This window comes from Pararhizobium sp. DWP1-1-3 (assembly GCF_049896125.1).
Taxonomy (GTDB): Bacteria; Pseudomonadota; Alphaproteobacteria; order Rhizobiales; family Rhizobiaceae; genus Pararhizobium.
Genome location: NZ_JAFCTR010000002.1, coordinates 111,830 through 166,521, shown reverse-complemented (window position 1 = coordinate 166,521; position 54,692 = coordinate 111,830). Strand labels below are relative to the sequence as shown.

Below are 54,692 nucleotides of genomic sequence, written 5' to 3'. Positions count from 1 at the left end.
ACCGGCGGATATTTTGAAAATCCCGGCCGTCATCGATGGCCATTCGACGCTCAGCTGGGAGATGTGGCTGCGCGAGGTGGGCCTGTCGGGACAGCAGATGGTCACGCGGCATATCTTCAACGATGCTTCGCTGTGTCTCGATGCGGCGATCGCCGGGCAGGGCGTGATGCTGGCCTGGCAGACGCTGGCCGCCTATTCGCTGATCGAGAAGCGGCTGGTGATGCCTTTCCCTCTGCGGGCGACGACGGGGTTCGCGCATTATTTCGTCACGCCGCCCTCGCGCCGTGAAACCAAGACAGTGACGGCCTTCAAGCAATGGGTGCGTGACGAAATCGCCGGGAGCATGCGGCGACTTGGTTTCGAATAGGCGTCAGGCGGCCTGCACCTCCCTGCGCCGCCCGGCCATCATTGCCTCAAACGCCGGCCGTGCATGGCAGCGGCCAAGCCAGGCTTTCACAGCCGGATATCTGTCGAACAGATAGGTCTCGCTCATCGCATAACGCAGCACTTCCGCCAGATTGAGATCGGCGACGGTGAAACGGTTTCCGACCACATAGTCCTGTGCCTGCAGATGCTGTTCGAGCCGCGCCAGCGGACGCTCCAGCCCCTTGACGCAGGCCTCGATCAAAACCTTGCCGTCCGGGGTTTTTTCCGCGCCGTTGTCATGGGTCAGCACGATCTTCACCGTATGCGGCTCGACCTCGGTTGCCGCCCACAAGGTCCAGGCGGTCATCTCGCCCTCTTCGCGGACTGTGGCGCCGGCCAGCGGGCCGCCATGCTTGCGGGCGAGATAGAGATTGTTGGCAAGCGATTCCGCCAGCACCAATCCGTCATCCTCGATCGCCGGGATCAGCCCCATCGGGTTGACGGCGAGAAAGGAGGGCGACTTGGTGTTGATCCGGGCGTCAGCTGCCAGCGGGTCTGTCAGCAGCCGCGCCTGGATCACTGGCACCGACTGGAAGGGAATGCCGAGTTCCTCCGCCATCCAGTAGTTGCGCGAGGCGCGCGAGCAGTAAACTCCGTAGATCGTCAGCATGTCCGTTCCCCTTTGCTTGCGGTCGCCGCACGCTATGGCAAGCGCGCCGGCGCTTGAAGCGCAGAGCGTTGATATCATCCATGAAATCTTTTGATGTGACGCGGTCAGGCGAGCCGGTTGCCGGCAAGGGTGAGGTGCGCAAAGGCTTCGCTTCCACCTGTCAGCAGATCGCCCGTCGCCTTGCCGTTCCAGCGGAAACCGAGAATGGCGCCGTCTCTGACGTCCTGAAACAGGTTGTTGGCGATCAGCGCCGTGCCCGCCCCCTCGACCACCGTGACGGCGCAACCGCCACCAGAACCGCGCACCAGATTGCCTGTCGCGACGATGCCGCGCATATAGGGTCCCCAGCCGAGCATCAGCCCCCATTTCGGCGCGTTCTCGATGACGTTGCCGGAAATCACCGTGTCGGCTTCCGCCGCAATGCCGAAGCCGAAACCGGCACCGTCATGCACATAGGGGCCATCGATATGCAGGTTGCGGACGATGTTGCCGCTGACGGTGGCCAGCCTGCCGCCATCGTCGAAATTGACGATCAGGATGCCGTTGGCGGCGCCATCGACCAGGTTGCCGGATACGATGGCGCCCTGAAAGCCGAATTCGGAATAGATCGCCGTCTCGCCGGAGCGCAGGCACTGGTTGCTGGAAATCTGCACATTGGTGGCGGCGTTGGCGCGGATGGCGGAAAAGGCGCAGTCGGCGATGTGATTGTCGCTCACCATCACATTCCAGGCGCGAAAAATATTGATGCCGTTGCCGTTTTCGCCGGTGCCGCCATTGTTTGCGGCGATCTTGAGCACCCGGTTGCCGCTGACCATCGTGCCGTCTTCGCCCGCCTCCCAGCGATGCACGAGAATGCCGCCATTGCCGCAGTCGGAGACTGTGTTGGCGGTGATCGCCAGCCGCGCGCTGTCAACAGCATAGAGACCGGCGAAGGCCGCTTGCAAAATGCCGTTGCCGGTGATCCGGCCGCCGCAACGCTCGGCATGAACGCCATGTTTCGAAGCTCCGGTGATCGTGCAGTTCTCAATGGTGAGATCGGCGATCCCGCGCAGATGCAGAAGCCCGCCGGCTTCGTTCCCCAGAGATTTGCCTTCGCCGTCGAAAACAAGGTCCGACAGGGTGAGCTTGCTCAGTCCGTCGCCGGTGAGAAAGGGGCCGCCGCCGGCGTGAATCAGCCGGGTGCGGCCGGGAACGCCGCTGACCCAGAGCGTGTCGGGAAGCGCAATGCCGGAGACGCGGTAATCGCCGGCCGGCAGGAGGACGGGCAAGCCCTGTGCTGCGGCTTCCTCGAACAGACGGCTGATGGCCTGGCTTTGATCGCCGGTAGTATCCGGGGTGATGCCATAGCCGGAAATATCGATCGTGCCGCGCAGGCCATCCGGTGCAGGCTTCATGGCAGCAGCGCTGGAAACGCGGCTGACCGCTGCGCAAAACGCCATCGAGGCTATTGACGACAGAAGCAGGCGGCGGTTCAGCATGGCAGATCCTTTGGGTTGCCAAAGCACGGATCGTGCCGGGCGGAATACACCAAAACGATACGATGCAAGCTGGTCTATGGCAATTAGGGGTTGGTGGTTGTTCCGTTCCTGTACGGAATGCGTTTGGTCGGCCACCCTATCTTTAGGGAAGAATAACTTATGGCTGCTAGAAGTCAGGCTGGGGAACAAGGAAGAGACGGCTAGACCGGTGTAACCGTCTTTGGAGGCCAGCTTGACGAAGAATTTAAGCCGCTATCGAAGGGACAGCGGAGCCAGGATTTCCAGCAACGACGACACGCAGCGATTGATCGCGGCAAGTCAGCGGCTTGCCGCCGAAGTTACGCGCATGTTCGGCCCTGAACCCGATATCGCCGATCGCCATTATTGGCTCGAGACGATGGTCAACCATGTTCCCGATTACATCTATGCCAAGGACCTCGAAGGCCGCTTTCTGATCGCCAACCAGGCGACGGCCACGGAAAACGGTTTCCGTGAAGCTCATGAGATCATTGGCAAGACCGATTTCGATATTCATACGCCTGAAAACGCCCGGCATTTCAAGGAGGCCGAACGCCGGGTGATCGAAACCGGCGAACCGATGTTCGGTATCGAGGAGTTGAACGCGGTCAGCAGGGTTGAGCGCTGGCTGATGACCTCGAAGGTGCCGCTGCGCGACAAGCAGGGGACAACCATCGGCGTTGTCGGCATATCGCGCGATATCACCGACCGCAAACGGGCCGAGCGCCTTCTGCTTGGACAGGCGCGCCTTTTGGAACTGATTGCCACGAGCACGCCGCTGCCCGACTTCTTCAATGAACTGATCCTGATGATCGAGGCGCATCTGCCCGGCATTATCGGCTCGATCCTGCTTCTGTCACCCGACAAGAAGCATCTTCTGACGGGTGCTGCGCCGGGGCTCGACATTGCCTATTGCGCAGCGATCCATGGCGTCGCCATCGGACCCAAGGCCGGATCCTGCGGCACGGCGGCGTTTCGTGGCGAGCCGGTGTTCGTCTGCGATATTCAGTCCGATCCGCTCTGGGAAGACTATGCCGGCATGGTGCGGCCGCTGGGATACCGGTCCTGCTGGTCGATGCCGATCCTGTCCTATCAGGGCCAGGTGCTCGGCACGTTCGCGCTTTATTCGCATCAACCCGGCATGCCGTCGGCAGACCAGACCGACCTCATTTCGATGGCCGCACACCTTGCCGGTATTGCCATCGAGCGGCGGCAAGCGGAAGAGCGCATCCAGTTCATGGCGCATCACGACGCCCTGACGGGGCTGCCGAACCGGGCCTTGTTTGACGGGCGCGTTGCCAGCGCCCTGGAGCAGGCCCGCGTGACCGGCCAATGGGTGGCGCTGGCCTTCCTCGATCTCGATAATTTCAAGTTGATCAATGACACGCTCGGGCATCATGCCGGGGATGAACTGCTGCGGGTCGTCGCCGGGCGGATGCTGGCCTGCGTGCGCAAGTCGGACATGATCGTGCGGGTCGGCGGTGATGAATTCATCATTCTGCTCAATAGCCTGCCGCCGGACAACAGCGTCATGCTGTCGCGGTTGGAGGCGATCCGCGCGGCCATCGGCGCACCGGTCGTGCTGGCCGGACGCAGCCTGCAGGTCAGCTGTTCGATGGGGGTCGTCTGCTATCCCGAACACGGAGAGAGCGCCAGCGAACTTCTGGCCAATGCCGATTCGGCGATGTACCGGGCCAAGGAGGTCGGCCGCAACAATCTGCAGGTGTTCGACGCCCAGATGGCGGCCAAGGCGCACGAACGGTTGCGGCGCCACGAGGAACTGCATGATGCGGTGGCCTGCGGCGAATTCGTGCTGCACTATCAGCCGCAGATGAACCTGAAGACGGGCAGGATTTTTGCCGCGGAATCGCTGCTGCGCTGGCAGCACCCCGAACGCGGCCTGATTTCGCCGGGCGACTTCATTCCGCTAGCCGAGGAAACCGGGCTGATCGTGCCGATCGGCGAATGGGTGCTGAACGAGGCCTGCCGCCAGAACAAGGCCTGGCAGGACGCCGGCCTGCCGCCGATCGTCGTCAGCGTCAATGTGTCCGCCCGGCAGTTCAAGGAGCGCAACTGGGTGTCGAAGGTCGCCGAAGCGCTGGAGGAAAGCGGACTGGAAGCCTGTTATCTCGAGCTGGAACTGACCGAGAGCTTGATCATGCAGGATGTCGCATCGGCCGTCGCCACCATGCACGAACTGGAAGCGCTCGGCGTCCATCTCGCCATCGATGATTTCGGCACCGGCTATTCCAGCCTCAGCGCGCTGAAGCGCTTTCCGGTGCGCCGCCTGAAGATCGACCGCTCCTTCGTCCAGGATATTCCAGGCGACGCCGACGACCGGGCGATCACCGGCGCGATCATTTCGCTGGCCCAGAAGCTGCAGATGCAGGTGATTGCCGAAGGTGTCGAAACGCAGGAACAGATCGATTTCCTGAGAGAAAGCGGCTGCGACGACATCCAGGGCTATTTCTTCAGCCGTCCGGTCGGGGCGGCGGCATTCGTGTCCCTGCTGGCCGGCTAGCCGGTTTTCTGTGTCGTTTTTGCATCGCCGGCGTTCCCTCGCGCAGTCGTGAAGGCGTCGAGGGGCCGCAAGCCCCGATCCAGCCGCAATTGCCATACTTGTGGCAAGAGATCGGTATTTGCTTGCCGGGATAGAATGCCTGTGCGGACTTGGGCCCGCGCCTTCGCCATATGCGTCAACGGAATATACAGAGTTCAATGACCTTCTCAAAAGCACTCTCCCGCCGGCAGTTTCTCAATATGTCCGGACTTGCGGTCGCGTCCGCCGGCCTTGCAGGCTGTGCGTCGTCGATGAACACCGATCGCTTCAGCGCCGAAACCGCGCCGTATTTTCGCGATCCCTCGCAGGAGGGCCGTTTCGCCGATCCGCGTTATGGTGCAGAGCTGGAGGGTCCGGTCGGCGACGGCATGACCCCGACGGGCCTGCCGCTGCAATCGACCTATTATGCCGACATGTACGGCCCCAAATTCGATGGCGGGTTCAATATACCGGCAGTGCCCTACGAGCAGATCGACGCCCGTTTCTATCGCCAGCAGGTCGACAATACGTTCGGCGAGAAGCCCGGCACGATCATCGTCGATACCGGCGAGCGCTTTCTCTATCTCATCCTCTCCAACGGGTCGGCGATGCGCTACGGCGTCGGCATCGGCCGCGAAGGCTTTGCCTGGTCAGGCAGGGGCGTTCTCCAGTGGAAGCAGAAATGGCCGCGCTGGAAGCCACCGAACGAGATGGTGGCGCGTCAGCCGCATCTGCAAAAATACTCGATCGCCAATGGCGGCATGGCGCCCGGTCTCGACAATCCGCTCGGCGCACGGGCGATGTATATCTTCCAGAACGGCGAAGACACGCTCTACCGCCTGCATGGATCGCCGGAATGGCAGTCGATCGGCAAGGCCGTATCGTCGGGCTGCGTCCGTCTGATCAACCAGGACGTCATCGATCTTTATGACCGCGTGCGCGACAAGGCGCCGATCCTGGTCATCTGAAAAGGCTATCTGAAAAGCCCGCTGACTGAAAGGCGGCTCAGCTTGCTGACAAAGTCATTTTCTGACCATTTTGCAGGTCACTTGGGAAACATTGCGCTCGCCAAATTCCCCGTCATTCCTGTGCCTGTCACAGGAATACAGCCAGCTCAAGTCCTTGAGCTGAAAGAGTTTTTTGACCCGACAGACGTCGGGTCGCTGGATCCCCGCCACAAGGGCGAGGATGACGGAGAGTGGGGGGCGCTCTCGTCCGATAATCGCATTTAGGAATTGCCAGCAGTCTGTGCCACCCACGCGTCCGGCACCTATCGGGCATCCTAGTTCCCTAAGGGCTGGTTCTCACCCAGATGATCGTTGAGATCATGCAGCGCCGAACGCAGCGCGGCGGCTTCCGCCATGCTGCATCCGGTCGCCTTACCGATTTCCGTCAGAATGCCGAAAGCATCGGTCTTCAGCGCTTGGCCTTTCGGGGTCAGCGTGACGATCACCTGACGCTCGTCGCCCTTGTCGCGGATTCGGCTGACGAAACCGGCGGTTTCCAGCCGCTTGAGCAGCGGCGAAAGCGTGCCTGAATCCAGCCCCAGTTCCTCGCCTATTCCCTTCACCGTCATCCTGTCCTTTTGCCAGAGCGCCAGCAGCACCAAGTATTGCGGATAGGTCAGGCCGAACTTTTCAAGCAGGGGTTTGTAGGTCCGGTTGAAGGCGTGGGCGACCGAATAGACGGCAAAACACAGCTGCTGGCCGAGCGCCAGGGCATCGCCTTCTTTCAGATCGTCCTTACGCATGTCTTTATCGCGGGTCATACTGTCCATTCTCGCAGTTTCAGCATGATTTTGCAATTTGCAAAATTATATTGCGTACAATTAAATAATGCGCTATTGAAAATTCAGGCAAGGATTTGCCCCGCCATCAACCGCTGAGAAACCAAGGAGACAGACATGCCCATTCTTTACACGACCAAGGCATCCGCAACCGGTGGCCGCGCCGGCCACGCCGTCAGTGAAGACGGTGTTCTCGATGTGACGCTGACCGTTCCGAAGGAACTCGGCGGCGACGGTGCGACCGGCACCAATCCCGAGCAGCTGTTTGCAGCCGGCTATTCCGCCTGCTTCCTCGGTGCGCTGAAATTCGTCGCCGGCAAGGAAAAGGTCAAGATTCCGGAAGACGCAACGGTCACCGCAACCGTCGGCATCGGCCCGCGCGAGGATGGCACCGGCTTCTACATCAGCCCGTCGATCTCCGTCAGCCTGCCGGGCGTCGACCGCGAAGTGGGCGAAAAACTCGTCGCCGCCGCCCACATCGTCTGCCCCTACAGCCACGCGCTGCGCACCTCCACGGAAATCTCGGCAACGCTCGCCTAAGGCGAGGCAGGTCAGGACAAACAAAAAAACGGCGGCCCCATCTGGACCGCCGTTTTCCGTTTCAAATCCGTGTGATGTTTACCGCCTCAAGCTTCCGAGAATGCCGCGCACCAAAGCCCGGCCGAGCGACGAGGCAACCGTGCGGGCGACGGATTTCATCGCCGCTTCGGCGACACTTTCGCGCTGGTAGCCGGCGCGGGGTTTCGGCTTGGGCTGGGCCGGCGCCTGCGCATCGTCATCGCCGAAGCCGGGCAGGGTCCAGCGGCTGCCGCCGGGAGCGGCCGGCGCCGGGGCTTCGGATGCCTCGCGGCTTTCTTCTGCCTGCTGTGTTGACTTGGCAGCACGCTGGGCCAAGAGCTCATAGGCGGATTCCCGGTCGATATCCGCGTCATACTGGCCAGCCACCGGACTGATGCTCATGACGTTGGCGCGCTCGGCCTCCGTCAGCGGGCCGGCGCGGCTGGATGGCGGGCGGATCAGCGTGCGCTCGACCATCGAGGGCGCGCCCTTGCCTTCGAGCGTCGAGACCAGCGCCTCGCCGGTGCCCAGGTTTGTGATGACGGTGGCGCAGTCGAAATCCGGATTGGGGCGGAAGGTATCGGCCGCCGTCTTTACCGCCTTCTGCTCGCGCGGGGTATAGGCGCGCAACGCATGCTGGATGCGGTTGCCGAGCTGGGCCAGCACGGTTTCCGGCACGTCGAGCGGGTTCTGGGTGACGAAGTAGATGCCGACGCCCTTGGAGCGGATCAGCCGGACGACCTGTTCGATGCGTTCCAGAAGCACCTTCGGCGCATCGTTGAAGAGCAGATGCGCCTCGTCGAAGAAGAACACCAGCTTCGGCTTGTCCGGGTCGCCGATCTCGGGCAGTTCCTCGAACAGTTCCGACATCAGCCACAGCAGGAACGTGCCGTAGAGACGCGGGTTCATCATCAGCTTGTCGGCGGCCAGCACCGAGATGGCGCCGCGGCCATCGCGGGTGGTGCGCATGATGTCGGAGACCTTCAGCGCCGGCTCGCCGAAGAAATTCTTGGCGCCCTGCTGCTCGAGGATCAGCAGTTCGCGCTGGATGGAGCCGACCGAGGCCTTGGAGATCAGGCCATACTTGCCCGACAGCGCCGATGCGTTCTCCGCCATGTAGTTCAGCATCGCCTGGAAATCCTTGAGATCCAGCAACGGCAGGCCACCCTCGTCGGCGATCTTGAAGGCGATGTTGATGACGCCTTCCTGGGCATCGGTGGCGTTCATCAGCCGGGACAGCAAGAGCGGCCCCATCTCCGACATGGTGGTGCGCACCCGGTGGCCTTTTTCGCCATAGAGATCCCAGAAGATCACCGGAAATTCCTGGAAGGCGAAATCGGTAAAGCCGATCTGCTCGGCCCGCTTGGTCACCCAGTCTTTCGGCTCGCCGATGGCGCCGATGCCCGACAGATCGCCCTTCACGTCGGCGCAGAACACCGGTACGCCGGCATTGGAGAAGCTTTCCGCCAGAATCTGCAGCGTCACGGTCTTGCCGGTGCCGGTGGCGCCGGTGACGAGGCCGTGGCGGTTGCCGAATTTGAAATCCAGATATTCGCCCTTGTTGATCGTATCGTCCGGTTTCCGGCTGGTGCCGATATAGAGCTTCCCGTCCTCAAGCATATGGGCCTTGTCTCCGTTTCGCCGATGAAAGCCAGCGGTTCGCAGGCCCCCATCACATTGTTTTCCCATGCCTGTTATAAGAGGAGTGCCTTTCACCGGCAACAGAAGGATTGCCATGCAAAAAAACGGCTTTGGCGCGCTGGATGGCCGCATTGTCATTGCCAGCAAGGCATGAAACGATCATTGCGTTCTCGCGCTGTGGATACCCGTTCCGAACCGCGCTTGAGTTTCAATTCGAGATAATTTACCTTGACGTTCACGTCAATTAAATGAGGAGAATCACCCATGAACGAACTGGTCACACGCGTCGCCGAAAATGTCGGCATCGATCCGGCGACGGCTGAAAAGGCCATCGGCATGATGCTCGGCTTCCTGCAGCGCGAAGCCGCCGACGGCCCGGTTGCCAAGATGATCGAAGCCATTCCGGGCGCCGATGCGCTGGTCGCGCAGTATAATGGCGCAGGCACCGGCGGCGGCGGTCTGCTCGGTGGCCTGCTGAATGCAGTCGGCGCCGGCGGCGGCGTCATGGCCCTTGGCCAGCAGCTGATGTCGCAGGGGCTTGGCATGGGCGAAATCACCGCCCTTGCCAAGGAAACCATCGGCTACGCCAAGGAAAAGGCCGGCGCGGACGTGGTCGACGAAGTCGTCGCCTCGGTTCCGGGCCTCAGCCAGTTCGTCTGATAGCGTCAAGGAATGGACGATACGTCCGATAGCGATCTGGCCGCGCACTTGAGGCAACTGGAGGAATGTCTCCACGCCCCGCAGGTGCGCGGTTCCGCATTTTTGACCGGCGAACTGCTGGACGAGGATTTCACCGAGTTCGGCAGCTCCGGACAGGCCTATGGCCGCGCCGATATCATCGCGGCGCTGGTTGCCGAGGCGGGGCAGGCCCGGCCGCCGGTGCAATCGGAAAACTACCGGCTGAAGCGCCTGTCGGAGACCGTGGCGCTGCTCACCTATGAAACGGCGGCGGAAAACCGGCGCGTACTGCGATCATCGATCTGGCGCCGCACCAACGGGGTTTGGCGCATGACTTATCATCAGGGAACCCCGGTGAAGGCCTGAGACCTCAGGCCGTTTTCGCCCGCGCGCCGAAAGACAGGAACAGCGTAAAAATTACCAGGATCAGCCCGACGCTGACCGGGGCCGCGTGAGCGCCGAACAGGTCCATGATCGATCCCGTTGCGCCCGAGCCCATGCCGCTGCCGACCGCATAGGCCAGCGCGAAGGCAGCGCTGCCGGCCACCAGCATGCTGCCGCGATACTGTTCGCCAAGCATGGTCAGCGCGCAGGTATAGAGTGAAAAGCTCGCAGCGCCGATCAGCGCGAAGTCGGCGAGAATGGCAATCGGCGATGTCAGGAACGGAATGATCAGGAAGGCGAAGGCGCCGATCCCGCCCATGGCGATCGCCACGCGCCGGCGCGGCAGCCGGTCGAGCAGCACGCCGATGAAAGGCTGGGCCAAGGCCGTCGGCAGGGCCAGAACCGTGACGCTGAGCGCTGCAAAGGCCTGCGAATGGCCGGTCTTGACGAAATAGACCGGCATTACCGAAATCGCCGCGATATCCGAAAACCCGAAGGCAAGGACCATGGCGATCAGCACCGGCGCCTTGCGCAGGAAGCTGAACACGTCGCGGGTGGAGGAAGCCTCCGGTGTCGTGCGGGTCGAGAGCGTCAACAGGGCGGTGGCGAAGGCGACGAGCGCCACATAGACGGCGGTCAGCGCGAACCCGAAGCCGCCTTCCGTTCCCATCAGCGGAATGACCAGCGGCCCGGCGGCAAAACCGCCGCAAATGCCGGCGCCGTAGAGGCCGGAAACCCGGCCGCGCAGCCGGTCGGGGCAGGCTGAGTTCATCCAGGCCTCGCTCAGCATGAAGATCAGGCTGGCGAAGAAGCCGAGGAGAAACCGGGCGAGGAACCAGACCGGCAGCGAGGCTGTCGCTGCAAACGTCGCAAGGCAGATCGAGCAGCCGGCAAGGCTGATTATGATCAGCTTGTCGGTGCGCAGCCGTGCCGTCAACTGGCCGATCATCAGCGTCGAGGTGGCGAGCCCCAGCGCGAAACTGACCGCATTGAAGCCGATCATCGCCGGCGTCACGCCGCGGCTTTCCAGCGTCAGCGAGATCAGCGGATAGGTGATCCCCTGCGCCACCGAAAAGGCCGACGCACCCAAAATGACGGCAATGATGGCCGCCCAGTCCGGCATGAAATCGGTGGTTATGTGTGATGACTGCATGAGACCCTCGCGGCCATCTTGAATGCGGCCCGGGCCTCTCTTATCCGAACATCGGCAGTGTTGAAATGCCAAGTGGCCAGACTGCTGAAAAGACGTTTCTGATCATTGCGGGGTATGGGAAATGAAACGGCAGCCAAAACCGCCGTCATTCCCATGCTTGTCACAGGAACTCATCCAGACCAAGTCGTCGGGCTGAAAGGTTTTTTCGGCCCGACACAAGTCGGGTCGCTGGATCTCCGCCGCAAGGCGAGGATGACGGAAAGGGGGATGTTCGCTTCAGCAAACATCCGGTTCAATGACTTTGTGCAGTCCAAGCCGCCGGTTGCCCGGCGGCTCCGTTGTCCCACACTGATCAGGCCGCCCGGTCCCAATCCGGTGCCAGTCCGCCGGGGCTGACGATGCGGCCGTTCGGGCGGGCGAGCTTGTGGATGGCGGCCATCTCGTCGCTGGTGAGATCGAAATCGAAAATGTCGAAATTTTCCTTCAGGCGGCTTTCCGTTGCCGTTTTCGACAGGGTGATCACGTCTTTCTGCTGGGTGAGCCAGCGCAACACCACCTGGGCTGCGGTCTTGCCGTGCCTGGCACCGATATCTTTCAGCAGCGGCTCGTTCGGCACCTTGCCATCGGCCATGGCGTAGTAGGCGGTGATCGACATGCCGGTGGCGCGGGCCGCCTCCAGCACCTTGGTCTGGTCGAGATAGGGGTGGTATTCGATCTGGTTGGTGGCGATCGGCGCTTCGCTGAGCGCGACCGACTGCGCCATCAGCGCCGTGTTGAAATTGCTGATGCCGATATTCTTGACCTTGCCGGCCTTCTTCACGTCATTCAGCACGCCGATCTGCTCGGAGAGCGGCACGCCGCTGCTGGGCCAATGCAGAAGCAGCAGATCGACATGGTCGGTGCGCAGCTTCTTCAGGCTCTCATCGACGGAAGTGAGAAAATCGGCATGCTTGTAATGATCGACCCAGACCTTGGTGGTGAGGAAGATATCGCCGCGGGCAACGCCGGACGCTGCGATGGCTTCGCCGACTTCAGCCTCGTTGCGATAGATCTGCGCCGTATCGATATGGCGGAAACCGAGCTTGATCGCCTGCGGCACGATGCGCAGCACGTCGGGGCCGGGCATGCGGAAGGTACCGAAGCCGAGAGCGGGAATATTGGCGCCGTTGGCGCTGACTGTCTGCATGGAAATGTCCTTTCAGGAAGGAGACCCGGCACGGGGCCGGGTCTGGAATGATGTCTTATAGATGTGGCGTGAGCTGCGCTGGTCAAGCAGGGTTCTTCACGCCGCCTGGGCAATCGGCTCCGGCTTGCGGTCGAGCATGCCGCTGATGACGGTGAGCACCAGCGCACCTGCGACCAGGATGGCGCCGACCCATGGGGTTGCCTGGAGCCCGAGCGGCGAGGCCACCACCAGACCGCCGATCCAGGCGCCGGCAGCAATGCCGAGGTTGAAGGCGGCGATGTTCAGCGCCGAGGCCACATCGACGGCGCCGGGCCGGTGCTGCTTGGCCAGTTGCACCACATAAAGCTGCAGGCCGGGCACGTTGGCGAACGACAGGAAGCCGAGCGCTGCCAGCGTGATCAGGGCAGGGATGGCCGAGACCGAGGTGAAGGAGAAGATCACCAGCACCGCAGCCTGCATGGCAAACAGCCAGCTCAGCGCCTTCACCGGATTGCGGTCGGCAAGGCGGCCGCCGATGATGTTGCCGGCGGCGATCGCCAGGCCATAGAGCACCAGAACGAGGCTGACGGAGGAGGCGGCAAAGCCGGTGACGTCCTGCAGCATCGGCGCCAGAAAGGTGAAGGTGACGAACGTGCCGCCATAACCGAGCGCCGTCATGCCGAAGACCAGCAGCAGGCGGCCCGAACCGAGCACGCGAACCTGATCGAGAATGCTGGCCGGTGCCGCCTTCGACAGGGTGGAGGGCAGAAGCGCGGCGATGGCGGCAAGCGCAATGACGCCGAGACCTGCAACAGCCCAGAAAGTGGCGCGCCAGCCGAAGGTCTGGCCGATGAATGTGCCGAGCGGAACGCCGGTGACGATCGCAACCGCCAGCCCCATGAACATCAGCGCAATGGCCGAGGCGCGGCGATTCTCAGGCACGAGGTCGGCGGCAATGGTGGCGCCGACGGAGAAGAACACGCCATGCGCAAAGGCCGAAAGCACGCGGGCGATCAGCAATGTCTCATAGGACGGGCTAAGGGCTGCCATGGCATTGCCGGCGATGAACAGCGCCATCAGCCCTAGAAGCAGCGGCTTGCGCTCGATCCGGCCGGTCAGCGCAGTCAGGATCGGCGCGCCGAACGTGACGCCGAGCGCATAGATCGAGACGATCAGTCCGGCCAGCGGCAAAGTGATGCCGAGATCGGTGGCGACGGTCGGCAACAGGCCGACGATGACGAATTCCGTGGTTCCGATCGCATATGCCGCGATCGTCAGTGCGAAGAGGGCAAGAGGCATGGGAGCACCTTTGTCGCCGGTGGGAGGCCGGACATGTTGGTGGCGGCACACTGGTAATCCGGGCCGTCATGAGTTGCGTTGAGCGGAATATGGGCCAAAGGCACTTGCGCGATAATCCATGGGAATGGATAAATGACTGTGAATTGAATTCACAGAAAGCGATGCCATGGACAATCGGGCGGGCGAAATGGAGGTGTTCGTCACGGCGGCGGAGGCAAAGAGCTTTTCGGCGGCGGGACGGCGGCTGAAACTATCACCATCGGCGGTCAGCAAGCTGGTCACCCGTATCGAGGACCGGCTCGGCACCCGCCTTCTGGTGCGCACCACCCGGTCGCTGCTTCTGACACCGGAGGGCGAAATCTATCTCGCCCGGGCGCAGCGGATCCTGGCGGATATTGCCGAGACGGAACAGATCGTCTCCGGCGGCGGGCTGGCAACGCCGCGCGGTCTCCTTCGGGTCAATGCCACCGTCGGCTTTGGCGAGCGCTACATCATCCCGCTGGCGGGCGAGTTCCTGGCGATGTATCCGGAGGTGCGGCTTGAGCTGTCGCTGACGGACGGGGTCATCGATCTGATCGAGGAGCGTACCGATATCGCCATCCGCGTCGGGCCGATGCGGGATTCGAGCCTCAAGGCGCGAAAACTTCTCGACAGTCACCGCATCACGGTGGCGACGCCCGACTATCTGGTACGCTTCGGCACACCGCAGCGGCCCGATGATCTGGGTACACACAATTGCATCACCTTCACATTCGGCCGCAATCCCGGTGAGTGGCTGTTTCGCGATCCGCAGACCGGGGCGCTCTATACGCGCCCGGCGCCCGGCAATGTGCAGGCCTCCAGCGGCTCGATCGCCCGCAACCTGTGCCTGACGGGGCTCGGCATTGCCCGTATCGGCAAATTCGATGTCGATCCGGATATTGAATGTGGCAGGCTGGTGGAAGTGCTTGACGATTACAATCCGCACGAACCGGAACAGGTGCACGCGGTTTTTGCAGGCCATGAGCATCTGGCGGCGCGCATCCGCGCCTTCATCGATTTTATTGCCGCAAAGATGAATTAAGGAATGCCCGGTGCCGGAACCGATTGGCCCAGCCCGTCCTGGCGAAGGAGAAAACCATGCGAGAGTTGATCCTGAAAATGTCCATGTCGCTCGACGGCTTCGTCAGCGGTCCTGATGGCGAGATCGAATGGATGTTCAGCGGCGACCAGGAGGCCATTGCCTGGAGCGTGGAGACGGTATCGAACGCCAGTCTGCATATCATGGGCAGCCGTACCTTCCAGGACATGGCCGCCTTTTGGCCGACCTCCACCGGCGTGTTCGCGCCGCCGATGAACCAGATTCCGAAGGCCGTCTTTTCAAGACAAGGGGCGGTGATCCTGAAGGCGGCGGCAAACACGCAATCCGGACAGTTACAGCCCGGCGCGGACAGTTGGGACGAGGCCATTGTGGCCAGCGGCGATCTGGCCGGCGACATCGCCAGGCTGAAGAGCGGCGACGGCAAGCCGATCATCGCCCACGGAGGTGCCGCCTTTGCGCGCAGCCTCATCGGCCGGGAGCTGGTCGATCAATACGCCTTGCTGGTGCATCCGGTGATCCTCGGCAAGGGCTTGCCGATCTTTTCTGATTTAGTCCTGCCAAGGCGCCTCAAACTGATCAGCGCAACAGCCTTTCCGGGAGGCTCGGTGGCGCAGATTTACCGGCCGGCGTGACCAGGTCTGCGAATGCCTTGCGTTGAGCGGCGGCCGAACGGATTGTTTGCCGGGCCCTGAAAGCTGTGGAGACCAACGGAGCCACAGGAAACAGGCGGGTATCGGGTGGCTGTTTCACCGCTTGACTGATCAGTTGGGTCTGGCAGTTTGGGCAGGCAGGCCCCACATGCTTCTTCCGACACTGCCCTGCCGAGACGAGATTCTGATGCCTCAACCGCGAAAAATGTCTCTGACACCGGATATGGTGGCGCTCTGTCATCGCGATATCACCGATCCCGGCCCGGACGGACGATGGACCGCGATCAGCGACGAGCAATATCGCGATCTCGCCGTGGCGCTTGAGCGGGAAAGCCATGGTGAGCCGCTTTGGGTGTTTGCCTATGGTTCGCTGATCTGGAAGCCGGAATTCGAGGCGACCGACCGGCAGCGCGCGACGGCCTTTGGCTGGCACCGGTCGTTCTGTCTGCATATCAACCGCTGGCGCGGCTCGCACGATCAGCCCGGGTTGATGATGGCGCTGGAGCGCGGCGGCCGCTGCGACGGGGTTATCTACCGGCTGCCGGATAACGACCGCGCCGCCCAGATCGAACGCATGCTGCGCCGCGAAGTCAGCGCCGTCGAAAATATCGATGCCGTCCGGTGGATATCGGTCAAATCCGAAAGCGGCCCCTGCCGGGCTCTGGGTTTCTGGGTGGGGGCGACCGGCGAACGGATCCGTTCCCGCCTGCCGCTGAACGAGGTGGCGGGCGTTCTGGCCCGGGCTTGCGGACATTTCGGATCGGGTGCCGAATATCTCTACAACACCGTCTCGCATCTGGAGGATTTCGGCATTCACGACCGCAATCTCTGGCGCCTGCAACACCTTGTCGCTGAGGAAATCAGGTTGATTCATCAAGAGACCCTGGAGCCGCAGGCGCGCTGACAGTGTGAGGAGAGACCGGTCATGGCCGAGAACCAAGCCGAACTGCCCGTATTGGCTTTCGCAGATGCCGCCGAATGGGAAAGCTGGCTCGCCAGTCAGCCGCTGTCAGCGAGCGGGCTCTGGCTGAAATTTGCCAAGAAGGCGTCGGGCGTGTCCACCGTCTCCAAACCGGAGGCGATCGATACGGCACTGTGCCATGGCTGGATCGACGGCCAGCTGAAACCGTTTGACGGCAATTACTGGCTGATCCGCTTCACGCCACGGCGGCCGAAAAGCAAGTGGTCGGCGATCAACTGCAAGCGGGCAGAGGCCCTGATCGAGGCGGGGCGCATGCGTCCGGCCGGCCATGCGGAAATCGAACGGGCGAAGGCAGATGGGCGCTGGGAGGTTGGCTATCAGTCCCAGAGCACGATCACCGTACCGGCCGACCTGCAGCAAGCGCTCGACGGAAACGAAGGTGCCAAAACCCTGTTCGGCACGCTGGACGGCGCCAACCGCTACGCCGTGCTCTACCGCGTTCACACCGCCAACAAGCCGGAAACCCGCGCGCGCATCATCGAAAGGTTGGTCGCCATGCTTGGCCGTGGCGAAACCATCCATCCGCGCCGCGGTAAGCCCTGACGTTCAGTGCTCGGCGCGCTGCGTCCCATGGGCCCGCACGATCGCATCGGCCTCCTTGCCGTAGAGTTCTTCGAAATGATCGAAGGTCTTGGAGAAGTAGCCGATGCCCTGAGTGGCCGAGCGCAGCGCGCGGGCCAGTTCGTCAAGTGCACCGCCGGGAACAAGGGCGCGAAAAATATCCCAGCCCTTGGCAGTCTCGTCCCGGTCGAAGCCGAGCACCTGGCCTTTCAAAGACGAAACGATCTGCACCAGATTGCCGGAATAGACCGAGGGAATGTGGATCTCGCTGCGGAACACCGGCTGCATCAAAACGGCCGCCCCTTCCGACAGAGCCTGCCGCACGCCCATTTTCGAGGCGGAGCGGAACGCATGTTCGGAACTGTCGACCGCATGATGCTGGCCGTCCGTCAGCGTCACGCCGACATCGATCACCGCAAAGCCGAGCGGGCCTTTCTCCATCGCCTCGCGGGCTCCGGCTTCGACGGCCGGGATATAGTTGCGCGGCACGACGCCGCCCTTGACGGTTTCGGTAAAGGAAAATCCCTGGCTGCGCCCATTCGGATGGATGGTCAGTTTCACATCGGCAAACTGTCCGGCACCACCGGTCTGCTTGCGGTGGCGGTAGTGGACTTCGGCCGGTTTCGAGATCGTCTCGCGATAGACCGGTGTCGGTGCGCGCTCGGTGGTGGTGACGTGAAAGACGTCGGACAGGGTGCGCAGCAGATCGCGCAGATGCACCGGCCCCTGGGCGCAGACCATCTGGGCGCCGGTCCCTTCTTCCTGCAGGATCTTGAGGCTGCGATCGGTTTCCGACAGTTTTGCCAGCGTTTCCGAAAGCTTGTTTTCGTCGCGCTCGCTGCCGGGCACCAATATCCTTTCCAGCATCGGCGTCGGCGCTTGCGTCCATCCGGGTGCGGCAAGGGCGGCATCATTGGTTAAAAGCGCCGGCACGGGCAGGTGATCGGATTTGACCGTCGCAAAGAGGTCGCCGGCCACCGGGGAAAACACCGCATTGCCCTTGCCGTTGGCCGGATCCTGGACGGCCCCCAGCCCGGAACCGCCGAGAGACGCTCCCTGTTTCAACCCGTCACTGAGCGCGCGTGCCAAAACGGTCTTGCCGATGTTCTGGCGATGATAGGCGTGGAAGCTGACGGCCTTGAGTTTGCTCTTGTCGATCTTTTCGGCCATGGCAAGACGCTCGCGCAGCGCATCCACCGGCGGTGCCTCGTGGCGCAGCGCCTTCATCAGCCGCATCATCCCATTGCCATGGCTGGCAGCACCGATCAGCACCGGAATAATTTTGTTTTCGCGCAGTACCCGTGTGGAGATCGCATAAAGCGCGTCGCTCGGCGGTTCGCGATCCTCGATCAGCTCTTCCAGCAGCCAGTCGTCGAACTCCGACAGATGTTCCAGAAGTTCGGTGCGCGCCGCATGCTCCCGCTCAGAGGTGCTGTCGGGAATGGCGATCAGTGCCGAAGTCTGGCCTTCGCGGTAGCGCCAGGCCCGCTCCGAAATCAGGTCGCAGCTGCCGACGATGCGGTCGCCTTCACGGATCGGGATCTGGCGCAGCAAAAGCGTGTGGCTGGCATAGTCCTGAAGGGCTGCGATCACGTCGCGCAACCGGCCCCTCGGCGCGTCCATCCGGTTGACGAACAGGATGCAGGGCGTGCCCGACGCTTCGATCATCCGCAGATAAGGCGCCGCAAGCACCGCTTCTTCCGGAACGGGCGAGACGCAGAGAATGCAGGCATCGCTGGCCAGAAGCGCCTGCTGCGCATGGGCAAGCGCCTCGTTCAGCCCCGGCGTATCCAGCGCACACCAGGCTTCGGCGCAAAAGGTGAATTCCGTGAGGTTCAGTCCGTAGGGAGAGGTGGATTTTTTCGGGGGCGCCTCGAGCGCGCCGAGCTTTTCCACGATCGTCGATTTTCCGGTCTGCGACGGTCCAAGTACAGTAAAGCAGCGCATGGGCGGTCCTCCAACAGCCATAGGCACAATTCTCTGTGGTGACAGGATGCCCTTAACCGGGCCGGCGCGCCAGAGGGCTGTTTGTCAGCTTGGCGTGTAATTTTACCGGACACGTCATCGCGGCGCGCATGCCGGTGGGGAATCGGATAGACAGATTGCGATACGGGTTGACAACCCGGCGGCGACGAACCCTCGACTTCGAAGCTCGAACGCTTCGATCCGCTCTATTTCGAGGGAAGCCCCAGCGCCGTGTCGTTTCCGGGCGCCGGACTGGACGCCGCGATTGGCAAAAAAGCACCGAACTGGACAGGAGGCTTCATCAATGTGGTCGTCAATTTCTAAGATCAGCACCGCAATCACCCTTGCCACCCTGTCGATGCCGGTCTTGAGCCATGCACAGGGGGCAGCGATGACGGCCGAACAATCCGATCCGAAGGCGCTCGGCTGGATGGTGGGCGCGCCACCGCCTGCCGAAAAAATCATCCGTTTTTCCGATCCGGATTATTTCAGCTTCCCGAAGATGCGCTGGACCGTCTGCCATTTCCGCCAGCTGATGCCGACCGTCGGCGTCAGCCGCGGGCTCGGCGCGCCACGCCCGCTGGAGCGGACGATCGACGCGGCAATCGATGGCCTGACGTTCATCCCGACGGGCGCGAGCACACCGACGACCTGGGCGCAGTCGCTGTCTGCCAATTATACCGATGGCATCGTCATCCTGCACGAGGGCAAGGTCGTCTATGAGCGCTATTCCGGCTGCCTCGACGAGGCCGGCCAGCATGGGGCGATGTCGGTGACGAAATCGCTGACCGGGCTGCTCGGCGAAATGCTGGTGGCCGAAGGCAAGCTCGATGCAACGGCCAAGGTCGCAACCATCGTGCCGGAATTGGCAAGGAGCGCCTTTGGCGATGCGACGGTGCGCCAGGTGCTCGATATGACCACCGGCCTGCGCTACAGCGAGGATTACGCCGACCCCGATGCCGATGTCTGGACCTATTCGGCCGCCGGAAATCCGCTGCCGAAACCGGCCGATTACAAAGGCCCGCAGAGCTATTTCGACTATCTGCAGACCGTCGCCAAGCAGGGCGAACACGGCGTCGCCTTCGGCTACAAGACGATCAACACCGATGCGCTCGGGTGGATCATCGCGCGCGTCAGCGGCAAGTCGGTTGCCGATCTCTTGTCGGAGCGCCTCTGGAGCAGGATGGGTGCCGAGCAGGATGCCTATTACACCGTCGATTCGACCGGTACGCCTTTTGCCGGCGGCGGTCTGAACGCCGGCCTGCGCGACATGGCCCGGGTCGGTCAACTGCTGCTTGACGATGGCGTCGTGGGCGGAAAACGGCTGGTGCCGGAAGCGGCCATCCAGAGTATCAGCGGTGGTGGCGACAAGGCGGCGTTCGAAAAGGCCGGCTATGCCAATCTTCCCGGCTGGAGCTATCGCGGCATGTGGTGGGTGTCGCACGATGCGCACGGCGCTTACATGGCGCGCGGCGTGCACGGCCAGTCGATCTATATCGACCCGGCGGCGCGCATGGTCATTGCCCGCTTCTCCTCGCACCCGACAGCCGGCAACGCCGCCAACGACCCGACGACGCTGCCGGCCTTCGAGGCGGTTGCCGAACATCTGATGAAAAAGCCGTAGTTCTCGGGTGGGCGGTTGATCGCTACCGCTTGACCGCCACCACGAACAGGCGCGGGAATTTCAGCAGAACCCGTCCATCCGCAAGCGGCGGATAGGCCTCGCGGATGCGCCGGAGATAGGCAGCCAGATAGGCTTCGCGTGCATCGGCCGGCAGCGCATCGAGATAGGGGCGAAGGCCGGTGCCCTTGACCCATTCGACGATGGCTTCGGCATTTGCCAGCCGGTGATAGTAGATCGTGTGCCAGACATCGATCTTGATGCAGTTCGATTCCAGCCGGTCGAGATAGACGGAAGGTGCTGGCAGGGCGGCGCGCCGCTCACCGCCGTTCGGATAATATTGGGAGAAACGCGGGTCTTCCGCCAGCTCCCGCATCGAAACATGCGACGGCTCGTCGAGATTATCGGGCATCTGCACGGCAATCGTGCCGCCGGGGATCAGTTGCCCCATCAGCCGCTCGATGGTGCTCAGATGATCCGGCAGCCATTGAAACACGGCATTGGCAAACAGCAGCACGGCAGGTTTTGGCGGCGCCCATTGCGTCAGGTCGCCCTTCTCGAAGCGCGTATGGGTCATGCGCTTGCGCGCCGCCACCAGCATGTTTTCGTCGCTGTCGATACCGGTCAGGATATAGGCGGGGAAACGGTCGTGGATCAGCTCGGTCGAATTGCCGGGGCCGCAGCCGAGATCGTAGAGCGCGCCGTCCGGCAGGTTTGGGATCTGGTCGAGCAGGTCGCGGGCCGGCCGGGTGCGCTCGTCCTCGAATTTCATATATTGTTCGGCAGACCAAGACATGGCGTGTCCTTTGAGTGTTAGAGCAGTTCCAGCAAAAGTGCGAAGCGGTTTTGCGTCCGGAAATGCGTAAAAACAAAAAATACCCTAAAGACTTTCCAGCGACGGCAGGATCAGCGACGGACCGAAATCGGCATATTCGTCGGGCATGTTGGCCCGGTTGATCCAGACGGTGCGGAAGCCGAATTTGGTGGCGCCGGCAATGTCCCAGCGGTTGGACGACTGGAACGAGACGGCATCGGGATAGAGCCGGTAGGTGGTCGTCACCATATCGTAGACCGCAGGCGCGGTCTTGAAGGCTTTCACCGTCTCGACCGAAAAGATGTCGTCGATGATCAGATCGAGCCCGGCTTTCTTCACCGCCGATTGCAGCATTTGCGGCGTGCCGTTCGACAGGATGGCGATGCGGGCGCCGCGATCCTTCAGATGTTTTAAGACACTTGGCACTTCCGGATAGCAGTCGAGATGCCAGTAGGCGTCGAGCAGCGCTGCCTTGAGTTTCTTGTCAGCGGAGGGAAACCGGGCAAAGGCATAGTCCAGCGCCTGTTCGGTCAGCGTCCAGAAATCGGTATATGTGCCCATCAGCGTGCGGATCCAGGAATATTCCAGCTGCTTGGCCCGCCAGAGATCGGAAAAGGCCTGGCCGTCAGGCCCCATCGCGCCCGCATGTCTGCGCACCGCCGCGTGCACGTCGAACAGCGTGCCATAGGCATCGAACACATAGGCCGCATGAGACATCGAATTCTCCCGTCATTCCCTTGGCACTCCTCTCCTTCAATACACGAAACAGAGCTGTCAGCGCCTTGATTGATCGCGTTTTTCGCCTGGCCGTGCCCTTGGGCTTGAGGCATCGCGCAATCACCGCTTCCATACGGTTCTCTGCCGGGATCATGTCAAAGATTTGTGCGCCGCACAATGTTTCTTGGCGCAACCGGGGTTTCCCGGCGCAATCCGATCAACTCTTCGCGGGTTTCCAGACCTTGGCGGGAAACCGCAGCGCCTGTTTGGCAAGCCGCCCCTTCAGACCGAGCGCCGCGTCGCAAAGCCCGGTGACATGCCGGTTCGGTTTGGCCTCCGGGCGCAGCCCATGCAAAGCCGCCGCCGCATCCTCCGGCTCCATATAGCGGGCAAGGATGCCGAGCGTCAGCGCCGTCGAGCGGCCGATGCCGCGCAGGCAGTGGATGAGCAGACGCGCGTCCTGCGGCAGGGTGTCGATAAAGGCGAACGCCTGTTCGATATCGGCGGGTTTGGCCGCCTCCGCCTCATCCGGATCGGTGGCGTCGCCGAACAGCAATTCGAGATGCCGCCCGGCCGGAAGGTCGATCATCGACAGAAGTTTGGTGCCCGGCGCCCGGATCGAGATCAGATGGCTCGGCGCCCATACGGCCTTGTTATGCCGCGCCTCGGTCTGCGATGAAACGATCACCCGCACCGGCCAGCCGTTCGGATGCCCCGCATTGGCCGAAAGCAAAGGCGCATAAAGCGCATCCGCCCGCTTCTCCTGCCTTTCCGCCGCCACTGCCATCGGTCGCCTCATGATTCCGTTGCCGTCAGGCTCGAAATTACCAGCGACAGCGGGGTTGGGGGAAGAGGGGTTTTGACGAATGCAACCCCGGCGGGATGTTGCGGCTATTTTGCCGCTTGCAAGATTGCAGCGTGCTGGCGGCGCTCTATCGCATGGGCCTGATCTCCACCCAAGACGGCGGCAAGACCTTCGCCTACCGCCGGGCGTCGTGAGCCGGGGTGGCGCTCCCTCTTGTCCCCAGCGGGAAGAAGGTGGCCGACAGGCCGGATAGGGGGCGGCACGCTCTGAAATTGTAAGGAAATCCCCTCATCGCCTCGCATGCGCTCGGCACTTCTCCGCGCTGGGGAGAAGAGGGAGGCTGCCGCGATCGTCTTTGATCCATCAAGTCCAGAGCCTTGCGGCCCATGAACACGGCGCACTGGATTGTGCGGAAAGCCCCGAAATGACGCAGTGCCAAGCGGCTCGGCAATCCCGCCCGTTATTTCTTCTTCTTGGCAGCAGCCTTCTTCACCGGCTTTTCTTCAGCCTGTTCCTGGCCGAGCCGCAGGGCTTTCAGCATCGCGGTCTTCTTGGTTCGGGCCACCAGTTCCTGGTTGATGATGTTGAGGGCGGCCGCGGACGTTTCGTCCGGGCTGCGCCGTACGGTTACTTTGCCAGGAGTTTTGACGTCGGTTTTATCGGCCAATGGAATGAACTCGCTTTGAAACGTTGACGGGGCAAAGGCGGGAGATCGCTCTCCCGCCCGGGACGACTGAACCTTGAGCGATGTTTAAAACACCGCGAGGTATTTCAGAAGCGAAATAACGCCGATGATGATCACGATGATCTGGACGATCTGCTTGGCGCGGCCGTCGATCGGCAGGCGCGCAACGAGATACAAAACAAGTACGATGACGAGAAACGTGATCAGAATACTGATCAGCATGGATGATGCCATTTATCCCACTCCTAAAAAGAACGACGCATTGCGCGGCATGACGTGAAATAGGGCGCCGCTGGCTAAAGGGAAGCTGCCCCGGCAGAATATAATCGCCATGTGATATGCAGACGCCTTGCGGCGGCGCTCTGGTTGCGGCGGTGAACCGTCGTGCTGCGCCCCATCGCAGCCATACCGATGGCTGCTTGCCTCAGAACCGCGTGATGACGCTGATCCCCAGGTCCTGCGCCGTATCCAGCGTCGTCAATGCCGGCACCGCTTCCTCCAGGCTGATATGCCGGCCGATCAGTTTTTGCGGGTTGAGCTTGCCGGTTTCAAGCATCGCCATCATCGCCTCGTAGCGCCAGGCCTGCATGCCGTGGCTGCCGTAGATTTCCAGCTCGTGGCCGATCACCTGAGACATCGGGATCTGCGGGCTGGCATGCTCGCCGAGCATCAGTCCGACCTGCATATGGCGGCCGCGGCGGCGGAGATTCTTGATCGAGTTGAAGCAGGTGACGGGAGACCCCAGCGCATCGATCGACACATGCGCGCCGCCCTTGGTGATCTCGCGCACGGCTTCGGCCACATCGCCGGTGACGCTGCCGTCGATGGTGGCGACGGCGCCGATCTCGCGGGCAAAGGAGAGCTTCGTCTCGGAAATATCGATCGCGATGACATTGGCGCCGAGCGCGGTTGCGATCATGATCGCCGACAGACCGACGCCGCCGCAGCCATGCACCGCCACCCATTCACCGCCGCGCACCCGGCCCTGATCGACGATGGCCCGGAACGAGGTGGCGAACCGGCAGCCGAGGCTGGCGGCGGTGGCATAGTCCAGATTTTCGGGAAGATGCACAAGGTTCTGATCGGCAAAGTCGATGGCGACATATTCGGCAAACGAGCCCCAATGGGTAAAGCCCGGCTGGAACTGGTTGGCGCAGACCTGCTGATTGCCGGAATGGCACTCGCCGCAGCGGCCGCAGCCGGAGACGAACGGCACGGTCACCCGGTCGCCCACCTTGTAGCGCAGCACGCCCTTGCCGGTGGCGGCGACCGTGCCGGCGAGTTCATGGCCGGGCACATGCGGCAGGGCGATATCGGGATCATGCCCCATCCAGCCGTGCCAGTCGCTGCGGCAAAGCCCGGTCGCCTCGACCTTGATGACGACGCCATCGGCGCTCGGCGTCGGGTCCGGCAGCACGCGGATGTCGGGCGTCTTGCCGAAGGCGTCGTAATACATGGCTTTCATCGGTGCGGTCCTTTATATGACAGTGGATGCGGACGGTTGAACCTATCGTCAGATCATGCCGCGTAAACCCCCCTCTGTCACTTCGTGACATCTCCCCCACAAGGGGGGAGATCATTCGTTTTCCTCACCGGTTTCAACGTAAGGGAGGCGCAAATGGGGCCGGTCAATCTCCCCACTTGTGGGGGAGATGTCACGGAGTGACAGAGGGGGGTAAACTCTCCTCAAGGATTTGGCCAGAGAGCAGCAGCGATTGCCGCCATGACTTTTTTTGATGTACCTATTTACCCCACTTCTCGATTTTCCGGTTATGCCGGGTCAAACACGGACAAACAGGAGACTATCATGGCCGTCGATACATCCCCGCGCAGCACCACCTTTACCTATGTCGATGGCGAATGGCTTTCCGGCAATCCGCCGCTGATCGGCCCGACATCGCATGCCATGTGGCTGGGCTCGACGGTGTTCGACGGCGCCCGCTGGTTCGACGGCATCGCGCCAGATCTCGACCTGCATTGCCAGCGCGTCAACCGCTCGGCGCTCGCGCTGGGCTTGAAGCCGGTGGTGACGGCAGAGGATATCGAGGCGCTGGCCTGGGAAGGCGTCAAGAAATTCGACGGCCAGACTGCCATCTACATCAAGCCGATGTATTGGGGCGAACATGGCATGCCCGGCAGCGTCGTTGCCGTCGATCCCGATTCGACCCGGTTTGCGCTCTGCCTGTTCGAAGCGCCGATGGGCGAAGGCCCCGGCGGCCAGTCGCTGACCATTTCGCCGTTCCGCCGCCCGACGATCGAATGCATGCCGACAGACGCCAAGGCCGGCTGCCTCTATCCCAACAACGGCCGTATCCTGATCGAGGCCCGCAGCCGCGGCTTCTCCAATGCGCTGGTGCGCGACATGCTCGGCAATATCGCCGAGACCGGCTCGTCCAACGTCTTCATGGTCAAGGACGGCGTCGTCTTCACGCCCGCCTCCAACAAGACTTTTCTCGCCGGTATCACCCGCTTGCGCGTGATGACCCTGCTGCGCGACGCCGGCTTCGACGTGGTCGAGACGACGCTGACGCTGTCCGATTTCGAGTCCGCCGACGAGATCTTCACCTCCGGCAACTATTCCAAGGTCGTCCCCGTCACCAAACTCGAAGACCGCGACCTGCAGCCCGGCCCGATCGCCGCCAAGGCCAAGGACCTGTATATGGACTGGGCGCACTCGTCGGCGTCGGATTTGTAAGGATGTTGCAGTGAGCCATGCTCGCCGCAAGCGGATGGCTGAGCTGTCGGCTGTGGGGCCGGCGGCTTTTGTGGCCCAACGCGATCGTCTGCCGGAACTCCCGGCCGACCAATTCGTTGCGCTTTCGCAGCAAACGCTTGTCCTCTGGTGGCGCAGCATGGCATGAGGACGCCTTTCTCCGGAGACTGGCAGATGACCGAAAACAAATTGGCTGGACGGCCCTGGAAAAAGTTGGCGTTGATTGCCTCGCTTTTCCTGGCGGCACCGGCCCATGCGACGCCTGTGCTGGTGGTCGATGCCGATAGCCGGCAGGTGCTCTACCAGGAGGATGCCGGGGTGCCCTGGTATCCGGCCTCGACGACCAAGCTGATGACGGCGTTCGTGGTGTTTGAGGCCCTGCGCTCTGGTGAGGTGACGCTGACAACACCCGTCACCATGACCCGCAACGCCACGAAACAGGCCTTTCTCGAATCCGGCTTGACCTTCGGGCGGACGATGACGCTCGAAGACGCGCTGTTTGCCATGATCGCCGCATCGGCAAACGATGTCGCTGTTGCTCTTTCTGAAGCGGTGGCGCCCGACGAAACGTCTTTTGTGCGGAAAATGAATGAGGCGGCAACCCGCCTTGGGCTGACGGGCACCCATTTTTCCAATCCGAACGGCCTGTTCGACAAAACCAATTATACGACCGCACGCGATCTCGCGATCCTTGGCATGGAGGTGGACCGGCTGTTTCCGGAATATCGCCGCTTCTTCCTGGCCTCGGCCGTCACCATCGACGGCAAGGAGATCAAGTCCAACAATCTGCTCTTGACCCGCTTTTCAGGCACGATCGGCATGAAGACCGGTTTTCTCTGTGCCTCCGGCCGCAATATTGTCGGGCTGGCCACACGCAATGGAAAACGCGTGATGGTGGTGGTTTTGGGCGCAACGACGGAGCGCGAACGCAACGAACGCTCGGCGCAATATCTGACACAGGCCTTCGAGGGCCGCTTGCCATCCAAGGCAGGGCTTGTCACTCATCTGCAAAACCGCACCGACGTCGCGCCGCAGGATATGCGTGTTCGCCTCTGCACCGGTGAGAGCGCTGCCTACGAGGCCAGCCGCGACGCACTGTACCCGATGGGTCTACCAGGCAATAAGAGCTATCTGGGCGATGAGATCCCCGGCCAGGTGCACGCCATCAGCACGAGGCCGAATGAAGCCCTGTCCGACGTCCCGCTCCCGGTTCGGCGCCCGTCATAACCCGGTGACCAACCGGCGCTATCGGTTAAGGCCGATGGCCGCGATTGGCGATAAACGGGCATCGCTGTGCCGAAAAGTTTCCATTTCGCATGTTCGTCACGCCGATGACGGGTTGAGATGACACCCTGCAATGGCTATCTGGTGCAAACCCCCAAGCGAACTTCCGCAAGCAACAAGGCGTATCCAGGCATGACCCCAGAATTCCTCGTCACCCATTCCGGTGGCTTCCATGCCGACGAATTGTTGTCCAGCGTCATCCTCACGAGGCTTTTCCCGCAGGCGCGGATCGTGCGCAGCCGTTCGCCGGAATGGATTTCGCCCGCTGCAGACCGGATCATCTATGATGTCGGCGGCGCCTATGATGCGCAAGCGCGCATCTTCGACCACCATCAGCGCGGTGCGCCGCTGCGTGACGACAGCCAGCCCTACAGTTCGTTCGGATTGATCTGGAAGCATTATGGCCGCGACTATCTCGTCGCGTCGGGTGTTCCCGAGGCGCATGCCGCCGATATCCATGCGTCGTTCGATGCCAGCTTCGTGCTGCCGGTCGATCTTGTCGACAATGGTGCCCTCAGCCCGTCGGTTGCAGGCTTGCTGGGTGGGCTGACCCTGCCGGTGCTGCTGGAAACCCTGAAACCGGTTTTCGACGAGACCGATCCGGACGCCGACGATCGCGCTTTCCACAACGCGCTCACCATTGCTCGCGCCTTCGTCGAGGCGCGCATTGAAAAGAGCGCTGCCAAATTGCGGGCCGAGGCATTGGTGCATCAGGCGATCGCCGATGCCGGCGAAGGCCATATTCTGGAGCTGCCGATGGGCATGCCGTTCCGCCCTGCCGTCGTCAAGGCGGGCGCCGATCACCTGCTGTTCGTCGTCCATCCGCGCGACAAGGATTGGTGCCTGACCACCATCCGCCGCGCCGACGAAGGTTTTGAGGTCCGGGCCGACCTGCCGGCCGCCTGGGCCGGGCTTACCAATGGCGATCTGGAGGCGGCATCCGGGGTGAAGGGCGCAAGCTTCTGCCATAACGGCCGCTTCGTTGCCGCCGCCAGGACGCGTGAGGCGGCGCTTGCCATGGCCGAACTGGCGGTGAAGGAAGCCATCGCCACGGCTCTCGGACAGGTGCAGGCAGCGGAGTAAGGCACGGGCGACGCCGGGGCATCGGCGCAAGGCGGCGTCCCGGTTATTTCGTCTTCGCCTTTGCGACCGGCGTTGCAGCATCCGTCACCAGCGCAAACGCCGTCATTTCTTCCGGTGTCAGATAATACAGCCGGTCCGGTGGTGTCTCCATCGCATGCAGCCAAAGGCCGGATTTGATGCCCATCTCCTCCAGGTGGCGGCTGACATCGGCCGTGGTCCGTTGAGCGTCCGACATCGCCTGTTCGGGCGAGAGTTTTTCCTTCGAGCCATTGAAGATCTGATGAACGCCGATCACGGCGCCTTTTTCGGCCTCACGGGAAACGCCGCCAGCCATGACGATCGGGCAGGAGGAGGCGCAGAGAGCGCCAGCGGCCACCCGTGTGCCGAGCTTTTTCTCGCGGATCAGCTTCGACATGGCCAGCGCATCGCCGACCGCCCCGCCCGGGGAGTTGAGCAGCACCGTCTTCACATATTCGCCGCGCGCCTCGATCTCGCCGGCAAAACGCGCCGCAGCCCCCGGCTCGATCGAGCCTTCGGCCGACAGGATACCGCCCGGCTTGAGCTCGAAGCGGATCGCCTGCTTCAGCGTGCTTGGGTCAGCGGTAATGTCGGAGGGGGCGTTTTGCGGTTCGCCTTCGGTGAGCGCCGGCGGCAGCACCGGTGCTGCTTGCGGCTGCATCGGGTCGAAGCCGGGATGGGCCTGGTTGGCGGTGTTCAGCTCGTTCCAGTCGATGACGATGAACACCAGCGAGGTGACCACCAGTCCGTGAAAGAAGTGGCGCATCAGCATGCCGTCATCGGCCGAAAGCAGATAGGTTTTCAGCCGCTGTCCGAACCCTTGCAGACGGGTCGTCGCGTTCATTTGCGCGGACCTTTGCCCGAGAGGTCGAGATTGGTGATGTTGGATTGTTCTCTTGCCTCCGCCTCGCTGATTGCCGTCTGGATGTCGAAGCCGCTGCGCTGCAACGCCTTTTGCACCTCCAGCGCTTCCAGCAGTTCGGCGGCGGTGATCCGTTCGGCAAAGGGCAGGCTCTGTTCCTGTCGGCGCAGCGCGCCATGGGCGATCGACAGCATGAAGACGAGGACGGCAGGTAGAAGATCGATGGCGATGGCGCCGGCCCAGCTCGGGATGAAATCCGAGGCGTAGCGCAGCACGGCGGCAGCCGAAGACAGCGGTACGAAGCGGCGTTCGCCGACCGGCTCGCGGGTGAGGATCTGGTCGGCCGCTTCCGAAAGGACCTTGGATTGCGCGGCAACCGAGGTGCGGATGGTTTCCATCACCTGATCCTGCCGGTTGGCAAGATCGGCCTCCAGGCCGCTGGCGACCGGGGCGATGAAGCCGAGCGACAGATCTTCGGCGGCGCGCTTGACGGAGGCGGCGATCGACGTCTGCTCCAGCGCCGTGATCGTGCCGGTCAGCGCCACCGCTTCGGCGGCAAACTGGTCGGCGCGCGGATCGATGGCGCCGGGGGCGGAAACGAGGCCGCGCATGGTGGCAAGATGGGCACGGCCTTCGTCAAACAGCGTGGTGACACGTTCGCGTGAGGCGGTAATGCCGGTTTCGAGCTCGTTCAGCTGGGCTGCCATCTGGCCGAGCAGCTGCACGACGCTGCCGGCCCCCGTCGTGCCGGTCAGTGCACCGCTTTCGCGCTCCTGATCAGACAAGCGCTGGAAACGTTCGGAGGCGCGCTGGATATCCGGCAGCAGGCTTTGGGCGGCCAGGGCATTCTGATGGGCGCGGTCGAGATCGGCGGTGTAGTCCTCCACCGTTTCGGCCAGGTGCTGTTCAAGGGCCGCCGAACCGGCAAGAGCTGCAGCATTCAACCAGCTTGCCATCGCGATGATCATCAGGCAGCCGAGCGCCATGATGCCGAGCATCGCGGTTCTGGCCGCAGCGCCGATGATATGCGGATAGAACCGCGCCATATAGGTCCAGAAAGCGTAGATCGCCACGGACACGGCGCAGGAATAGATCAGCGCCGCGAAGAACACCGCCGTCGCCGAACCATCGAGGATGGAGCGGACCCCGAGATAGGTATAGACCCCCGATGCCAGCGCCAGCGTGGCAAGGGCGAAACGGGTCATGGTCTCGACGGCCTCGATACCGTCCTGCAAGCGATGCGATGCGCCAAGCGCCATGGTGTTTCTCCGGCTGGGTGTGCCTTAACAAACCCTTAAAATACCGGCGAAATCAAGGCTGTCCGTGCGCTGACCGTTTCTGGTCTCACGCGGGCAGGGCGCCCGAGCCGGAACCCGCGCGGCGGTGCATGATAAACGCCTGAAGACAGATGCCGAGCAGGAAGATCACCGCCCAGATGGCGGTAACCGTCTGGACCGGCGGCGAATCCGGACCGGCGCCGATCGGGCTTGAGGGCGGCAGGCGCGACAGGGTTTCGTTGATGCCGGGGATCATCAAGAGAAAGAAGGTAAACGACATCGACAGCGCCTGCAGGTAGCGATTGAGGCGGCCGAACCAGCCGAGTTGCGCGATGACGATGGAAAAGATCACCGCCAGCATGGCAATGATGCCGATCGCGTGGCCCGCATTGAAGCCGCCGGTGCTCGACAGGCCGAACGAGGTGATGGCGGATAGGAACAGCGTGATGATGTAGATCCGGCCGGAATTGGATTTCGGAACGATGGCGGCATATTTCGAAAAGGAATAGAGCCCCGCGACAATGGGCACGACGCTGATGATGGTATGGATGATACCAAGCGTGGACAATGGATTGGCCATGGAAAATCCCCCTGAATGATGAATATCGATGCGCAGAAAAATGAGCCGTTTTGCCGTCCGTTAAGACCGGGCGGACAGGCGCCGGGCGGCTGCGGACTTATGGGATTTTGATATGTTCATCGAGCCAGCGCAATCGAAATCCTATGCCGTTTCGCCGTAAATGGGAACGCGCCGGACAGCCACGTTTTTTCTAAGGTTTGCCGGCCTGCAAGACCAACCGGAAAGGATTTCGTTCAATGCTGTATGGTCGTGGTGCGGTTCTTTCACATCAGTATAAAAGGCGCAGCGATGCCGCCGCAGCCCCTCTAGCCGTCACCCCGGCAACGACGGGGCGGGAAGACGCTGCCATGCTGCTGCGGCTGTGCATCGTGGCGCTGCTCGCCGTCGGCGCTACCGCCGCCGTCATTGCTTTTGCATCCGGCGCATAAGGCCCTTTCCTCTCGCTTGCGCATGGGGGAGGCTGTCCTCGTCGATGGAATCCTCCTTGTAGGAATGCGGTGCCGTTTACCGCATTCCTATTTTTGCCCTGGATGATGAAGGGCGCACACTAGGCAACGTCGCCGACGTGGTTGGAATAGCCCTTGTCTCGAAAGCCTGTCGAGATGAAGCAGTCCAAGTGAAGAATATCTTAATTAGCGCGCAGTCAAATGTAGCGCCTCTCTTTTGTTTCTAGCTTTATTTAAGGTTTTTTAAGAAAAATCGCGGAATGGTTGTATTTGGGAATTCTCTATGATGTAATCGCTCAGGTGGCATGATGCCCCGGATTTTTTACCTCTGTCGGGCATGAGTGCCACGACGCCAGGCACAGAAAGAACCGGCCATGACCAGCATTTCCAGCGGCAACGCCGCCCTGACCATCCTTCAGCAAGTCCAGCCGTCGCTGCTTCCGGGCATACAGGGACAGAGCGCCACTGACACCATTTTGGATATTGTCTCCAACCGGTCGGCCGTTGGCGCAAAGGCTGTAGCAGCTGTGGCTAACGCGGCGGCTAAAGCGCAGCCGCAAGCGGCTCAAAACCCACGAGAGGTCGGGGGCACGGTATCGTCGGAATTCTCTTCCGTTCAATGGAGCGCGATGAATGCTGATGCCGTCAGCCAACTTAACTCCACTGATGCAGATGACCCGCTGATTGCCTTTAAACCGATTGAAGCATCGCTGGAAAACGCGGAGGTCTTCGTTGGAAGGCTCGCCTATTCGCTTGCGAAATACAGTGCCCAATTTGATTTGAAGGAAATTCCGTCTCGGGAAGACCATATGGCTGGCAAGGAGGCGCACATGGCGAAAGTGGTTGCAAGCGGCGCCAGCCAAAAAATGATCGACGATACATTGAGGCTTAACTACGGTGAGGGTGGTTATGAACGTATCGTGAGATTCAAAACGACAGAAAACATGTGGACGATGAGCCAAGCGAAAACGTTTGGGGGCAGCATCGGGAGTTTCACCATGCTCCTGGGACAGGTTTTCGGTAAGGACGTGACCATATCGAAGGATCAGGACGGCAGGTTGACTTTGGGCGCTTTGGATATGTCCTACGCCAACGGACAGAAAATGCTGAGTTACGGCGAGGATGGCTCGTTGACGACGTTCAATGAAGACGGCAGCACGATACGCACCTTGGCCGCGAAAGACCTTAGTCGCCTCTGAGTGAACATCCCGTCGTACCCGCAAGGGCACGACGGGATGTCTGTTAGGCGAAAAGGCCGAAATCAAAATTCGCTGAACTCAGATTATTATGGGAATAAATATTCTCGCATAAGATGTGCATAAATTTGAGCTTCCTGAGGAGCTTTGCTTAAGCTTGAAAAGGCGGTGCAGGATTGCGGTAACCCTGTCTGACCAGAGAGGCGGGGATAGCAAGGGCAAGGGTTTCAACCGGCGGGCGCACACCCCCGCAGCGCGGAGTCTCGCCACCCACCTTGCTGTTGCACGCATCAGACCGCCGTCAAAACCTCAAGCGCTTCCTTTACCCGTGCCCGGTCGGCCTGCGACAGCGGGCGGATCGGCAGCGGCGGATCGTGGGGGCTGAGGTCCAGGAGGTTGGCGATCGCATGAACGGTGCGGTAGCTGCTGAGGTCGCGAAACAGCGTCCAAAGCGGCTCGAACAGCGCGTCGATGCGCTGAACTTCAGCGCCGTCACCGGCTTGCGCCGCCCGCATCAGCTTGACGGACGGGTCCGGCAAAATGCCGGCGACGACGCTGTACCAGGTCACGCCGCCTGCAAGGATCGCGTCTGCAACCAGCCAGTCGCCGCTATAGCCGACGGCAAACCCGGCGGGAACGGCAGACATCGTTGCCTGATGCGCTGCCGTGATGTCTGCGGCCGGCAGAGCCGGGTTCTTGACGGCTGCGATGTTGGGGATGGCCGAGAGGCGCGACAACAGCGATTGGCTGATGGTAAAATGCGTCGTGCCCGGATTGTTGTAGATGCAGAGCGGCAATGGCGTGGCCGCAGCGACCGCCGAAAAATGCTCGAACACCTCATCGTCGCCGGGCGGCGTGTAGGAGACCGGCGCCAGCAAAAGCCCCTGTGCGCCGGCATCCCGGGCGTCCTGTGCAAGCGCCACCGCCTCGTCGGTCCGCAATGCCCCGACGCCGACGATGACCGGCATGCGGCCGGAAAGGCAATCGGCGGCCGCCTCGATGGCGCGGCGCTTTTCTGCCCGGTCGAGATACATATAGGAGCCGGTGCTGCCCAAAAGACCGATGGAATCGGCGCCCGCAGTGTCAATGCGCTTGAGCAGGCCGCTCAAGGCGCCGGTATCGACGCGGCCAGCCGCGTCGCATGGGGTGATCGGGAAGGCGGACAGGCCATGAAACAGCATATCGGGTCTCTGTGCTGGAGGAAGCATGTCCGCAAGCTGTGACCGCCCGGCTGCTGGAGGTCAATGCCGGGATTGTCCCGGTGTCATTTTGACGGCGCCATTCGCCGGATATCATTTTGCTTTGGCTTTCAGCATAGCTTCGGTCAGTTCGCCACCCAGCTCCACGGTCTTGGTCTGCTTGTTGTAGACGCAGATCTGCGTGATCTTTCCCTTGGCGCCCTTCGGCTTGCCGCTGACCAGCGCCAGGCCGAAGCTTTCGGAGCCGAACGGATCGACGACAGCCTTCGGCTTGTCGATCGATCCGGCTGCCGCCTTCAGGCATTTCGCCGAGACGTCGGCCCGCATCGCGGCCCATGCATCATCCGACGACGCGGTGGCGACGGATGGCAAAAGGCCCAAGGCGAGAAGGGCGATCACGGCGGTGCGATGGTGAAAAGACATCTGATTTCCTTGCGTTATGGGCGTATATTTGGGATGACGACCCTGTCGAACGATCATGTCCATTCTGTGCCCGGCCATCCCAGTGGAACATTCCGGCGGTGAAAGTATTTTCCATACCTGTGGCGAAATTTGGCATGGCGGCGGTTGCCTGTTGCGGCGGTGGTCCCTATGTTCCGCCTCACAGATTTCTTTCATGAATTCCAACCCGGCTTTCATGGACCCCGCCAACAAGAGGAGATACCATCATGGCTTTCGAATTGCCGAACCTGCCTTACGACTACGACGCGCTCGCCCCCTACATGTCGCGCGAAACGCTCGAGTATCACCACGACAAGCATCACCTGGCTTACGTGACCAACGGCAACAAGCTGGCTGAAGAAGCCGGTCTCTCCGGCCTGTCGCTGGAAGAAGTCGTCAAGAAGTCCTACGGCACCAACCAGCCGCTGTTCAACAATGCCGGCCAGCATTACAACCACCTTCATTTCTGGAAGTGGATGAAAAAGGGCGGCGGCGGCACGCAGCTGCCGGCCAAGCTCGACGCAGCCATCAAGTCGGATCTCGGCGGCTACGACAAGTTCCGCGCCGATTTCATCGCAGCCGGTACCGGCCAGTTCGGTTCGGGCTGGGCCTGGCTTTCCGTCAAGGGCGGCAAGCTCGAAATCTCGAAAACCCCGAACGGCGAAAATCCGCTGGTCCATGGCGCATCGCCGATCCTCGGCGTCGATGTCTGGGAGCATTCCTATTACATTGATTACCGCAACGCCCGTCCGAAGTACCTCGAAGCCTTCGTCGACAGCCTGATCAACTGGGATTACGTGCTCGAGCTTTACGAAGCCGCTGCGTAAGCCGCATTTCATCGGATTGCAGATTTGCACCCGGCGCCGAAAAGCGCCGGGTGTTTTCGTTTGGGCAAAGGCCTTTCGCCGCTTGCGGCCGCCCTTTTTGACCGGCAAATGTCACGCAGTTGTTACAAGCCGGTTCTAGGCAGGCGCCATGCAAAAAGACATCGATACACCCATCCTCCGCTTCGGTATCATCGCCGATCCGCAATATGCCGATATCCCGCCGCACGAGGCGATGAACCGCCATTATGCCCGCAGCCTCGCCAAGCTCACCGAGGCGATCACTGTTTTCAACGCGGCGGAACTGGATTTCGTCATGACGCTCGGCGATATCATCGATCGCGACTGGAACAGTTTCGACGACATCATGCCGATCTATCAGACGTCGCGCCACAAGACGCTGTTCCTGCTCGGCAATCATGATTTCGCGGTGGCACGGGAACATCTGAGCGCTGTTTCCGAACGGCTCGGCATGCCCGGCCGCTACCATGATTTTGCCGTCGGAAAATGGCGCTTCGCCGTGCTCGACGGCAGCGATGTCAGCACCTTTTCCGCCGCGCCGGATGATCCGCGCACGGCGCTGGCAGCCGAACGGCTGGCCGCGCTTGCGGCCGGAGGTGCGATCAACGCGCAGACCTGGAATGGCTCGCTCAGCGAGGCGCAATTTGAGTGGCTGACGCGGGTCATGGAAAAGGCGCAGGCCAATGGCGAGGCCGTTCTCGTTCTTGGCCACTACCCGGTCTTTCCGGAAAATAGCCACAACATGTGGGACAGTCAGCGCATCATCGATCTGCTGACGGGTTTTTCCTGCTTCCGCGGCTATTTCTGCGGCCATAACCATGAGGGCAATTTCGGCGAGGTCGGCGGCCGCCCGTTCGTGACGTTCAAGGGCATGGTCGACACGCCGGACGAAAACACCTTTGCGATCGTCACGGTTTTTGCCGACCGGATCGGGATCGAAGGGTTTGGACGGGAAGTGAGCCGGGTGATGCGGATCGGCGCATAGGCAGCGCCGTCTTGCCGGCCGCGACTAAATTTTCCGGTGCCCCGACTAAATTTTCCGGCAAATGAGCCGATTTGCCGACTTGTGCGTTTAGCCTGGGTCCAATTCATCCCAGGAGGCTACCGTGGCAACCACTTTTGATATTTCCGGCCTGTCCGAACAGGAACTGACCGCCCTTATCGACGAGGCAACCAGCCTTCGCCAGACACTGAGCGACAGCCGCGAACATGAACGCGCGACGGCCGCCGACGGCTCGAAAGGCCAGGACGTCAACGATCCCAACCACGGCGCGATCACCGCGCCAACCCCGCGCGCAGTCAAGGAAGAGGGCCCGGCGCACGGCGCGACGAAGGGGCGATAGAGCCGACGACTGACCGGCTGATTTATAGTCTTGACCCAGTGCCGCGCATCTACTGGTTTTGCGCGCACCAGGCGGTGCGAGCCATCTTCTCTTGAATATAGGCCGGCGAATAGTCGTCGTAGCAACGATCAATATAGGCGTTAATCGTTACTGCCTTCCACAGAAGCAGGACGCCGCCTATGACCAGCGCAGCCAGCGTTAGCCTAAGCGCGATACGAAAAATACGGCTCATTGACACGGTTGGACGGTTTCCTGGTGTGAGGCTGTCAGTAACGTGAGGAGAAGGCCGCGGCAAGGGCGTCGAATAGGGCCTTTTGTCGAAGTCAGCCCGACGCGAGCGGGTCATCGTTCGCTTTCACGCGCAGCTATTGTCGGCGCACCTACCTGCCATCCTTTGATCCACAAATCCCGCAATCCATCACCTTCACCGCGAAAATACCCGTCCGTCTCCTCGCAATTTTCCACCCGGTCGGCGCGGAAATTGCGGATGGCCTGGCGCAGTTCGCACCAGGCGACGACGACGGCGGTGGCGGAGTAATAGATCAGCGCCAGCGGCTGGACCGTGCGTTGGCTGGCACGGCCGGATTCGTCGCGGTAATCGAGCGCGAGTTTCCGTTCGTCGCGGATCGCCCGGCGCACCAGCGCCAGATCAAGCCCGGACGGTGCGGGAGCGATGGCGCCCCAGGCATGCAGCGCCCTTGCGTGCAATGTCTGGCGCAACGGCACCGGTATCGCGCCGGCGATTTTCTGGTTGACCCGCCTTGCCGCCTCCTTCAATTCCTCGTCGCCGGTGCGCTCGAGCAGCGCCAGGGCCAGCACGATCGCCTCGGTTTCCTCGATTGAAAACATCAGCGGCGGCAGGTCGAAGCCGGGGCGCATGATATAGCCGATGCCGCGCCCGCCCTCGATCGGCACCCGCATCGCCTGAAGCGCTGCTATATCCCGGTAGATCGAGCGGACCGTCACCTCCAGCGTTTCGGCAATCTGCGCTGCCGTCACCGGACGCGTCGCCAGCCGCAGGATCTGGATGATCTCGAACAGTCGGGATGCCTTGCGCATGGGCCAATTTTCCTCGTCAGGCAAAACGCTCCTGACAGAACCCTGTCAGTTGGGTGAGGCTATAGCATGTTGGCAAGCGCTTGAAAAACCAGCGCTGTGCCCAACGCACCTTTCTCTTGAGCAACGGACAACTGACATGACCTACGCGGAAAACCTCTGGCTCTTCTTCACGCTTCTGTTCGGCATCATCATCGTGCCCGGCATGGACATGGTCTTCGTCATGGCCAATGCGCTGACCGGCGGCCGGGCGTCCGGCCTGACGGCGACCGCCGGCATCATGGCGGGCGGCGTGTTCCACACGCTCTATGCCGCACTCGGGGTCGGCTTCCTGCTGCACCTGGTGCCGGCGCTTTTCAATGTGCTGCTGCTCGCAGGCGCTGCCTATATCGCCTGGATCGGCTTGTCGCTTGCCCGCAGCAGCATAGCGATCGCCTCGGTCGAGCCCGGCGCCCGGCTGTCGCGCTGGACGAGTTTTCGCCGCGGCGCTTTGACCAGCATCCTCAATCCAAAAGCCTATCTGTTCATGCTCGCCGTCTATCCGCAGTTCCTGAAGCCTGAATTCGGCCCGCTCTGGTCACAGGCCTTGATCATGGCGATCATGATCTCGCTGACACAGCTTGCCGTCTATGGCAGCCTGGCGCTCGCCGCCGGCCGCAGCCGCGATGTCATCGTCTCCAGCCCCCGCGCCACGGCAATCATCGGCAAGACGGTCGGCGTGGTGCTGATTGCGGTAGCATCGCTGACGGCGTGGCATGGCTGGGTGTCGCAAGGGTAACGTACTGATAATATGAGTATAATAATCCTGTTCATCAGGCAGTTACAGCGCTGAAAATAAATCCGTTTCAAGAAAATGTTACTTCCCTCAAGTCTCCAAAATGCAATCATGCCCGCGCATCGATAGAGAGAGCCCGCTTCGCCAGTCCGGGCGGCGTCTCGCCAGAGCTGGAGATTTGTATGAAGCTGAAAATGATACTGACGGCATTCGCGATTGCAGGCTGTGGCGTAAGCGCCGTCATCGCTGCGGATGATCCGGTCAAGGTCCGCGAAGGACTGATGAAGCAGATCGGCGGATCGATGGGCGCGCTTGCCGGGATCGCCAAGGGCGAAAAACCCTATGACGCCGAGATCGTCAAGACGGCGCTGACGACGATCAGCACCAATATCAAGGCATTCCCGGATCAGTTTCCGGCAGGCTCAGAGGCAAATTCCGAAGCATCCCCGAAAATCTGGGACAATATGGACGACTTCAAGGCCAAGGCCGCCAAGCTCGGCGCCGACGCCGATGTGGCGCTTGCCCAGCTTCCGGCAGACCAGGCCGGCGTCGGTGCTGCGCTTGGCATTATCGGCAAAGGTTGTGGCGACTGTCATCAGGCCTACCGCATCAAGAAGTGATGCGGCGGGCCTCGTCCCCCTAAAACTGCGATGTTTGGCGCGCCCGGTCCGGCGCGCCAAATGTGTTTTCCGGATGAGCAAGTGGAGCGGGTGATGGGTGTGCGGGTTCGAAAACTGGTCACGGCGGTTGTCGTGTTTGCAGCCTTGGCCGGTGGTGCGGCCTGGTTCCTGACCAAACCCGAGCCTTGGCCGACCTCGCATTGGCAGGAGCTGGGCGAGCCGGATCTTGCCAATGGCCAGCAGATTTTCTGGGCGGGCGGCTGTACCAGCTGTCATGCGGCGGCGAAATCGGAAGGCGATGCCAAGCTGGTTTTGGCCGGTGGATTGCCGCTGAAAAGCCCGTTCGGCACGTTTCACGTCCCCAACATCTCCCCGGATGAAACCGCCGGCATCGGCAGCTGGACGCTGGCCGAATTCGGCAATGCGATGACGCGTGGCGTCGGTAAACAGGGCGAACATCTCTATCCGTCGTTTCCCTATGGCTCCTACGCCCGGCTGACGCCGAAGGATATCAACGACCTCTGGGGTTTTCTGAAAACCCTGCCGAAGAGCGCCAATGTCGCGCCGCCGCACGACTTGCCATTCCCCTACAACATCCGCCTGGCACTCGGCGGCTGGAAACTGCTGTTCTTCACCGACAGGCCGCGTGTCACGGTTGACACCAGCAACCCGAAGATCGCCCGCGGCCAATATCTCGTCGAAGGCCCCGGCCATTGCGGCGAATGCCATACGCCGCGCAATGCGCTCGGCGGTTTCGAGACAGCAGAGTGGCTGGCGGGCGCGCCCAATCCGGAAGGCGAGGGCCGCATCCCCAACATCACGCCAGGCTCGAAAAGCATGGGTTCATGGAGCGAGGGCGATATCGTCAACTACCTCCAAACCGGCTTCACGCCCGAATTCGATTCCGCCGGCGGCTCGATGGTCGAGGTCCAGCAGAACATCGCCAAGCTGCCGGCAAGCGACCGCGAGGCGATCGCGGCGTATTTGAAGGCGGTGCCGGCGGTTGAGTAGAGTGCTTGCAATAAGTGCTATCAATCGGTAGGATGCTAGCATGAATAGCAAGCAGAGGAAAACGCTTGCCGCGATCTTCAAGGAGCCTGTCTCCGGAACGATCGATTGGGCCGACATCGAAAGCTTGCTCGTGGCTGCAGGGTGCACCCTCATTGAGGGGAGTGGATCGCGCGTCAGGTTTACTCTCTCAAGTGAGGTGGAAAGCTTCCATCGGCCTCATCCTGAGAAAGAGGCAAAACGCTATCAGGTGCGAGCGGCGCGGGGATTCCTGCTGCGTATAGGAGTAACACCATGAACATCATGTCCTACAAGGGCTATGCAGCCCGGATCGACTATGACGCGGAGGACGAGATCTTTTTCGGCCGGATTGCAGGCATTATCGATGGCATCGGTTTTCACGCCAATACCGTCGCGGATTTGAAAGCGGCATTCCATGAGGCCGTCGAAGATTATCTCGAAACTTGCGCGAAGATCGGCAAGGATCCGCAAAAATCCTATTCCGGCAAGATGATGTTTCGTGTTGATCCGGATGTGCACGCCCAGGCGGCGAAGGCGGCCGAACTATCGGGAAAGAGTCTCAATCAATGGGCAGCCGAAGTGCTGGCAAAAGCGGCGGCCGCAAAGGCGGCCTGAACAGCGTTGCCATCCTTGGGACAGCCAAGGCGCGTTCCTTGGAACGCGCCCATCGCCATAATCCTGCTGCCTTGAAAACCGCCCGCCCTCAGGCGAGCGTCTGCAGATACCGCATGCCGGTGACCGGGCCGGGCGTGAAGTTTTCCGATTCGTAGAAGCGGTGCGCCTGGAAATTGCCGGTGGCGGCGCTGACCGAGAGATAGGTGGCGCCGGCCATGCGGGCCTGTTCACGGGCCTTGGCGACCAGATGGCGGCCGATGCCGGTGCCGCGATGGGCGGGGCGGACATAGAGATGATGCAGTTCCATGCCGCGCGCACCCTGCTGGGCGCGGTAGAGCGGTACCAGGATGGCGTAACCGATCAGCTCGCCGGCGGCCTCGGCCACAAGGGCCGTGATCCAGGGCATACGGCCGAACAGGTCGCGCTCAAGATTTTCCGGGGTGACGGCTGCGGCATCGCCATGATGGGCGGCAAGCTCGCTGATCAGCGCGCGCAGCTCGGGCAAGTCGCGCTGCTTGGCCGCGCGGATGGTGACCATCGGCGCGCGGGTGGCGGGATGGAGAAGGGATGTTGGGGTCGTCGTCTGCAGCATTTCATGGCACCTTATGGCTCTTGCGCCATCAGGTGCTGTCCAAAACAAAAGCCGCCTGATGGCGGCTTGTTTGAACGAGATCAGACAGCCGCACCTATGGGAGCAGCGTAAAATACCAGCGGGCGATGTTTGCGGTCCTGATCATGGCGGGCAATGTCGCCTTTTCCGGAAAATTGTCAACGGGAAATCGCGTGCCCGTTCATTTTTGCGGCCGAAACAAGATTTTGGGATGCCGCTTTTCCGGCCAAGACCGGCCACAATCGCGGTCTACGGATCGTCTCCAGTGGCGCGACAGCTGGTTGAGGAATGGCTAATATTAGCTTTGCGATCAAGACGTTGAAGCCATCAGTACAGTTATCCATGGAGAACCCATCACATGTCGTTCACGTTCAATCGCCGGTCGTTCATCATCGGCTCCGGCCTGCTCCTGCCCAGCATCGGCCTGGGCCCGAAAATGGTCTTTGCCGCCGAGAAAGGCATTGACGAACAGCTGGCTGCGCTGGAAAAGCAAATCGGCGGCCGGCTCGGCGTCTACGTCCTCGATACGAAAACCAAGCTGTCCTTCGAGCGCCGGCCTGACGAACGCTTTGCCATGTGCTCGACTTTCAAGGCGCTGGCTGCCGCCTTCGTTCTGGCGCGTGCCGACAAGGGCGAGGAAAAGCTCGACCGGCGGATTCCGATTTCGAAGAAACACCTTCTGTCCTATTCGCCGGTCGTCGAAAAACATGTCGGCGGCGGCATGACGGTTCGCGAACTCTGCGATGCCACGGTACGCTACAGCGACAATGCCGCCGGCAACCTGCTTTTGGCGAGTTTCGGCGGTCCGAAGGGTTTGACGGACTGGCTGCGCTCGATTGGCGACGCGACGACCCGTCTCGATCGCATCGAGCCAGAACTGAACGAAGCGAAGGTCGGCGACCCGCGCGACACGACGACGCCGAAGGCGATGACGCAGACGCTCGGCAAGCTGCTGCTGGAAGATGTTCTGTCACCGGCGTCGCGCGATCAGTTTTCAGCATGGCTCGTCGCCAACACCACCGGCGACCGGCGCCTGCGGGCAGGGCTTCCGACGAGCTGGACCATCGGTGAAAAAACCGGCACCAGCGGCCGCGGCGAGGCCGGCGACATCGGCTTCATGCGCCCGGCCGATGGCCATACGATCCTGACCTCGGTCTATATCGCCGAGGGCAAGAAGCCGACCAAGGAGCTCGAGCCGGTGTTTGCCGAGGTTGGCAAGCTGATCGCCGCGATGGTGGGGTGAGGCAGGCGGCGGCGGACTGACGGCAACGTCGCTGACAGATCGTGTTGGGAAACCGTGCATCATATGAAAACTCCGTCATCTCTGTGCTCGTCACAGAGATCCAGCCAGCCCAAGTCTTTGGGCTGAAAGAGTCTTTCGACCCGACGGACGTCGGGTCACAGGATCCCCCCACGAGTCCTCGGGTTTAACCCGAGGGGAGGATGACGGAGGGGGAGTGCCCGCTTCGTCAACCAGCCACCTTCCAAGGGTGGCATTGTGCGGCGGCTTTGTTCAATCCGCCGCCTTTCCAGCGGCGCATCGCACCGTCCAAGGCCGTAAAAACAATCGGCGTCGATCGCCGTCTCCACAGCTCAGATCATGATCAAGAGTGCCCGTGACACCGGCATGGCGGATCGGCCACGCCTCGCTCCCGCGTCCGGCGTCGCCCGAAGGGCCTTTCCATTCTTACAAATATAGTATACCCCCCTATGCTATATGGAGGTGCCGATGTCCCATACCGTTCGCGAAAAGACAAAACTGCTGGCGCGGGTGCGCCGCCTGAAAGGGCAGCTCGAGGCCGTCGAGCGGGCGCTTGAGGTGGAGACGCCCTGTGGCGATATTCTGCAGCTGCTCTCTTCTATTCGCGGTGCGCTAAACGGGCTTACCGGCGAGGTGATGGAAGATCACCTGCGCGAACATGTGCTGCTCGCCGAAAGCGACGCGGAACGTCTGCGGGCCGTCGATGAACTGTCCGCCGTGCTGCGGACGTACGTACGCTAAAACCCTGATGCGCCGATATCGAGAGGATGGCTCCATGCCGATAGAAAACCTGGTTCATGAACATGTCTTTCTCGGCGCCGGCCACCGGCGCAACGAGCGGCGTGTCTGGCTGGTCATCGCGCTGACCGCAACGATGATGGTTGGGGAGATTGCCGCCGGCAATATCTACGGCTCGATGGCGCTGGTGGCCGATGGCTGGCACATGTCCACCCATGCCGGTGCCATGCTGATCACGGCGCTCGCCTATCTCTATGCACGGCGTCAGGCGCGCAATCCGCGCTTCACTTTCGGTACCGGCAAGCTCGGCGATCTCGCCGGTTTCGCCAGCGCCATCGTTCTCGCCCTGATCGCGCTGCTGATTGGCTGGGAAAGCCTGCTGCGGTTCGCCAATCCCGTCCAGATCAGCTTTTCGCAGGCCATTGCCGTGGCGGTCGCCGGCCTTGCCGTCAATCTCATCTCCGCCTTCCTGCTCAAGGACCATCACCAGCATCTTGGCCATTCCCACGCCGGCCATTCCCATGGCGGTCATGCGCATGCTGGTCATGCGCATGGTGGTCACTCTCATGCGGCGCATGCGCACGGTGCAAAGGCACAGCCTGCGGGCGGCCACGAGCACCACGATCATTCCGGCCACAGCCACGAACATCACAGCCACGGGGACCACAGCCATCACGGCCACGCTGCGGCAAAATCCGGCACCGACAACAACCTGCGTTCCGCCTATCTGCATGTGATGGCCGATGCGCTGACTTCGGTGCTGGCCATTCTGGCGCTTTTGGCAGGCAGCATCTACGGCTGGCTCTGGCTCGATCCGGCCATGGGTGTCGTCGGCGCGCTGATCATCGCCCATTGGTCCTACGGACTGATCCGCCAGACCGGCCTGATCCTGATCGACGCGACCGACACAGTCAGCGACCTGCAGTCGGAAATCCGTGAGCGGATTGAAACGCCGCAGGAGACGATCACCGATCTGCATGTCTGGCAGGTCGGCCCGGGGCACAATGCAGCCATCGTCGCCATCGCCACGCAAAACCCGCACCCGCCGGCCTTCTACAAGGAAAAGCTCGCCAAGCTCACCGGGCTGTCGCATCTCACCGTCGAAGTGACGCCAGTCGCGGCGTGACGGGAACAGTTCGGCTTTTCAAAGGTGACCAGTTTGCCGCGACACTCGAAGTTTTCGCGGCAAACCCTGCACTGAGCGGACAACGAAGGTGGCTAGGCGTGATTGCTCGGGCGTCAGCTTCCTTTCTCTGTCCCCGGAGTTCGGTCCAGCGAGTTCCGGCGCATGCGCAGCAGATATTCCGTCATGTTGAACGGATCGGGACCTGAGCGCGGGCGCAAACGCTGGGGGCCAGAGATCGGGGCATAATGGTCGAAGGTGGCGACCATCGTTCCCATGCCGCTTGTCAGCCCCGGCAGCTGCTGTTGAAGGCTCTGGGTTTTGGCGGACGCGACCGTGCCTTCCAGCCGCACCCCGCCGTTGGCGATCGCGGTATCCGTCATCGATGCACCGGCTTTTGCAAGCAAGGTAAGCAGGCCGTTCAAGGCGCCGACGGGCGCTTCGATGTCGATGTGATCGACCGGTTCGCAGATGACGGTTTGAGCCGCCGATAGAGCCTCAGCCAGCACCAACGGCGTCAACTGGCGAAAGTCGGCGGCGGTGCTCGATGGCGAACTGTGCTTGGCAGCCATCATCGCCACGTGGCAATCGATGACCTGCCAGCCAAAGACACCCTGTTTCAGCGTTTCCAGCACGGTGTCCTCGACCGCCCGGTAAAAACTTGCCGGCATCTGGCCGACGTCGACTTCCAGGGCAAAGCTGTTGCCGGCACCCTCCGGACGTGGTTCGACGCGCAGCCCGACGGTCGCGAGAAAAGGGTTGGGCTCCTTGAAGATGGTCTGAAGACCGGCGCCTTTCCCCAGCAGCCTCTCGACGCAGATGACCGTGCTTTCCTCGAACGTGGCCTCAAGATCGAAATCCGTCAGCAAGGTCGATTGGATGACCTGCTTTTGCACCTCGCCATAGAGTGAGACGTAGACGTCGTTCGCATCCTCGTTCCTGCGAAGATTGATCAGCGGGTCCTGTTCGGCCAGCTGGTTGAGGGCGATCCAGAGTGCTGCATTGTCGGACGCACGCTGCGCCAGCACACGGGTTTCAAGGGTCGGCGGGGCAAAGTGAGCGCGGCTGGCCGAAGACGGATCCGTGCCGACGATATCGCCGATGCGGGCGCCGTTAAGGCCACTGACGCGGGCGATCTGTCCGGCCCGAAAGCTGGTAACATTATGAATCCGGCCGGCCTCGAATAGGTGAATTGCGGTCACCCGTGCCTGGCCCCCGGGCAGGTCCAGATAGTGCCGCGATTTGATCGTGCCCGATGTCAGATAGACGAAGGCCTGTTTTTCGCCGCCCCATCCCCGCTCGATCTTGAAAATGGTGCCGGTGACCGGACCATCCGGGTCCGGCCTGCGGCAAGGCAGCATCGTGGTGACCGCCGACATCAGTGCCGGCACGCCAACCCCCGTCGTCGCAGCACCGCCAAACACCGGGTGCACCAGGCCCTTTGCGACCTGATCAGCCAGCGACCGCGCCAGCGTTTCGCGGCTCAGGCAATCGGGAGCAAGGACATAGTCGCCGAGCAGAACATCGTCGTTTTCCGCCAGCGTTTCGCAGAGACCCGTGAACAGTGGTTCGCTTCGCAGATCATATGCTTCGACCCGGGCAAGCTTGCTGCCCGCATCCGAGATGCCCGACATGGCAATCGGCCGAACCGGCAGCTGGGTGCCAAGAACATCCAGCAGCTCCTCATATCGGGCGCCGGGGCGATCGACCTTGTTGACGAAGAAGACGAACGGGACGCCAAGGCGCTGCAACGCCCGCACCAGCACGCGCGTCTGCGCCTGCACGCCCTCGACTGCCGAAACGACGACTACGGCCGCGTCAAGCAGGCCAAGCACGCGATCGACTTCGGCGATGAAGTCGGGATGCCCGGGCGTATCGATGAGATTGACGGTCGTATCGCCGATGGTGAACGACACCACGGCGGCCCTGATGGTGATACCCCGTTGCCGTTCGAGTTCGAGACTGTCGGTCTGCGTGTTGCCGGCGTCGACATTGCCGAGTTTGTCGATCACGCCGGCGTCGAAAAGCAGCCGCTCTGTAAGACTAGTCTTGCCTGCATCCACATGGGCCAGGATACCCAGATTCAAAATACGCATGGTTCCTCAATTTCTCAGAATTTCGAATGTGATTTTCTTGAGAAATGAGTCGGCGCATTGGGAATTCTCCGTGCTGGAAATCGTGGTTCGATGCGTAACCGTCTGATTTTGCACCGATGAGAGCAAGCCTACAGGCGTTTTCGAAGGCATGTCAAGCGGGCGATGCCGCAGCCTTGGGGCAAGGTGGCACCCCGTTTCAATCGGCCACCAGCGCGCCTTCTGCAATGCGGACCACCTGATCGCCGGGGAGGATCATGGTGGTGCGGTGGGTGATGGCAATCACCGTGACCGTGTCGCAGACCGTGCGAATGTGGTCCATGATATCGCGTTCCGTTGACGCATCGAGAGCGGAGCTCGCTTCGTCGAGAAACAGGACTGCCGGATCGCTGTAAAGCGCCCGTGCGATGGCGATCCGCTGGCGTTCGCCGCCGGAGAGTTTTAGGCCACGTTCGCCGATGACCGTTTCGAAACCGTCCGGCAGCGCATCGATGAAATCAAGGATTGCAGCACGCCCTGCAGCCAGCCGCAGCCGTTCCCGGTCGAGCGGGCGGCCAAGCGTGATGTTGATTGCCAGCGTTTCGTTGAGCAGCATCAGGTCCTGCGGTACGATGCCGATATGCCGGTACCATTCGCGGCGATCGATTTCGTCAAGTGGCGTACCATCGACGGTGATCCTGCCAACCTGCGGCTGCAGTGATTTCAGTGCCAAGCGGAACACCGTCGATTTGCCTGACCCCGTCTCCCCCGTCAGATAGGTGATCCGCCCTCGCTGGGCGGTAAAGTTGATATCAGCGACGCCGCGGCCGTTGGGATAGCGATAGCACACGCCCTTGAACTGAACCTTACCGGTATCGACGGCAAATGCACCGGCTGGTCCTGCCTCGGTTTCCTCGGGCAAGTTCCAAAGCTTGGCGAGCGGTTTCAGCGAGGCTTTTGAGCGCATGACGTCATCAAGCGCGTGGCCGATCATTTCGAAGGGCTGGTTGAGCTGAAGCAACAACGCGTTGAAAAGCACCACGTCGCCGACGGACAGCGTGCCTTCGCGCAGGCGTGGCATAAGCATGAGGAAGGTAATGACAAACTGGACTGTGAGCGCCAGCCCCTGAATGACGCTGAAGCCGATCTTCTGCAGGCAGAAGGCGCGCCAGTTGTTGAAAATCTCCCGCGCCTTGGCGGAAAACCGCGAAAGCATCCACTGATGCGCGCCAAAATACCGGAGCGTCTCCATGGCATTGATTGAATTGCCGACAAAGCGGGCATTTTCCTGACCGGCCTCGATAGCCCGATCGAGAAAGGGGCGGCTGCGCCGATTGGCAAAGCTCGTCAGCGCAATGAAGCAGATGCCGTAGACCAGAACGACGGCGACAAGCTCGAGATTGACTGTCGTGCCGAGCAGGATCAGCGTCAGGACAATCTGCGTCGTGCCGGGAATGAAGACGATCAGCGCCAGTTCCACCAATGTGGTCAGGGCTTGTTCGCCGCGCTTGCGCGCATTTTCTATTTCTGCGGGATTATGCTCGACGAAAAAGTCGGTTGTTTTTCTCAGCAGCCGCTCGAAAAAGCTGGTGCCTGCGATAAAGCCGAGGCTTTCGGCGCTCATGTAGGAAAGATATTGCAGCATGGTCTGCAGCGCGTTGGCGAGTCCGATGAGCAGCGCATAGACGAGAAAGCCCGTTACGAGCGTTTCGGCAAAGCGGTCATTGTTGAGCTGGTCGATGAGCCGCGAGAAGAGATAGGGGGCGGCGACAGCTGAAATGGATGACAGGAAGACGCAGGCTGCGACCGTCAGAAGCGTCAGCCGCGATGATCGCCAATAGTTCAGCAGGATGGTGCGGGTCAGTGAGGGGAGTGCGGCGTTGTGCATGGAGCCTCCGATTCGCGTCGAGCGCTTATGTTCCCGATGATACCGGCGGATGCAACCTGCAGGCGGTAAGAACCTGTGATGCCGGTTGAAGGGGGAAGGTCGGCGCCGCGCACGAAAAAGCCCGGCACGATTGCTCGCGCCGGGCTTTTCTGTCGTTTGAAAGCAGGCCTACTTCGCCAGCTTGTAGGCGATCACATAGTCGCCCGGCTTGGTGCCGACCGAGCCGTGGCCGCCGGCGACGATCAGCACGAACTGGGTGCCGTCGTCGGTGGCATAGCTCATCGGTGTCGACTGGCCACCGGCCGGAAGACGGCCTTCCCACAGAACCTTGCCGGTGGTGAGCTCATAGGCGCGGATATAGTTATCGACCGCCGCGCCGAGGAAGGCGACGCCGCCCTTGGTGATCATCGGGCCGCCGATGCCGGGGACGCCGACCTTGAAGGGCAAAGGCAGCGGCGTCATGTCGCGCACGGTGCCGTTCCGGTGCTTGTAGGCGATCTTGCCGGTCTTCAAGTCCGCGCCGGCGACATAGCCCCATGGCGGCGCCTGGCAGGGAATGCCGAGCGGGCCGAGGAACGGCCCCATGAAGACGCCGTAGGGCGCGCCGTCATTGCGGTTGAGGCCCTGTTCGGAACCCTTCTCGTCCTGTCCCTTAGGCGGGATCTGGTCGCGCGGTACCAGTCTGGAGGTGAAGGCCAGATAGGTCGGCATGCCGAACATCACCTGCCGCTCCGGATCGACCGCGACCGAGCCCCAGTTGAAGGTGCCGAAATTGCCGGGATAGATCAGGCTGCCTTCCAGCGATGGCGGTGTGTAGCGGCCTTCGTATTTCAGCCGCTTGAAGTCGATCCGGCAGGCGAGCTGGTCGAACATCGTCACGCCCCACATGTTCTTGTCCGTCAGCTGCGGCGGCGAGAAGGTGAGATCGGAGATCGGCTGGGTCGGGGCGGTGAAATCCTCGGCGATGGCGCCGGTCGGTGCCGGGATTTCCTTGACCGGGATGATCGGCTCGCCGGTGCGCCGGTCAAGCACATAGATATCGCCCTGCTTGGTCGGCCCGACCAAGGCCGGAACCGGCTGGCCGTCCTTGCCGGTAATGTCGAGCAGCACCGGCTGGGCTGGAACGTCCATGTCCCAGAGGTCGTGATGCACGGTCTGGCGCACCCAGCGGACCGCGCCTGTGGTGATGTCGAGCGCCACGATCGACGAGGAGTATTTCTCCACATGCTCGCTTCTGTTCATGCCGAGCTGGTCGGGCACCTGGTTGCCGAGCGGGATATAGACGAGGTTGAGCTTGTCGTCATAGCTGAACACCGACCAGCTGTTGGGCGAGTTGGTCGTGTAGGTCTGGCCCTCCGGCAGCGGCGTCGTCACGTCCGGATTGCCGCTGTCCCAGTTCCAGATCAGCGCCCCGGTGTTGACGTCGAAGGCGCGGATGACGCCGGACTGTTCCTGCGTCGAGTAATTGTCGTTGACGGCGCCGCCGACAATGATCTTGCCCGCAGTGATCACCGGCGGCGAGGTCGAGTAGTAATAGCCGGCCGGATTGTATTTCATGCCGGTTTCCAGATGCAGCGTGCCCTTGTCGGCAAAGCTCTCGCAGACCTTGCCATTGGTGGCATCGAGCGCGATCAGCCGTGCATCGGCGGTTGGCAGATAGACCCGTTCGGCGCAGGCGCTGCCGGCAACGGCAGCCGGATCGGCATAATACGTCACGCCGCGGCAGGTCTGGTGCTGCCGGTCCGGGTTCATGCCGGAATTCGCGTCGAACTTCCATTTCTCCTTGCCGGTCGCCGCATCGAGGGCGATGGCGAGATTGTGCGGCGTGCACATGTAGAGCGTGTCGTGGATTTTCAGCGGCGTCACCTGATAGGTGGTTTCGCCGACATCGTCCGGCCGTTTCACGTCGCCCGTCTGATATTGCCAGGCGACTTCCAGTGTGCCGGCATTTTCAGGCGTGATCTGCGACAGCGGCGAATAGCGTTGGCCGTATGGCGTGCGGCCATACTGGTGCCATTCGCCATCGGGCACATTGCCGCCAAGATCGACGGCCGCAGTCGCGGTCCCAACCGGCAGTTCGCCGGCCAGATCGAGCGGGTCCTGCGTCATCGAATAGCCGGCAACGGCGATCGAAGCGAGAACGGCCAGTCCCAGCGGCAGGGCGCTGGCCTTGTAGACCTGGCCGGTCGGGCTTGCAAAGCCAAGGCCGCGGCGGATGGCGGGCAAAAGCAGCCAGAGGCCGAGCAGGATGATGATGCCGCCACGCGGCCCGAGCTGCCACCAGTCGAAGCCGACTTCCCATATCGCCCAGGCGAGCGTGCCGATGATCAGAAGCGCGTAGACGGTCAGCGCCGCGCCGCGCCGCGCAAACAACAGGAAGCCGGTGATGAGGAAGCCGAGGCCTGCAATGGCATAATACCAGCTGCCGCCGAGCACGATGAGCCAAAGTCCGCCGCCGCCGAGCCCCAGCCCGATCAGTGAAAAGACGATGGCCGTCAACAGAATCAACATGAAAATCTCCCGTTATGGAAAGCTGCGCCGCGCGACGAATGCCGGTTGCGGTGGGCATTTGGATCCAACGCCTCAGGGAAAGGCACTCCGGTCTTGGGGGTGGCCATCGCGCGGGATGGGTCTGTGCGCGGTGAACCTTGGTATTTGACGCGCGCAGACGTTCAACCGCCGCGCAACATCACCGAACATACCGCAAGGCCGCCGCCTTTCAATGGCCACATTTCGGCCCAGCCATCAAAATTCAGCATGGCAGGCAGGCGTTTGACGCACAGCCGGGCAAAGCCGCGCGAAAGGATTTCGGTCGCGCTGAGAAATAGGATAGGTCAACGGCAACGTTCACCACAACGAGGTTCGAGATGAAGAAATTGCTGATGGTTCTACTGGTTGCGGTCGTGGCTGTCGTTGGCGTGATCGGTGGGCGCTGGCTGCTCTATGTCACCAATACCAACGATCCGCTCGACGAGGTCGGCATCGAACTCAACAGCCGGATGCCGGAACCCTTGCGCCAATGGGGTTGCGCCCAGCTCAAAACCAATTTCGAAAACCGCCTGCCGCCTTATGGATGCGCCGCCATCGGCGGAACCGGCTGGGAGTGACCGGAAGACCCTTGTACGAGGTTTTCGGACGGGTGACGAACTCATTTTCTTACCATTCAGCAGGTCACTTGGGAAATTATGCGATTGCCAAATCCTCCGTCACCTCTGTCCTCGGGCTCGACCCGAGGGATGTCACAGAGATCCAGCCAGCCCAAGTCTTTGGGCTGACATGTTTTTTTGACCCGACAGACGTCGGGTCGCTGGATCCCCGCCACAAGGGCGAGGATGACGCAGAGTGGGGTGTCACTCTCGCCAGACAATCGATTTCAGTGTCTGTGAACAATCTGAGCGCCTCGCACGAGGCTTTTCCTCACGTTCCGCAAAACGTCTTCAACACTTCCTCCGAAGGCGCTGGCGGCGCGGAATAGGCTGCGAATTTCGGCTGGTCCTCATACGGCCTTGCCAGAACGTCGTTCAGCGCTTCGAACAACGATAGATCGCCGTCGTCTTCCGCCGCGCGGATCGCCTGCTCGATGCGGTGGTTGCGCGGGATGAAGGCGGGGTTGACGCCGCGCATTGCCGTTGCCGTCTGCACATCCGAGAGAGGTTCGCGTCCTGTCCTCTCGCGCCAGGCGAGAAGCCAGGCGTCGATATCGGCGGTGTTGGCGAAGAGGTCGCGCAGCGGCCCGTCATTGGCGCTGCTGTCAGCGGCATCGCAGAGCTTGCGGAATGTCAGCGTGAAATCGGCTTCGTTGCGGTGCATGGCGCCGAGCAGCCCCTGGACGAGGTCGAGATCGCCGTCTTCTTGCGCATGCAGACCGATCTTCGCCTTCATGCCCGCAAGCCAGTGGGTCTGGAACCGTGCTCCATAGTCGGCAACCGCATCATTGGCGAGATTGACGGCTTCCGAAGGTTCCGGGTCGAGTAGCGGCAAAAGCGTTTCGGCCAGCCGCGCCATGTTCCACTGGCCGATCGCCGGCTGGCTGGAATAGGCATAGCGCCCACCCCGGTCGATCGAGGAAAACACTTTGGCCGGATCATAGGCATCGAGAAAGGCGCAAGGGCCGAAATCGATGGTTTCGCCGGAGACCGAACAATTGTCGGTGTTCATTACCCCATGGATGAAGCCGACGGAAAGCCAGCGGGCAATCAGCGCTGCCTGCCGCTCGATCACGGCGTGAAGCAGCGCCAGATAGGGACGCTCGCTGCCCTTGATCTCGGGGTAATGCCGGTCGATGACATGATCGGCCAGAACCTTCAGCCCCTCGGTATCGCCGCGCGCTGAGAGGAATTGGAACGTGCCGACGCGAATATGGCTGGCCGCCACGCGGGTGATGACGCCGCCGGGAAGGACCCGTTCGCGGTAGACCGGATCGCCGGTGACGACGGCGGCCAAGGCCCGTGTCGTCGGAATGCCAAGCGCAAACATCGCCTCGCTGACGATATATTCGCGCAGCACCGGGCCAAGGGCAGCGCGCCCGTCGCCGCGCCGCGAATAGGGCGTCTTGCCGGCACCCTTCAGCTGGATATCGCGGCGCTTGCCATGGCTATCGATGACTTCCCCCAAAAGGATCGCCCGGCCGTCACCCAGCAATGGCACGAATTGGCCGAACTGGTGCCCGGCATAGGCCATGCCGAGCGGCTCGGCACCGGCAGGAATGGTGTTGCCGGAAAAGATCGCCGCCCCGTCACGTTCCAGCGCATCGGCATCAAGGTCCAGCTCAAGCGCCAGCGGCCGATTGAACTTGATCAGCCACGGCTCCGAAACCGCGGTCGGAACGGCCGCCGCATGAAAATGCGCCGGCAGCCGGGCATAGCTGTTGTCGAAGGGGATCGGGGCGGCGTCGGTCTGCGGTGCCGGTTTGGTGTGGTCCATGATATCCCGATCTCCAGCGAATGCCGCAGCTTGAGCGGCAGTGCATGATTGCCCGTTCGCGAGCCGCAGCTGATCCGGATATCGTGCTTGACATGCTCGATTGCAAGCCTTCGTTTGCCGCCGCTCCTGCGTGCCACCATCATTGTCCTGACGTGAACGATCGCGATCAGCCGCCTATGACGTCGATCGGCACGCAGGCTGCGCAGATGGCCGCGACATGGCGGTGATCGGTGCCGCAGCAGCCGCCCAGCACCTTCAGCTGCGGCATCCGGCGTGTCAGTTGCCGGTAGCGTTGGCCGAGATCGAAGGGATCGCCGTCATCCAGCGTTTCGCTCTCGTCGAGTTGCTGGTGGCTCATCGTCGAGGCGTTGGCGCGGATGCCGCCGATCCGTTTCAGCCATGCGCCGTCGCCCGCGACGACGGTGTCGAAATGGCTCGGATGGGCGCAGTTGATCATGTAGTAGTGCGGGTAGGCTGCGGTTGCAGCGTCCACCGCCTCGATCGCTTCCTGAAGCGTCCGGCCGGTGACGAGATTGCCGTCGGTCTCCACGGTGAAGGAAATCACACACGGCATGTTCATCCGTTTGGCAGCGCGGGCGATGCCGACGGCTTCGTCGATACTGGTCAGCGTCAAGGCGCTCACCATGTCGGCATCGGTGCCGGCAAAGGTTTCGATCTGTGCCGCGTGATAGGCTTCCGCTTCATCGGCGTCCATGTTGCCGGCCTTGTAGCCGTCGCCGCGCGGGCCGATCATGCCGCTGATGACGATCGGCGCGCCGGGACGCTCGAATTCAGCGCGAAGCTCGCTCAGCAGTTCGACCGCATCTTCGTTCGCCGCCTTCAGCGCCGCAGCGCTATAGCCGAGCTTGTCGCCCCAGTCCGGATTGGTGCGCCAGGTCGCGGTGTCCAGAACAAAGCCAGCGCCGGCTCTCGCGGCGATGTCGAGATAGCGGACATAATAGTCCTTCAATTGCTGCCGCCCGGCCGGATCCGCCAGAAGCACGAAGGAGGCGAAATGCGGCAGGTCTGCACCCTCGTGGAAAATCAGTGTCGTTTCCATGCCGCCGTCCGTCAGGTAG

55 protein-coding genes (2 of these 55 running past the window's edge) are annotated in these 54,692 nt (G+C 61.8%); 28 read left to right on the top strand and 27 right to left on the bottom strand.

What is annotated here, in order from left to right; translation table 11 throughout:
- Window positions 1-367 carry the final stretch of a LysR substrate-binding domain-containing protein gene (locus ACP7BS_RS05320; RefSeq protein ID WP_426236729.1) on the top strand. 536 nt of this gene lie to the left of the window's left edge, so only the last 367 of its 903 coding nucleotides appear in the window; its start codon lies beyond the left edge, outside the window; its stop codon occupies window positions 365-367.
- Between the two features lie 3 nt (window positions 368-370).
- Here the strand turns inward: ACP7BS_RS05320 and ACP7BS_RS05315 are convergent, their stop codons facing one another.
- Both ACP7BS_RS05315 and ACP7BS_RS05310 read right to left on the bottom strand, forming a co-directional pair.
- Window positions 371-1,036, bottom strand: coding sequence for a glutathione S-transferase family protein (locus tag ACP7BS_RS05315; RefSeq protein WP_426236727.1), 666 nt, complete (start codon window positions 1,034-1,036; stop codon window positions 371-373).
- 104 nt (window positions 1,037-1,140) lie between these two features.
- On the bottom strand, window positions 1,141-2,514 hold the full coding sequence (locus tag ACP7BS_RS05310; protein ID WP_426236725.1) for a TIGR03808 family TAT-translocated repetitive protein: 1,374 nt from the start codon (window positions 2,512-2,514) through the stop codon (window positions 1,141-1,143).
- Window positions 2,515-2,746: 232 nt separating this feature from the next.
- Here ACP7BS_RS05310 and ACP7BS_RS05305 point away from each other — a divergent pair, with 232 nt between their 5' ends.
- Together ACP7BS_RS05305 and ACP7BS_RS05300 are read left to right on the top strand one after the other, a co-directional pair.
- Complete coding sequence (locus ACP7BS_RS05305; protein ID WP_426236723.1) at window positions 2,747-5,053, top strand: sensor domain-containing protein; 2,307 nt, start codon at window positions 2,747-2,749, stop codon at window positions 5,051-5,053.
- Window positions 5,054-5,250: 197 nt separating this feature from the next.
- A complete protein-coding gene (locus ACP7BS_RS05300) occupies window positions 5,251-6,039 on the top strand; it encodes a L,D-transpeptidase family protein (RefSeq protein WP_426236721.1) in 789 nt (262 codons plus the stop codon).
- A gap of 314 nt (window positions 6,040-6,353) precedes the next feature.
- Here ACP7BS_RS05300 and ACP7BS_RS05295 read toward each other — a convergent pair whose 3' ends face one another.
- Entirely contained in the window at window positions 6,354-6,839 is a 486-nt protein-coding gene (locus ACP7BS_RS05295; protein ID WP_426228734.1) for a MarR family winged helix-turn-helix transcriptional regulator, read from the bottom strand.
- Window positions 6,840-6,974: 135 nt separating this feature from the next.
- Here ACP7BS_RS05295 and ACP7BS_RS05290 point away from each other — a divergent pair, with 135 nt between their 5' ends.
- Entirely contained in the window at window positions 6,975-7,397 is a 423-nt protein-coding gene (locus ACP7BS_RS05290) for an organic hydroperoxide resistance protein (RefSeq protein WP_426228732.1), read from the top strand.
- A gap of 78 nt (window positions 7,398-7,475) precedes the next feature.
- Here the strand turns inward: ACP7BS_RS05290 and ACP7BS_RS05285 are convergent, their stop codons facing one another.
- Window positions 7,476-9,035: a helicase HerA-like C-terminal domain-containing protein gene (locus ACP7BS_RS05285; RefSeq protein WP_426236719.1), complete on the bottom strand. Its 1,560-nt coding sequence runs from the start codon at window positions 9,033-9,035 to the stop codon at window positions 7,476-7,478.
- 285 nt (window positions 9,036-9,320) lie between these two features.
- On the opposite strand from ACP7BS_RS05285, the gene ACP7BS_RS05280 reads away from it, so the two are divergent.
- Together ACP7BS_RS05280 and ACP7BS_RS05275 are read left to right on the top strand one after the other, a co-directional pair.
- Window positions 9,321-9,716 carry a hypothetical protein gene (locus tag ACP7BS_RS05280; RefSeq protein WP_426228729.1) on the top strand — a complete coding sequence of 132 codons (396 nt, stop codon included), beginning with the start codon at window positions 9,321-9,323 and terminating at the stop codon, window positions 9,714-9,716.
- Window positions 9,717-9,728: 12 nt separating this feature from the next.
- A complete protein-coding gene (locus tag ACP7BS_RS05275) occupies window positions 9,729-10,100 on the top strand; it encodes a DUF4440 domain-containing protein (protein ID WP_426236717.1) in 372 nt (123 codons plus the stop codon).
- 4 nt (window positions 10,101-10,104) lie between these two features.
- On the opposite strand, the gene ACP7BS_RS05270 is transcribed toward ACP7BS_RS05275, so the two are convergent.
- The 3 genes from ACP7BS_RS05270 to ACP7BS_RS05260 form a co-directional block, all read right to left on the bottom strand.
- Window positions 10,105-11,271, bottom strand: coding sequence for an MFS transporter (locus ACP7BS_RS05270; RefSeq protein WP_426236715.1), 1,167 nt, complete (start codon window positions 11,269-11,271; stop codon window positions 10,105-10,107).
- Between the two features lie 352 nt (window positions 11,272-11,623).
- Window positions 11,624-12,457, bottom strand: a complete 834-nt coding sequence (locus ACP7BS_RS05265; protein WP_426236714.1) for an aldo/keto reductase — start codon at window positions 12,455-12,457, stop codon at window positions 11,624-11,626.
- A 96-nt stretch (window positions 12,458-12,553) separates the two neighbouring features.
- The gene (locus ACP7BS_RS05260; RefSeq protein WP_426236712.1) at window positions 12,554-13,735 is read right to left on the bottom strand and encodes an MFS transporter; all 1,182 of its coding nucleotides are present in this window, start codon (window positions 13,733-13,735) and stop codon (window positions 12,554-12,556) included.
- Between the two features lie 166 nt (window positions 13,736-13,901).
- On the opposite strand from ACP7BS_RS05260, the gene ACP7BS_RS05255 reads away from it, so the two are divergent.
- The 4 genes from ACP7BS_RS05255 to ACP7BS_RS05240 all read left to right on the top strand — a co-directional run bounded on the left by ACP7BS_RS05255 (window position 13,902) and on the right by ACP7BS_RS05240 (window position 16,991).
- On the top strand, window positions 13,902-14,798 hold the full coding sequence (locus ACP7BS_RS05255) for a LysR family transcriptional regulator (RefSeq protein ID WP_426236710.1): 897 nt from the start codon (window positions 13,902-13,904) through the stop codon (window positions 14,796-14,798).
- Between the two features lie 23 nt (window positions 14,799-14,821).
- Complete coding sequence (locus ACP7BS_RS05250) at window positions 14,822-15,448, top strand: dihydrofolate reductase family protein (protein ID WP_426236708.1); 627 nt, start codon at window positions 14,822-14,824, stop codon at window positions 15,446-15,448.
- Between the two features lie 205 nt (window positions 15,449-15,653).
- Window positions 15,654-16,370 carry a gamma-glutamylcyclotransferase gene (locus tag ACP7BS_RS05245; RefSeq protein WP_426236706.1) on the top strand — a complete coding sequence of 239 codons (717 nt, stop codon included), beginning with the start codon at window positions 15,654-15,656 and terminating at the stop codon, window positions 16,368-16,370.
- A gap of 21 nt (window positions 16,371-16,391) precedes the next feature.
- Entirely contained in the window at window positions 16,392-16,991 is a 600-nt protein-coding gene (locus ACP7BS_RS05240) for a YdeI/OmpD-associated family protein (protein ID WP_426236704.1), read from the top strand.
- 3 nt (window positions 16,992-16,994) lie between these two features.
- On the opposite strand, the gene ACP7BS_RS05235 is transcribed toward ACP7BS_RS05240, so the two are convergent.
- Complete coding sequence (locus ACP7BS_RS05235) at window positions 16,995-18,956, bottom strand: elongation factor G (protein WP_426236702.1); 1,962 nt, start codon at window positions 18,954-18,956, stop codon at window positions 16,995-16,997.
- Window positions 18,957-19,365: 409 nt separating this feature from the next.
- Between ACP7BS_RS05235 and ACP7BS_RS05230 the strand changes: the two genes are divergently transcribed.
- The gene (locus tag ACP7BS_RS05230) at window positions 19,366-20,598 is read left to right on the top strand and encodes a serine hydrolase domain-containing protein (RefSeq protein ID WP_426237445.1); all 1,233 of its coding nucleotides are present in this window, start codon (window positions 19,366-19,368) and stop codon (window positions 20,596-20,598) included.
- Between the two features lie 22 nt (window positions 20,599-20,620).
- On the opposite strand, the gene tam is transcribed toward ACP7BS_RS05230, so the two are convergent.
- From tam to ACP7BS_RS05200, 6 genes are all read right to left on the bottom strand, one after another.
- Window positions 20,621-21,391, bottom strand: coding sequence for a trans-aconitate 2-methyltransferase (gene tam / locus ACP7BS_RS05225; RefSeq protein WP_426236700.1), 771 nt, complete (start codon window positions 21,389-21,391; stop codon window positions 20,621-20,623).
- An 84-nt stretch (window positions 21,392-21,475) separates the two neighbouring features.
- Window positions 21,476-22,126: a haloacid dehalogenase type II gene (locus tag ACP7BS_RS05220; protein WP_426228705.1), complete on the bottom strand. Its 651-nt coding sequence runs from the start codon at window positions 22,124-22,126 to the stop codon at window positions 21,476-21,478.
- Window positions 22,127-22,343: 217 nt separating this feature from the next.
- On the bottom strand, window positions 22,344-22,913 hold the full coding sequence (locus tag ACP7BS_RS05215; protein ID WP_426236698.1) for a phosphatase: 570 nt from the start codon (window positions 22,911-22,913) through the stop codon (window positions 22,344-22,346).
- Window positions 22,914-23,391: 478 nt separating this feature from the next.
- A complete protein-coding gene (locus tag ACP7BS_RS05210; protein ID WP_426236696.1) occupies window positions 23,392-23,598 on the bottom strand; it encodes a hypothetical protein in 207 nt (68 codons plus the stop codon).
- Between the two features lie 84 nt (window positions 23,599-23,682).
- The gene (locus tag ACP7BS_RS05205) at window positions 23,683-23,850 is read right to left on the bottom strand and encodes a Thivi_2564 family membrane protein (protein ID WP_426228700.1); all 168 of its coding nucleotides are present in this window, start codon (window positions 23,848-23,850) and stop codon (window positions 23,683-23,685) included.
- A 190-nt stretch (window positions 23,851-24,040) separates the two neighbouring features.
- Window positions 24,041-25,081, bottom strand: a complete 1,041-nt coding sequence (locus ACP7BS_RS05200) for a zinc-dependent alcohol dehydrogenase family protein (protein WP_426236694.1) — start codon at window positions 25,079-25,081, stop codon at window positions 24,041-24,043.
- Between the two features lie 342 nt (window positions 25,082-25,423).
- Here ACP7BS_RS05200 and ACP7BS_RS05195 point away from each other — a divergent pair, with 342 nt between their 5' ends.
- From ACP7BS_RS05195 to ACP7BS_RS05185, 3 genes are all read left to right on the top strand, one after another.
- Window positions 25,424-26,311 (top strand): branched-chain amino acid aminotransferase, encoded by an 888-nt coding sequence (locus tag ACP7BS_RS05195; RefSeq protein WP_426236692.1) that lies wholly within the window; start codon window positions 25,424-25,426, stop codon window positions 26,309-26,311.
- A 192-nt stretch (window positions 26,312-26,503) separates the two neighbouring features.
- Window positions 26,504-27,556, top strand: a complete 1,053-nt coding sequence (locus tag ACP7BS_RS05190) for a D-alanyl-D-alanine carboxypeptidase family protein (protein WP_426236690.1) — start codon at window positions 26,504-26,506, stop codon at window positions 27,554-27,556.
- Window positions 27,557-27,745: 189 nt separating this feature from the next.
- Window positions 27,746-28,696 carry an MYG1 family protein gene (locus ACP7BS_RS05185; RefSeq protein WP_426236688.1) on the top strand — a complete coding sequence of 317 codons (951 nt, stop codon included), beginning with the start codon at window positions 27,746-27,748 and terminating at the stop codon, window positions 28,694-28,696.
- Window positions 28,697-28,739: 43 nt separating this feature from the next.
- Here ACP7BS_RS05185 and ACP7BS_RS05180 read toward each other — a convergent pair whose 3' ends face one another.
- The 3 genes from ACP7BS_RS05180 to ACP7BS_RS05170 form a co-directional block, all read right to left on the bottom strand.
- Complete coding sequence (locus ACP7BS_RS05180) at window positions 28,740-29,558, bottom strand: hypothetical protein (protein WP_426236686.1); 819 nt, start codon at window positions 29,556-29,558, stop codon at window positions 28,740-28,742.
- Window positions 29,555-30,835: a hypothetical protein gene (locus ACP7BS_RS05175; RefSeq protein WP_426123569.1), complete on the bottom strand. Its 1,281-nt coding sequence runs from the start codon at window positions 30,833-30,835 to the stop codon at window positions 29,555-29,557. Before ACP7BS_RS05175 ends, ACP7BS_RS05180 begins: the two co-directional genes overlap by 4 nt.
- Before the next feature lie 85 nt (window positions 30,836-30,920).
- A complete protein-coding gene (locus tag ACP7BS_RS05170) occupies window positions 30,921-31,433 on the bottom strand; it encodes a hypothetical protein (protein ID WP_426228691.1) in 513 nt (170 codons plus the stop codon).
- Between the two features lie 236 nt (window positions 31,434-31,669).
- Here ACP7BS_RS05170 and ACP7BS_RS05165 point away from each other — a divergent pair, with 236 nt between their 5' ends.
- Both ACP7BS_RS05165 and ACP7BS_RS05160 read left to right on the top strand, forming a co-directional pair.
- Entirely contained in the window at window positions 31,670-31,861 is a 192-nt protein-coding gene (locus ACP7BS_RS05165; protein ID WP_426236684.1) for a hypothetical protein, read from the top strand.
- Between the two features lie 392 nt (window positions 31,862-32,253).
- Window positions 32,254-33,078, top strand: a complete 825-nt coding sequence (locus ACP7BS_RS05160; RefSeq protein ID WP_426236682.1) for a hypothetical protein — start codon at window positions 32,254-32,256, stop codon at window positions 33,076-33,078.
- Between the two features lie 287 nt (window positions 33,079-33,365).
- On the opposite strand, the gene ACP7BS_RS05155 is transcribed toward ACP7BS_RS05160, so the two are convergent.
- Entirely contained in the window at window positions 33,366-34,256 is an 891-nt protein-coding gene (locus ACP7BS_RS05155; protein WP_426236681.1) for a dihydrodipicolinate synthase family protein, read from the bottom strand.
- Window positions 34,257-34,367: 111 nt separating this feature from the next.
- A complete protein-coding gene (locus ACP7BS_RS05150; protein WP_426236679.1) occupies window positions 34,368-34,697 on the bottom strand; it encodes a hypothetical protein in 330 nt (109 codons plus the stop codon).
- Window positions 34,698-34,942: 245 nt separating this feature from the next.
- Between ACP7BS_RS05150 and ACP7BS_RS05145 the strand changes: the two genes are divergently transcribed.
- The 3 genes from ACP7BS_RS05145 to ACP7BS_RS05135 all read left to right on the top strand — a co-directional run bounded on the left by ACP7BS_RS05145 (window position 34,943) and on the right by ACP7BS_RS05135 (window position 36,903).
- Entirely contained in the window at window positions 34,943-35,542 is a 600-nt protein-coding gene (locus tag ACP7BS_RS05145; protein WP_113242939.1) for a superoxide dismutase, read from the top strand.
- Between the two features lie 148 nt (window positions 35,543-35,690).
- The gene (locus ACP7BS_RS05140; RefSeq protein ID WP_426236677.1) at window positions 35,691-36,545 is read left to right on the top strand and encodes a metallophosphoesterase; all 855 of its coding nucleotides are present in this window, start codon (window positions 35,691-35,693) and stop codon (window positions 36,543-36,545) included.
- 121 nt (window positions 36,546-36,666) lie between these two features.
- Window positions 36,667-36,903, top strand: a complete 237-nt coding sequence (locus tag ACP7BS_RS05135; protein WP_426236675.1) for a hypothetical protein — start codon at window positions 36,667-36,669, stop codon at window positions 36,901-36,903.
- Window positions 36,904-36,952: 49 nt separating this feature from the next.
- Here the strand turns inward: ACP7BS_RS05135 and ACP7BS_RS05130 are convergent, their stop codons facing one another.
- Both ACP7BS_RS05130 and ACP7BS_RS05125 read right to left on the bottom strand, forming a co-directional pair.
- Window positions 36,953-37,141 carry a hypothetical protein gene (locus ACP7BS_RS05130; RefSeq protein ID WP_426236673.1) on the bottom strand — a complete coding sequence of 63 codons (189 nt, stop codon included), beginning with the start codon at window positions 37,139-37,141 and terminating at the stop codon, window positions 36,953-36,955.
- A 104-nt stretch (window positions 37,142-37,245) separates the two neighbouring features.
- Window positions 37,246-37,962 carry a helix-turn-helix transcriptional regulator gene (locus ACP7BS_RS05125; RefSeq protein ID WP_426236671.1) on the bottom strand — a complete coding sequence of 239 codons (717 nt, stop codon included), beginning with the start codon at window positions 37,960-37,962 and terminating at the stop codon, window positions 37,246-37,248.
- A gap of 136 nt (window positions 37,963-38,098) precedes the next feature.
- Between ACP7BS_RS05125 and ACP7BS_RS05120 the strand changes: the two genes are divergently transcribed.
- The 5 genes from ACP7BS_RS05120 (at window position 38,099) to ACP7BS_RS05100 (ending at window position 40,998) form a co-directional block, all read left to right on the top strand.
- Entirely contained in the window at window positions 38,099-38,737 is a 639-nt protein-coding gene (locus ACP7BS_RS05120; protein ID WP_426236669.1) for a LysE family translocator, read from the top strand.
- A gap of 179 nt (window positions 38,738-38,916) precedes the next feature.
- Window positions 38,917-39,354 carry a c-type cytochrome gene (locus tag ACP7BS_RS05115; RefSeq protein WP_426236666.1) on the top strand — a complete coding sequence of 146 codons (438 nt, stop codon included), beginning with the start codon at window positions 38,917-38,919 and terminating at the stop codon, window positions 39,352-39,354.
- A gap of 93 nt (window positions 39,355-39,447) precedes the next feature.
- A complete protein-coding gene (locus tag ACP7BS_RS05110) occupies window positions 39,448-40,365 on the top strand; it encodes a c-type cytochrome (RefSeq protein WP_426236664.1) in 918 nt (305 codons plus the stop codon).
- Between the two features lie 40 nt (window positions 40,366-40,405).
- Window positions 40,406-40,660, top strand: a complete 255-nt coding sequence (locus ACP7BS_RS05105) for a type II toxin-antitoxin system HicA family toxin (protein ID WP_426236663.1) — start codon at window positions 40,406-40,408, stop codon at window positions 40,658-40,660.
- The gene (locus ACP7BS_RS05100) at window positions 40,657-40,998 is read left to right on the top strand and encodes a type II toxin-antitoxin system HicB family antitoxin (protein ID WP_426236661.1); all 342 of its coding nucleotides are present in this window, start codon (window positions 40,657-40,659) and stop codon (window positions 40,996-40,998) included. The genes ACP7BS_RS05105 and ACP7BS_RS05100 overlap by 4 nt, the downstream gene beginning before the upstream one ends.
- Window positions 40,999-41,086: 88 nt before the next feature.
- On the opposite strand, the gene ACP7BS_RS05095 is transcribed toward ACP7BS_RS05100, so the two are convergent.
- A complete protein-coding gene (locus ACP7BS_RS05095) occupies window positions 41,087-41,590 on the bottom strand; it encodes a GNAT family N-acetyltransferase (RefSeq protein ID WP_426228671.1) in 504 nt (167 codons plus the stop codon).
- Window positions 41,591-41,966: 376 nt separating this feature from the next.
- Between ACP7BS_RS05095 and bla the strand changes: the two genes are divergently transcribed.
- The 3 genes from bla (at window position 41,967) to dmeF (ending at window position 44,733) form a co-directional block, all read left to right on the top strand.
- Entirely contained in the window at window positions 41,967-42,851 is an 885-nt protein-coding gene (bla, locus tag ACP7BS_RS05090; RefSeq protein WP_426236659.1) for a class A beta-lactamase, read from the top strand.
- Window positions 42,852-43,337: 486 nt separating this feature from the next.
- The gene (gene dmeR / locus ACP7BS_RS05085) at window positions 43,338-43,610 is read left to right on the top strand and encodes a Ni(II)/Co(II)-sensing transcriptional repressor DmeR (protein ID WP_113242928.1); all 273 of its coding nucleotides are present in this window, start codon (window positions 43,338-43,340) and stop codon (window positions 43,608-43,610) included.
- A gap of 34 nt (window positions 43,611-43,644) precedes the next feature.
- Window positions 43,645-44,733: a CDF family Co(II)/Ni(II) efflux transporter DmeF gene (gene dmeF / locus ACP7BS_RS05080; protein ID WP_426236657.1), complete on the top strand. Its 1,089-nt coding sequence runs from the start codon at window positions 43,645-43,647 to the stop codon at window positions 44,731-44,733.
- A gap of 113 nt (window positions 44,734-44,846) precedes the next feature.
- Here dmeF and ACP7BS_RS05075 read toward each other — a convergent pair whose 3' ends face one another.
- From ACP7BS_RS05075 to ACP7BS_RS05065, 3 genes are all read right to left on the bottom strand, one after another.
- Window positions 44,847-46,826 carry a GTP-binding protein gene (locus ACP7BS_RS05075; RefSeq protein ID WP_426236655.1) on the bottom strand — a complete coding sequence of 660 codons (1,980 nt, stop codon included), beginning with the start codon at window positions 46,824-46,826 and terminating at the stop codon, window positions 44,847-44,849.
- A 196-nt stretch (window positions 46,827-47,022) separates the two neighbouring features.
- Entirely contained in the window at window positions 47,023-48,690 is a 1,668-nt protein-coding gene (locus tag ACP7BS_RS05070; protein WP_426236653.1) for an ABC transporter ATP-binding protein, read from the bottom strand.
- A 168-nt stretch (window positions 48,691-48,858) separates the two neighbouring features.
- Window positions 48,859-51,201: a glucose/quinate/shikimate family membrane-bound PQQ-dependent dehydrogenase gene (locus tag ACP7BS_RS05065; protein ID WP_426236651.1), complete on the bottom strand. Its 2,343-nt coding sequence runs from the start codon at window positions 51,199-51,201 to the stop codon at window positions 48,859-48,861.
- A 356-nt stretch (window positions 51,202-51,557) separates the two neighbouring features.
- Between ACP7BS_RS05065 and ACP7BS_RS05060 the strand changes: the two genes are divergently transcribed.
- Window positions 51,558-51,797 (top strand): hypothetical protein, encoded by a 240-nt coding sequence (locus ACP7BS_RS05060; RefSeq protein ID WP_426228661.1) that lies wholly within the window; start codon window positions 51,558-51,560, stop codon window positions 51,795-51,797.
- 310 nt (window positions 51,798-52,107) lie between these two features.
- Here the strand turns inward: ACP7BS_RS05060 and ACP7BS_RS05055 are convergent, their stop codons facing one another.
- Window positions 52,108-53,613, bottom strand: a complete 1,506-nt coding sequence (locus ACP7BS_RS05055) for a protein adenylyltransferase SelO (RefSeq protein ID WP_426236649.1) — start codon at window positions 53,611-53,613, stop codon at window positions 52,108-52,110.
- 166 nt (window positions 53,614-53,779) lie between these two features.
- Window positions 53,780-54,692 carry the 3' portion of a homocysteine S-methyltransferase family protein gene (locus ACP7BS_RS05050; RefSeq protein ID WP_426236647.1) on the bottom strand. Its footprint extends 44 nt past the window's final position, so only the last 913 of its 957 coding nucleotides appear in the window; its start codon lies off the right edge, out of view — the gene reads right to left on this strand; the stop codon is at window positions 53,780-53,782.

Excerpts from the sequence above, each read along its gene's own strand:
- ACP7BS_RS05140 (WP_426236677.1), top strand. The coding sequence starts at position 35,691 with ATGCAAAAAGACATCGATACACCCATCCTCCGCTTCGGTATCATCGCC.
- ACP7BS_RS05095 (WP_426228671.1), bottom strand. The coding sequence starts at position 41,590 with ATGCTGCAGACGACGACCCCAACATCCCTTCTCCATCCCGCCACCCGC.
- ACP7BS_RS05215 (WP_426236698.1), bottom strand. The coding sequence starts at position 22,913 with ATGGCAGTGGCGGCGGAAAGGCAGGAGAAGCGGGCGGATGCGCTTTAT.
- ACP7BS_RS05175 (WP_426123569.1), bottom strand. The coding sequence starts at position 30,835 with ATGGCGCTTGGCGCATCGCATCGCTTGCAGGACGGTATCGAGGCCGTC.
- ACP7BS_RS05300 (WP_426236721.1), top strand. The coding sequence starts at position 5,251 with ATGACCTTCTCAAAAGCACTCTCCCGCCGGCAGTTTCTCAATATGTCC.
- ACP7BS_RS05265 (WP_426236714.1), bottom strand. The coding sequence starts at position 12,457 with ATGCAGACAGTCAGCGCCAACGGCGCCAATATTCCCGCTCTCGGCTTC.
- ACP7BS_RS05070 (WP_426236653.1), bottom strand. The coding sequence starts at position 48,690 with ATGCACAACGCCGCACTCCCCTCACTGACCCGCACCATCCTGCTGAAC.
- ACP7BS_RS05110 (WP_426236664.1), top strand. The coding sequence starts at position 39,448 with ATGGGTGTGCGGGTTCGAAAACTGGTCACGGCGGTTGTCGTGTTTGCA.
- dmeF (WP_426236657.1), top strand. The coding sequence starts at position 43,645 with ATGCCGATAGAAAACCTGGTTCATGAACATGTCTTTCTCGGCGCCGGC.
- ACP7BS_RS05115 (WP_426236666.1), top strand. The coding sequence starts at position 38,917 with ATGAAGCTGAAAATGATACTGACGGCATTCGCGATTGCAGGCTGTGGC.
- ACP7BS_RS05235 (WP_426236702.1), bottom strand. The coding sequence starts at position 18,956 with ATGCGCTGCTTTACTGTACTTGGACCGTCGCAGACCGGAAAATCGACG.
- ACP7BS_RS05310 (WP_426236725.1), bottom strand. The coding sequence starts at position 2,514 with ATGCTGAACCGCCGCCTGCTTCTGTCGTCAATAGCCTCGATGGCGTTT.
- ACP7BS_RS05220 (WP_426228705.1), bottom strand. The coding sequence starts at position 22,126 with ATGTCTCATGCGGCCTATGTGTTCGATGCCTATGGCACGCTGTTCGAC.
- ACP7BS_RS05270 (WP_426236715.1), bottom strand. The coding sequence starts at position 11,271 with ATGCAGTCATCACACATAACCACCGATTTCATGCCGGACTGGGCGGCC.
- ACP7BS_RS05160 (WP_426236682.1), top strand. The coding sequence starts at position 32,254 with ATGACCAGCATTTCCAGCGGCAACGCCGCCCTGACCATCCTTCAGCAA.
- ACP7BS_RS05200 (WP_426236694.1), bottom strand. The coding sequence starts at position 25,081 with ATGAAAGCCATGTATTACGACGCCTTCGGCAAGACGCCCGACATCCGC.
- ACP7BS_RS05150 (WP_426236679.1), bottom strand. The coding sequence starts at position 34,697 with ATGTCTTTTCACCATCGCACCGCCGTGATCGCCCTTCTCGCCTTGGGC.
- ACP7BS_RS05230 (WP_426237445.1), top strand. The coding sequence starts at position 19,366 with ATGACGGCCGAACAATCCGATCCGAAGGCGCTCGGCTGGATGGTGGGC.
- ACP7BS_RS05170 (WP_426228691.1), bottom strand. The coding sequence starts at position 31,433 with ATGGCCAATCCATTGTCCACGCTTGGTATCATCCATACCATCATCAGC.
- ACP7BS_RS05245 (WP_426236706.1), top strand. The coding sequence starts at position 15,654 with ATGCCTCAACCGCGAAAAATGTCTCTGACACCGGATATGGTGGCGCTC.
- ACP7BS_RS05255 (WP_426236710.1), top strand. The coding sequence starts at position 13,902 with ATGGACAATCGGGCGGGCGAAATGGAGGTGTTCGTCACGGCGGCGGAG.
- ACP7BS_RS05180 (WP_426236686.1), bottom strand. The coding sequence starts at position 29,558 with ATGAACGCGACGACCCGTCTGCAAGGGTTCGGACAGCGGCTGAAAACC.
- ACP7BS_RS05145 (WP_113242939.1), top strand. The coding sequence starts at position 34,943 with ATGGCTTTCGAATTGCCGAACCTGCCTTACGACTACGACGCGCTCGCC.
- ACP7BS_RS05190 (WP_426236690.1), top strand. The coding sequence starts at position 26,504 with ATGACCGAAAACAAATTGGCTGGACGGCCCTGGAAAAAGTTGGCGTTG.
- ACP7BS_RS05165 (WP_426236684.1), top strand. The coding sequence starts at position 31,670 with ATGCTGTATGGTCGTGGTGCGGTTCTTTCACATCAGTATAAAAGGCGC.
- ACP7BS_RS05100 (WP_426236661.1), top strand. The coding sequence starts at position 40,657 with ATGAACATCATGTCCTACAAGGGCTATGCAGCCCGGATCGACTATGAC.
- ACP7BS_RS05315 (WP_426236727.1), bottom strand. The coding sequence starts at position 1,036 with ATGCTGACGATCTACGGAGTTTACTGCTCGCGCGCCTCGCGCAACTAC.
- ACP7BS_RS05280 (WP_426228729.1), top strand. The coding sequence starts at position 9,321 with ATGAACGAACTGGTCACACGCGTCGCCGAAAATGTCGGCATCGATCCG.
- ACP7BS_RS05075 (WP_426236655.1), bottom strand. The coding sequence starts at position 46,826 with ATGCGTATTTTGAATCTGGGTATCCTGGCCCATGTGGATGCAGGCAAG.
- ACP7BS_RS05240 (WP_426236704.1), top strand. The coding sequence starts at position 16,392 with ATGGCCGAGAACCAAGCCGAACTGCCCGTATTGGCTTTCGCAGATGCC.
- ACP7BS_RS05185 (WP_426236688.1), top strand. The coding sequence starts at position 27,746 with ATGACCCCAGAATTCCTCGTCACCCATTCCGGTGGCTTCCATGCCGAC.
- ACP7BS_RS05205 (WP_426228700.1), bottom strand. The coding sequence starts at position 23,850 with ATGGCATCATCCATGCTGATCAGTATTCTGATCACGTTTCTCGTCATC.
- tam (WP_426236700.1), bottom strand. The coding sequence starts at position 21,391 with ATGTCTTGGTCTGCCGAACAATATATGAAATTCGAGGACGAGCGCACC.
- ACP7BS_RS05275 (WP_426236717.1), top strand. The coding sequence starts at position 9,729 with ATGGACGATACGTCCGATAGCGATCTGGCCGCGCACTTGAGGCAACTG.
- bla (WP_426236659.1), top strand. The coding sequence starts at position 41,967 with ATGTCGTTCACGTTCAATCGCCGGTCGTTCATCATCGGCTCCGGCCTG.
- ACP7BS_RS05120 (WP_426236669.1), top strand. The coding sequence starts at position 38,099 with ATGACCTACGCGGAAAACCTCTGGCTCTTCTTCACGCTTCTGTTCGGC.
- ACP7BS_RS05125 (WP_426236671.1), bottom strand. The coding sequence starts at position 37,962 with ATGCGCAAGGCATCCCGACTGTTCGAGATCATCCAGATCCTGCGGCTG.
- ACP7BS_RS05155 (WP_426236681.1), bottom strand. The coding sequence starts at position 34,256 with ATGCTGTTTCATGGCCTGTCCGCCTTCCCGATCACCCCATGCGACGCG.
- ACP7BS_RS05260 (WP_426236712.1), bottom strand. The coding sequence starts at position 13,735 with ATGCCTCTTGCCCTCTTCGCACTGACGATCGCGGCATATGCGATCGGA.
- ACP7BS_RS05195 (WP_426236692.1), top strand. The coding sequence starts at position 25,424 with ATGGCCGTCGATACATCCCCGCGCAGCACCACCTTTACCTATGTCGAT.
- ACP7BS_RS05105 (WP_426236663.1), top strand. The coding sequence starts at position 40,406 with ATGAATAGCAAGCAGAGGAAAACGCTTGCCGCGATCTTCAAGGAGCCT.
- ACP7BS_RS05060 (WP_426228661.1), top strand. The coding sequence starts at position 51,558 with ATGAAGAAATTGCTGATGGTTCTACTGGTTGCGGTCGTGGCTGTCGTT.
- ACP7BS_RS05055 (WP_426236649.1), bottom strand. The coding sequence starts at position 53,613 with ATGGACCACACCAAACCGGCACCGCAGACCGACGCCGCCCCGATCCCC.
- ACP7BS_RS05295 (WP_426228734.1), bottom strand. The coding sequence starts at position 6,839 with ATGACCCGCGATAAAGACATGCGTAAGGACGATCTGAAAGAAGGCGAT.
- ACP7BS_RS05290 (WP_426228732.1), top strand. The coding sequence starts at position 6,975 with ATGCCCATTCTTTACACGACCAAGGCATCCGCAACCGGTGGCCGCGCC.
- dmeR (WP_113242928.1), top strand. The coding sequence starts at position 43,338 with ATGTCCCATACCGTTCGCGAAAAGACAAAACTGCTGGCGCGGGTGCGC.
- ACP7BS_RS05065 (WP_426236651.1), bottom strand. The coding sequence starts at position 51,201 with ATGTTGATTCTGTTGACGGCCATCGTCTTTTCACTGATCGGGCTGGGG.
- ACP7BS_RS05285 (WP_426236719.1), bottom strand. The coding sequence starts at position 9,035 with ATGCTTGAGGACGGGAAGCTCTATATCGGCACCAGCCGGAAACCGGAC.